General features: G+C 60.7%; 45 protein-coding genes. 30 read left to right on the top strand and 15 right to left on the bottom strand.

Annotation, left to right across the window (positions count from 1 at the left end; translation table 11 throughout):
• Positions 1-461 precede the first annotated feature (461 nt).
• The 6 genes from CKW24_RS25100 to CKW24_RS25075 all read left to right on the top strand — a co-directional run bounded on the left by CKW24_RS25100 (position 462) and on the right by CKW24_RS25075 (position 5,589).
• Positions 462-1,586 carry a polysaccharide deacetylase family protein gene (locus CKW24_RS25100; protein WP_095171242.1) on the top strand — a complete coding sequence of 375 codons (1,125 nt, stop codon included), beginning with the start codon at positions 462-464 and terminating at the stop codon, positions 1,584-1,586.
• A gap of 346 nt (positions 1,587-1,932) precedes the next feature.
• Positions 1,933-3,327 (top strand): PhoH family protein, encoded by a 1,395-nt coding sequence (locus tag CKW24_RS25095; RefSeq protein ID WP_095171240.1) that lies wholly within the window; start codon positions 1,933-1,935, stop codon positions 3,325-3,327.
• A 128-nt stretch (positions 3,328-3,455) separates the two neighbouring features.
• Positions 3,456-3,929: a cyclic pyranopterin monophosphate synthase MoaC gene (moaC, locus tag CKW24_RS25090; protein ID WP_095171238.1), complete on the top strand. Its 474-nt coding sequence runs from the start codon at positions 3,456-3,458 to the stop codon at positions 3,927-3,929.
• Positions 3,926-4,168, top strand: a complete 243-nt coding sequence (locus CKW24_RS25085; RefSeq protein WP_095171236.1) for a MoaD/ThiS family protein — start codon at positions 3,926-3,928, stop codon at positions 4,166-4,168. Before moaC ends, CKW24_RS25085 begins: the two co-directional genes overlap by 4 nt.
• Before the next feature lie 3 nt (positions 4,169-4,171).
• Positions 4,172-4,624, top strand: coding sequence for a molybdopterin synthase catalytic subunit MoaE (gene moaE, locus CKW24_RS25080; RefSeq protein ID WP_095171234.1), 453 nt, complete (start codon positions 4,172-4,174; stop codon positions 4,622-4,624).
• Positions 4,625-4,812: 188 nt separating this feature from the next.
• The gene (locus CKW24_RS25075) at positions 4,813-5,589 is read left to right on the top strand and encodes an ABC transporter substrate-binding protein (protein ID WP_095171232.1); all 777 of its coding nucleotides are present in this window, start codon (positions 4,813-4,815) and stop codon (positions 5,587-5,589) included.
• 184 nt (positions 5,590-5,773) lie between these two features.
• Here CKW24_RS25075 and CKW24_RS25070 read toward each other — a convergent pair whose 3' ends face one another.
• The 5 genes from CKW24_RS25070 to CKW24_RS25050 form a co-directional block, all read right to left on the bottom strand.
• Entirely contained in the window at positions 5,774-6,409 is a 636-nt protein-coding gene (locus tag CKW24_RS25070) for a transcriptional regulator (protein ID WP_095171231.1), read from the bottom strand.
• An 87-nt stretch (positions 6,410-6,496) separates the two neighbouring features.
• Positions 6,497-7,624 (bottom strand): FAD-binding oxidoreductase, encoded by a 1,128-nt coding sequence (locus CKW24_RS25065; RefSeq protein ID WP_095171229.1) that lies wholly within the window; start codon positions 7,622-7,624, stop codon positions 6,497-6,499.
• A 134-nt stretch (positions 7,625-7,758) separates the two neighbouring features.
• A complete protein-coding gene (locus CKW24_RS25060; protein ID WP_095171227.1) occupies positions 7,759-8,709 on the bottom strand; it encodes an ornithine cyclodeaminase family protein in 951 nt (316 codons plus the stop codon).
• A 129-nt stretch (positions 8,710-8,838) separates the two neighbouring features.
• Entirely contained in the window at positions 8,839-10,305 is a 1,467-nt protein-coding gene (gene rhlB, locus CKW24_RS25055; RefSeq protein WP_095171225.1) for an ATP-dependent RNA helicase RhlB, read from the bottom strand.
• Positions 10,306-10,402: 97 nt separating this feature from the next.
• Positions 10,403-11,059 (bottom strand): alpha/beta hydrolase, encoded by a 657-nt coding sequence (locus tag CKW24_RS25050; protein ID WP_095171224.1) that lies wholly within the window; start codon positions 11,057-11,059, stop codon positions 10,403-10,405.
• Positions 11,060-11,527: 468 nt separating this feature from the next.
• On the opposite strand from CKW24_RS25050, the gene CKW24_RS25045 reads away from it, so the two are divergent.
• The 9 genes from CKW24_RS25045 (at position 11,528) to CKW24_RS25005 (ending at position 19,829) form a co-directional block, all read left to right on the top strand.
• Positions 11,528-12,559, top strand: a complete 1,032-nt coding sequence (locus CKW24_RS25045; protein ID WP_095171222.1) for an amino acid ABC transporter substrate-binding protein — start codon at positions 11,528-11,530, stop codon at positions 12,557-12,559.
• Between the two features lie 65 nt (positions 12,560-12,624).
• On the top strand, positions 12,625-13,806 hold the full coding sequence (locus tag CKW24_RS25040) for an amino acid ABC transporter permease (protein ID WP_095171220.1): 1,182 nt from the start codon (positions 12,625-12,627) through the stop codon (positions 13,804-13,806).
• A 10-nt stretch (positions 13,807-13,816) separates the two neighbouring features.
• Positions 13,817-14,914: an amino acid ABC transporter permease gene (locus tag CKW24_RS25035; protein WP_095171219.1), complete on the top strand. Its 1,098-nt coding sequence runs from the start codon at positions 13,817-13,819 to the stop codon at positions 14,912-14,914.
• A 10-nt stretch (positions 14,915-14,924) separates the two neighbouring features.
• The gene (locus CKW24_RS25030; protein ID WP_095171217.1) at positions 14,925-15,689 is read left to right on the top strand and encodes an amino acid ABC transporter ATP-binding protein; all 765 of its coding nucleotides are present in this window, start codon (positions 14,925-14,927) and stop codon (positions 15,687-15,689) included.
• A 221-nt stretch (positions 15,690-15,910) separates the two neighbouring features.
• Positions 15,911-16,570, top strand: coding sequence for a FadR/GntR family transcriptional regulator (locus CKW24_RS25025; protein ID WP_095171215.1), 660 nt, complete (start codon positions 15,911-15,913; stop codon positions 16,568-16,570).
• On the top strand, positions 16,560-17,876 hold the full coding sequence (locus CKW24_RS25020; RefSeq protein ID WP_095171213.1) for a CynX/NimT family MFS transporter: 1,317 nt from the start codon (positions 16,560-16,562) through the stop codon (positions 17,874-17,876). The genes CKW24_RS25025 and CKW24_RS25020 overlap by 11 nt, the downstream gene beginning before the upstream one ends.
• 114 nt (positions 17,877-17,990) lie before the next feature.
• Positions 17,991-18,461, top strand: a complete 471-nt coding sequence (locus CKW24_RS25015; RefSeq protein ID WP_095171212.1) for a nuclear transport factor 2 family protein — start codon at positions 17,991-17,993, stop codon at positions 18,459-18,461.
• 40 nt (positions 18,462-18,501) lie between these two features.
• Entirely contained in the window at positions 18,502-18,813 is a 312-nt protein-coding gene (locus CKW24_RS25010; RefSeq protein WP_095171210.1) for a GIY-YIG nuclease family protein, read from the top strand.
• A gap of 83 nt (positions 18,814-18,896) precedes the next feature.
• On the top strand, positions 18,897-19,829 hold the full coding sequence (locus tag CKW24_RS25005) for a glutathione S-transferase family protein (RefSeq protein ID WP_095171208.1): 933 nt from the start codon (positions 18,897-18,899) through the stop codon (positions 19,827-19,829).
• Between the two features lie 52 nt (positions 19,830-19,881).
• Here CKW24_RS25005 and CKW24_RS25000 read toward each other — a convergent pair whose 3' ends face one another.
• Positions 19,882-20,232 (bottom strand): glutaredoxin domain-containing protein, encoded by a 351-nt coding sequence (locus tag CKW24_RS25000; protein ID WP_095171206.1) that lies wholly within the window; start codon positions 20,230-20,232, stop codon positions 19,882-19,884.
• A complete protein-coding gene (gene yejK / locus CKW24_RS24995; RefSeq protein WP_095171205.1) occupies positions 20,232-21,236 on the bottom strand; it encodes a nucleoid-associated protein YejK in 1,005 nt (334 codons plus the stop codon). The genes CKW24_RS25000 and yejK overlap by 1 nt, the downstream gene beginning before the upstream one ends.
• Before the next feature lie 396 nt (positions 21,237-21,632).
• On the opposite strand from yejK, the gene CKW24_RS24990 reads away from it, so the two are divergent.
• On the top strand, positions 21,633-21,914 hold the full coding sequence (locus tag CKW24_RS24990) for an HU family DNA-binding protein (RefSeq protein ID WP_007905514.1): 282 nt from the start codon (positions 21,633-21,635) through the stop codon (positions 21,912-21,914).
• A gap of 78 nt (positions 21,915-21,992) precedes the next feature.
• On the opposite strand, the gene rlmF is transcribed toward CKW24_RS24990, so the two are convergent.
• Together rlmF and CKW24_RS24980 are read right to left on the bottom strand one after the other, a co-directional pair.
• Positions 21,993-23,015 carry a 23S rRNA (adenine(1618)-N(6))-methyltransferase RlmF gene (gene rlmF, locus CKW24_RS24985; RefSeq protein WP_095171203.1) on the bottom strand — a complete coding sequence of 341 codons (1,023 nt, stop codon included), beginning with the start codon at positions 23,013-23,015 and terminating at the stop codon, positions 21,993-21,995.
• Between the two features lie 264 nt (positions 23,016-23,279).
• The gene (locus CKW24_RS24980) at positions 23,280-26,126 is read right to left on the bottom strand and encodes a valine--tRNA ligase (RefSeq protein WP_095171201.1); all 2,847 of its coding nucleotides are present in this window, start codon (positions 26,124-26,126) and stop codon (positions 23,280-23,282) included.
• Between the two features lie 355 nt (positions 26,127-26,481).
• On the opposite strand from CKW24_RS24980, the gene CKW24_RS24975 reads away from it, so the two are divergent.
• Positions 26,482-26,922, top strand: coding sequence for a DUF3757 domain-containing protein (locus CKW24_RS24975; protein WP_095171200.1), 441 nt, complete (start codon positions 26,482-26,484; stop codon positions 26,920-26,922).
• 139 nt (positions 26,923-27,061) lie between these two features.
• Here the strand turns inward: CKW24_RS24975 and CKW24_RS24970 are convergent, their stop codons facing one another.
• From CKW24_RS24970 to CKW24_RS24960, 3 genes are read right to left on the bottom strand one after another with little or no spacing between them, the layout of a single operon-like run.
• Positions 27,062-27,478, bottom strand: a complete 417-nt coding sequence (locus CKW24_RS24970; protein WP_095171198.1) for a DNA polymerase III subunit chi — start codon at positions 27,476-27,478, stop codon at positions 27,062-27,064.
• A gap of 7 nt (positions 27,479-27,485) precedes the next feature.
• Positions 27,486-27,914, bottom strand: a complete 429-nt coding sequence (locus CKW24_RS24965; RefSeq protein WP_095171196.1) for a DNA polymerase III subunit chi — start codon at positions 27,912-27,914, stop codon at positions 27,486-27,488.
• A gap of 59 nt (positions 27,915-27,973) precedes the next feature.
• On the bottom strand, positions 27,974-29,464 hold the full coding sequence (locus CKW24_RS24960) for a leucyl aminopeptidase (RefSeq protein WP_095171194.1): 1,491 nt from the start codon (positions 29,462-29,464) through the stop codon (positions 27,974-27,976).
• Positions 29,465-29,773: 309 nt separating this feature from the next.
• Between CKW24_RS24960 and lptF the strand changes: the two genes are divergently transcribed.
• The 8 genes from lptF (at position 29,774) to pdxJ (ending at position 38,190) form a co-directional block, all read left to right on the top strand.
• Positions 29,774-30,892, top strand: coding sequence for an LPS export ABC transporter permease LptF (gene lptF, locus CKW24_RS24955; protein ID WP_095171192.1), 1,119 nt, complete (start codon positions 29,774-29,776; stop codon positions 30,890-30,892).
• A complete protein-coding gene (gene lptG, locus CKW24_RS24950) occupies positions 30,885-31,946 on the top strand; it encodes an LPS export ABC transporter permease LptG (RefSeq protein ID WP_095171191.1) in 1,062 nt (353 codons plus the stop codon). Before lptF ends, lptG begins: the two co-directional genes overlap by 8 nt.
• A 171-nt stretch (positions 31,947-32,117) precedes the next feature.
• The gene (gene lepA, locus CKW24_RS24945; RefSeq protein WP_095171189.1) at positions 32,118-33,917 is read left to right on the top strand and encodes a translation elongation factor 4; all 1,800 of its coding nucleotides are present in this window, start codon (positions 32,118-32,120) and stop codon (positions 33,915-33,917) included.
• A 5-nt stretch (positions 33,918-33,922) separates the two neighbouring features.
• Complete coding sequence (gene lepB, locus CKW24_RS24940) at positions 33,923-34,777, top strand: signal peptidase I (protein ID WP_095171187.1); 855 nt, start codon at positions 33,923-33,925, stop codon at positions 34,775-34,777.
• Between the two features lie 179 nt (positions 34,778-34,956).
• On the top strand, positions 34,957-35,646 hold the full coding sequence (gene rnc / locus CKW24_RS24935; RefSeq protein ID WP_095171185.1) for a ribonuclease III: 690 nt from the start codon (positions 34,957-34,959) through the stop codon (positions 35,644-35,646).
• Positions 35,639-36,541, top strand: a complete 903-nt coding sequence (era, locus tag CKW24_RS24930) for a GTPase Era (protein ID WP_007944847.1) — start codon at positions 35,639-35,641, stop codon at positions 36,539-36,541. The genes rnc and era overlap by 8 nt, the downstream gene beginning before the upstream one ends.
• A gap of 165 nt (positions 36,542-36,706) precedes the next feature.
• The gene (recO, locus tag CKW24_RS24925; RefSeq protein WP_095171184.1) at positions 36,707-37,393 is read left to right on the top strand and encodes a DNA repair protein RecO; all 687 of its coding nucleotides are present in this window, start codon (positions 36,707-36,709) and stop codon (positions 37,391-37,393) included.
• Positions 37,394-37,443: 50 nt separating this feature from the next.
• Positions 37,444-38,190, top strand: a complete 747-nt coding sequence (gene pdxJ / locus CKW24_RS24920; RefSeq protein ID WP_095171182.1) for a pyridoxine 5'-phosphate synthase — start codon at positions 37,444-37,446, stop codon at positions 38,188-38,190.
• Between the two features lie 64 nt (positions 38,191-38,254).
• Here the strand turns inward: pdxJ and mltF are convergent, their stop codons facing one another.
• Positions 38,255-39,715 carry a membrane-bound lytic murein transglycosylase MltF gene (gene mltF, locus CKW24_RS24915; RefSeq protein WP_095171180.1) on the bottom strand — a complete coding sequence of 487 codons (1,461 nt, stop codon included), beginning with the start codon at positions 39,713-39,715 and terminating at the stop codon, positions 38,255-38,257.
• 286 nt (positions 39,716-40,001) lie between these two features.
• Between mltF and purL the strand changes: the two genes are divergently transcribed.
• On the top strand, positions 40,002-43,898 hold the full coding sequence (purL, locus tag CKW24_RS24910; protein WP_095171178.1) for a phosphoribosylformylglycinamidine synthase: 3,897 nt from the start codon (positions 40,002-40,004) through the stop codon (positions 43,896-43,898).
• Positions 43,899-43,903: 5 nt separating this feature from the next.
• Positions 43,904-44,215 (top strand): YqfO family protein, encoded by a 312-nt coding sequence (locus CKW24_RS24905; RefSeq protein WP_095171176.1) that lies wholly within the window; start codon positions 43,904-43,906, stop codon positions 44,213-44,215.
• Between the two features lie 120 nt (positions 44,216-44,335).
• Here the strand turns inward: CKW24_RS24905 and CKW24_RS24900 are convergent, their stop codons facing one another.
• Both CKW24_RS24900 and CKW24_RS24895 read right to left on the bottom strand, forming a co-directional pair.
• Positions 44,336-44,839, bottom strand: coding sequence for a murein L,D-transpeptidase family protein (locus CKW24_RS24900; protein ID WP_095171174.1), 504 nt, complete (start codon positions 44,837-44,839; stop codon positions 44,336-44,338).
• Positions 44,840-44,879: 40 nt separating this feature from the next.
• Positions 44,880-45,431, bottom strand: a complete 552-nt coding sequence (locus CKW24_RS24895; RefSeq protein ID WP_095171173.1) for an NUDIX hydrolase — start codon at positions 45,429-45,431, stop codon at positions 44,880-44,882.
• Positions 45,432-45,579: 148 nt separating this feature from the next.
• Between CKW24_RS24895 and CKW24_RS24890 the strand changes: the two genes are divergently transcribed.
• The 3 genes from CKW24_RS24890 to CKW24_RS24880 are packed head-to-tail and all read left to right on the top strand — an operon-like array spanning position 45,580 to position 46,965.
• Positions 45,580-46,179 (top strand): CoA pyrophosphatase, encoded by a 600-nt coding sequence (locus tag CKW24_RS24890; RefSeq protein WP_095171171.1) that lies wholly within the window; start codon positions 45,580-45,582, stop codon positions 46,177-46,179.
• A gap of 49 nt (positions 46,180-46,228) precedes the next feature.
• Positions 46,229-46,753: a gamma carbonic anhydrase family protein gene (locus tag CKW24_RS24885; protein WP_095171168.1), complete on the top strand. Its 525-nt coding sequence runs from the start codon at positions 46,229-46,231 to the stop codon at positions 46,751-46,753.
• Complete coding sequence (locus CKW24_RS24880) at positions 46,750-46,965, top strand: DUF1289 domain-containing protein (protein ID WP_095171167.1); 216 nt, start codon at positions 46,750-46,752, stop codon at positions 46,963-46,965. Before CKW24_RS24885 ends, CKW24_RS24880 begins: the two co-directional genes overlap by 4 nt.
• Positions 46,966-47,420 lie beyond the last annotated feature (455 nt).

Here is a 47,420-nt window from a genome sequence, read left to right as displayed (position 1 = left end):
GCTTTGGCTCTGGCTTTTGATCCTGGGCGCCCCGTTAACCACGCTGGCCGAACGCAGGCTTGAAGCCGTGGGTAACCCGGCAGGACGCCGGGTTAGCCGCCCCGCGCCATGGATGGCGCGTGGCGGCGGCCCACGGATTCAAGCCGGAGTGAGGGCACACCGAGCCCAAGCGAGGTGCCAAGTGGTGGGGCAAGAGCCTTTTGCTTACTTTTGGGCTCCTCCAAAAGTGAGCCGCTGTAAAAGCGGAACCATAGGAGGCCGTTACCGCAAAAATGGATATGTACTGGGCCTAATCCAACACCCCAGAGGCCGCCACGCAAACAAGCTCCCTCGCCACAGGCCGCTACAACGTTGTGTCGATACCTATGCCAATCGCGGGCAAGCCTTGCTCCCACAGAAGGAGGGGAGGCAAGGTGCGGATGGGCTATAGTGCCGCGGGGTTTTGCAACGGAGACGTCCCTTTGCGTATCGCTTTACTGTTTGGCGCCTGGCTGTTCAGTGCGGGCGTGCTTGCCGCGCCCAACGAACCGGCCACCCTTGATCGCAGCACCTGGCCAGAGCAACTGACCAGCCCGACCCTGTTCGATGTCGCCTCACGGGCGGAGATCCTCGCGTTCTCTCGGGCTCTGCTCGACAGTGAAGGGCTCGACGAGCCGGCCCTGAAGCAGCGCCTGGGCTTGCGCATGATCAATCTCGAGGCGATCAATGCCCTGCGCGAGCGGATGTGGGTGCGCTTGCTGGCCAACTACGGGTTCGCCGAGCAAAGCTGCGACCAGGATGCCTCCTTCTGTTTCCTGGTCGAGGATCGCGAGACATTGCGCCAGCAGGCCGCCAAGTTCGAACTCGGGCCGGACTCCTTTTATACCCGTTGGGCCGAGCCGAGCCGGGAGTTTCACCAGCGCTACCTGGACGAACAATTGCGCAAGGCCGCGTTGCTGCCCCAGACGAGCAGTGAGGTCGAGCTGTTTGGCGACTACGAGCGTAATGGCGAACCCCTGCATGACCGGCTGTTTGTCCTGAGTTTCGACAGCGGCGCCAATCGGGTGCCGGATCACACTGCCTGGCTGACCGAGTATTTGCGCAAGGCCAATCTGTCCGGGCTGTTCTTTGTCTTGGGCAGTGATATCCAGGGCCGCCTGGCGCAACAGTCGGTCGCCCAGTTGCAAAGGCTTTACGCGGGCCAGTGCGTCGGGGTCCAGGGGTGGCAGTTCCGTTCCCACAGTCACTGGCAGGACTGGCAGTACTCGGTGACACGCAGCGTCGAACTGGTGAAGAAGCGGCTGCCGGATAACTTCGTGCCGCTGTTCCGCCCACCCAATGGACAACGGCGCGCCGATGGCGCGGGGTTTTTCCAGGCCCAGGGGCTGCAGGTGGCGCTGTGGGACATCGATCCGGCCGACAGCACCCGGCAACTGACGGGGGAGCAGAGTGCACAGCGAGTCTTGACCCTGATGCTGCTATGGCGCCATGGGGTGATCAATTTCAACACCCGGCAGGATGGGGTGAAAACGGCGCTGCCTTGGCTGTTGGCGCGAACGGCGCAAAGCGGGATTGGCTGGGAGGAGTGTCGGCAGGCATTTCGTTGAAAAGGTAAAAGCCCGGAATCATTGGCTTTCGGCCGATTTTCAGGGGCAATTCGATGCAGGCGGACTTCCGACTTTAACGGTGCCGGTGCCATGCGCCAAGCGGTATTTATCGGGTAAAAAAATAAACTTCAAAAAAGCATCAAAGTGCTTTTTTCTGTCATGGGTTTTGGAGTATTACGAAGACAGACCGCCGAAACCTGCAACACAGGTGGCGTCTTCCAAGACCCCTTGTGTGCAGTTCACTTGAGTCGTGCCGTAGGCGCACGTCAAGTGGACTCGGTGGCCACTTCGAGGCGCAGAACTGTCACGGTATTGCGTCGACTGGCTCCCACAAAGGTGACCGAGTATGGATGATCACGGACGTAGTTCTTCTTCCAACCAGCCAATCCTTTATGTACTCGATACCAACGTATTGATTCACGATCCCAACGCGTTGCTGAACTTTGAAGAGCACCACGTTGCCATCCCGATGACCGTCCTTGAAGAGCTGGACAAGCTCAAGAGTGGCCATCACAGCGTTGCCGCCGAATGCCGCCAGGCCATTCGCCTGATCGACAAGACCCTGGGCGACGCATCCCCTGAAGACGTTGAACTGGGTGTGCCGATCCAGCGTGGAAAAAGCGGGCCCAAGGGGCTGCTGTCGATTCTGATGAGCAAGCGTACCGAACCGAACATCGTCCTGCCCGAGCACCTGAACGACAACATCATCATCAACCAGTTGATCGACCTGCACGCGCGCGAACCGGAGTTGCCGGTGGTGCTGGTCACCAAAGACATCAACATGCGCCTCAAGGCCCGGGCCTGCGGGATCGCGGCAGAGGACTACAGCACCGACCAACTGGTTGATGACGTGTCGTTGCTGCCCAACGGTTATCACAACATGACCGGCTCCTTCTGGGACCGCGTGAGCAAGGTCGAAACCCGTCAGGACCACGGCCGCACCTGGCACCAGGTGCAGTTGATCGACAACCTGCCGGCGGTGCACATCAACGAATTCATCATCGACGAGCAGGGATTTGTCGGCTGGATCAAGGAAATCCAGGTCGACAAGCTGCTGATCCTCGACCTGCATCAGGAACCCCTGTTGCACCAGGAAGCCTGGGGTCTGAAACCTCGCGACATCTACCAGAGCCTGGCGCTGTACGCCTTGCTGGACCCGGACATCCACCTGGTCAACCTGTCGGGCGCTGCCGGTTCCGGTAAAACCATCCTGGCCCTGGCCGCGGCTATCGAGCAGACCATGGTCAGCAAGCGCTACCGGCGCATTATCGCCACCCGCAGCGTGCAGGGGCTGGACCAGGAGATCGGCTTCCTGCCGGGTACCGAAGCGGAAAAAATGGAGCCTTGGCTTGGCGCCATCACCGATAACCTCGAAGCCTTGCACATGGATGACGAAAGCACCCATGGCAGCGTCGACTACATCCTCAGCAAAGTGCCTTTGCAGTTCAAATCCCTCAACTACATCCGTGGTCGCAGCTTCCAGCAGAGCCTGATCCTGATCGACGAATGCCAGAACCTCACGCCGCACCAGATGAAAACCATCATCACCCGTGCCGGTGCCGGTTCCAAAGTGGTGTGCCTGGGTAACCTGGCGCAGATCGATACCCCTTACCTGTCCGCGACCAGCTCCGGGCTGACGTACCTGACCGAACGCTTCAAGGACTTCCCCAACGGTGTGCACATCACCCTGCAAGGGGTGCCACGTTCGATTCTGGCCGAATACGCCGAATCCCATCTGTAACATCCTCGGCAAACACGGGCGGCCCAACAGCCGCCCGTTTTTTATGGCCCGCCGCGTCCCTGATATTCAAGCGTGCGGAAAATTGACCCGCGGGTTTACAATCGGCGCTCCTGATCAGGAGTAACCCCGTGCTGACTCATCTCGATTCCCAAGGTCGCGCCAATATGGTCGACGTCACCGAAAAAGCCGTGACGTCCCGTGAGGCCACGGCCGAAGCGCTGGTGCGCATGCTTCCCGAAACCCTGCAAATGATTGTCAGCGGCGGCCATCCCAAGGGCGATGTGTTCGCCGTGGCCCGTATTGCCGGAATCCAGGCAGCGAAAAAAACCTCCGACCTGATCCCGCTGTGCCATCCGCTGATGCTGACCGGGGTCAAGGTCGAGCTCAGTGCCGAAGGGGTCGATGCCGTGCGCATCACCGCGCGTTGCAAGTTGGCCGGGCAGACCGGGGTGGAAATGGAAGCCCTGACCGCCGCCAGCATCGCGGCGCTGACCATCTATGACATGTGCAAGGCCGTGGACCGGGGCATGGTCATCGAGAGTGTGCGCCTGCTGGAGAAACTGGGCGGCAAGAGCGGGCACTATCAGGTGGCCGGGCAATGAACCTCACCGTGAAGTTTTTTGCCCGCTACCGCGAAGCCCTGGGCGTGGATTCGGTACAGGTGGAAGGCGATTTCGCCACGGTCGACGATGTCCGGGCGCTGCTGGCGCAACGTGACGGCGCCGAGGTGCTGAGCGAGCAGAACCTGATGTGTGCGCGTAACGAAGAGCTGTGCCAACTGGATGAACCGGTGGGCGACGGCGATGAACTGGCGTTTTTTCCCACTGTGACCGGAGGCTGAGTCATGGCGATTCGCGTGCAGGCGTCGCCCTTCGATCCGGGCGCTGAAGTCAACGCGATGCATGCCGCCAATGTCGGCGTGGGTGCGGTGGTGAGTTTTGTCGGCTACGTGCGTGACTTCAACGACGGCCTCGATGTGGCCGGGATGTTCCTGGAACACTACCCGGGCATGACGCAGAAGGCGCTGGGCAAGATTGCCGAGGAGGCCGAGCAGCGTTGGCCGTTGCTCAAGCTGGAGGTGCTGCACCGCATCGGAGCGTTGCAGCCGGGCGAGCCGATCGTGTTTGTCGGCGCCGCCAGCGCCCACCGCCAGGCGGCGTTCGACGCCTGCGCCTTTGTCATGGACTACCTGAAGACCCGCGCGCCGTTCTGGAAAAAAGAACTGACCAGTGACGGCCCGCGCTGGGTGGACGGGCGTGACAGCGATCACGCGGCGGCGGATCGCTGGAAACCGTAACCTCCAACGCTTGATATCCCCCACTCGACCAATGGCCGAGATACCTCTGTACGCCTGATTGACGACTAATACATAAAAGTCCAGTATGGAATTATAAGTATAAAAAACCGCTTGAGGCTTCAAGCCTTGAGCGTGCAATTGCTTCTCTTCCTCTTGCCAAACCAACAACAACTCGCGAGAAAATCAACATGAAGAAGCTTCCCCTCATCAGTGGTCTGGCCCTCAGTCTGTTGGCGTGCAGCCCGTTGTTCGCGGCTGAGAAAACCCTGCGCCTGGGCATTGAAGCGGCATACCCGCCGTTCGCCTCGAAAACCTCCGAAGGCACGATCACCGGTTTTGACTATGAAATTGGCAATGCGCTGTGCGCGCAGATGCAGGTCAAGTGCGAGTGGGTCGAGGGTGAATTCGATGGGCTGATTCCTTCCCTCAAGGTGAAGAAAATCGACGCGGCCCTGTCGTCCATGACCATCAACGAAGACCGCAAGAAGTCGGTGGATTTCAGCCACAAGTACTACTTCACCTCGTCGCGGTTTGTGATGAAGGACGGTGCCGTGGTGGATGACCAGTACGCCAGCCTCAAGGGCAAGACCCTGGGGGTTCAGCGCGCCACCACCACTGATCGTTTTGCCACTGAAGTGCTGGAGCCCAAGGGCGTGCTGGTCAAGCGCTACAGCAACAACGAAGAAATCTACATGGACCTGGCCGCCGGTCGCCTGGACGGTATTTTCGCCGACACCATTCCGTTGAGCGATTTCCTCTCGATGCCGCGTGGCAAGGGTTATGCGTTCGTCGGGCCAGAACTCAAGGATCCGAAATACGTCGGTGAGGGCGCCGGGATTGCGGTGCGCAAGGGCAACAGCGAACTGGTCGCCGAGTTGAACAAGGCCATCGACGGCATTCGCGCCAATGGCGAATACCAGCAGATTTCCCACAAGTACTTCAAGTCGGACATCTACGGCGACTGATTAACTGCTATCGCGAGCAAGCGGAGCGCCGCCCGGCTCGCTCCCACAGGTTTGATCGGTGCATGCGGGGGTGTTTGTAGGAGCGAGCTTGCTCGCGATGGTCGTCAACGATGACGCGCCAAGCCTGATTCAACACGGCATCCTCGCGTGCTTCGCTGGCAAGCCGCCAGTGCCTGTCCGCGGTTCAGCCGTGCACGGCCTTCAATTCCTTCAGGTGCTTGTACACCGTCGCCCGCCCCATGTTCAGCACATTGGCCACATAGTTGGAGGCGCTTTTGCCCTTGAAGGCGCCTTCGGCATGCAGGGCCAGCACCAGTTCGCGCTTGTGCTCGCGGGTCAACACGCTCAGGCCCAGTTGTCGTTCCCGCAGCCAGTTGTGCAGGAAGGTGTTGATGCGCTCCTGCCAGTCATCGCGAAACAGTGAATCCGGCTGTGGGATCAGTTTGCTCGGTGACAGGAACAGGTCCAGCGCTGCCTTGGCGTTCTCGAACAGCGAAATGTTCAGGTTGATGCACAGCACGGCCATCGGATGGCCGTTGCTGTCGCGCAGGACACTGCTCAGGCTGCGGATTTTCTGGCCATCCCAATTGAGCTTCTCGTAGGGGCCGATGTTGCGTTCGCTGATGTCCTCGCTGAGCATGTCTTCGAGCGCCGCATCGCCGCCGATTTCACGCTTGGACAGGTTGTTGGCGATGTAGTCGATTTTCTGTGTGCGCAGGTCGTGCAGCACCACCTCGGCGTGGGGGAAAAACAGCGTGGCAATGGCGTCGGCGATTGCCCGGAAGTTATCCAGTGCAGGGTCTTGTAGAGGTGGGGTCATCGGTGCTGCTCCAGGCAATCGGCGCCCCGTGAGCCGGGGCGCTGGAAGTTTGCCGCAATCGGGTTCGAACGTCACCCCGGCGCCGGCTCAACCCAGGCGCGAAGGGGAGAGCATGCTGGCGCTGAGGCCAAAGTGTTGCAGTGCCGGCGGCAGCGCCTCTCCGCGGACCAGCGCCGCGCTGGCCTGGCCCATGGCGGGCGAAGTCTGGATGCCGTAACCGCCCTGGGCGGCAACCCAGAACAGCCCGGGTACTTGCGGGTCGAAGCCGCTGACCAGGTCGCCATCGCTGACAAAGCTGCGCAGGCCGGCCCAAGTACGGGTCGGGCGGCGGATGGTCAGGGTGGTGGCCTCTTCGATCTGGTAGATGCCCATGGCGATGTCCAGTTCTTCCGGCTGCACGTCATGGGGCTCTACCGGGTCGGCGTTGGCCGGCGAGCCGAGGAACATCCCGGCATCGGGTTTCATGTAGAAGGATTCGTCGAGGCTCACGAGCATCGGCCAGGCGTGGCAATCAAGGTCCTTGGGGCCTTCGAAGATAAACGCCGCGCGCCGCTTGGGAATCAGCCCCAGCGGCTGGGCGCCGGCCATTGCACCGAGATGGTCGGCCCAGGCGCCGGCGGCATTGATGATGATCGGCGCGCTGAACGTCTGGCCGGCGGTCTGCACGTGCCACAGCCCCTGGGGATCACGGCTCAGGCCCAGCACTTCGCAATCGGTGTGCAGCTGTCCCTGATTGCGGCGGATGCCCCGCAGATAACCCTGGTGCAGGGCATCGGTGTCGATGTCGGTGGCGGTCGGGTCGTAGATTGCGCCAAAGACCTTGTCCCGGCGCAGGATCGGCAGGCGTGCCAGGGCCTCGTCGGCGCTGAGCAACTGCATCTGCGGCACGGTGGCCTTGGCACTGAGGTATTGATTGCGCAGCTCATCCGGGTCGCCGGTGAAGTCCACGGTCATCTCGCCTCGAGGGGTGAGCAGCGGGTGTTCGCAGAAGCCCGCTGGCGGGGCATCGAAGAATTCCCGGCTGGCCTGGGTCAGCGCGCGTACTTGCGGGGTGCCATACGCGGCGGTGTACAGCGCCGCGGAACGCCCGGTGGAATGGTAGGCCGGGTGGGATTCGCGCTCGAGCACGATGACCCGGCCGTGGGGCGACAGCCAGAAACCGGTGGAAGCCCCGGCAATACCGCCGCCGATGATGATGAAGTCTGCCTGGGTCATGAACGTGTCCTTAAAGGCGTAAACACCTGTCCCTTGTAGGAGCGAGCTTGCTCGCGATGGCGGTCGGTCAGCCAACATTAATGTTGAAGATGATGGCCTCATCGCGAGCATGCTAGCTACTACAGGGATTTGGGTCAGTTGAGCAGGTGGTAGATGGCATTGGCCAGCGCGATGTCTTCCAGGCCCAGGCCGATGGAGCGGAAGAACACGTGGCGCTCGTACGTCGGGCGTGGTATCTGGCCGCTGAGCAGTTGCGCCAGGTCGCCGACGATCGCCGCCGGGTTCCAGTCGTGTTGTTCGCGGGCGATCAACATTTCCCCGGCAGCGTCTGGAGTGGTCCGACGGTAGTCGCAATACACCTGCATCTGGCCGAGGCTGTGCGGCGGGACTTCGTGGGCGCGCACCGCGTTGGTACTGATGGAGGTGATCAAGGCGGGCTTGCGCAAGCTCAGTGGGTCGATCACCGGGCCGGCGGAGGAGGTGCAGAGCATGATCACATCGGCCTCCTCGAGCGCCGCCGCCAGGCTGTCCTGGATCTGCAGGCGCGAGTCCATGGCCATCCACTGCGCCAGAGCCTCTGGATCACGCGTCGCCAGGCTTGGCGAATAGAGGCTGATGCTGTGCCACTCGCGCAGTTGCCGGGCGTAGTGCAGGTGCGCTTGGGCTACTGGGCCGCTGCCGATGATCACCAGGCGAGTGGCATCCGGCCGGGCCAGGGCATCCACTGCTACGGCCGTGGTGGCGGCGGTGCGCGCGGTGGTCAGTTCGCCGGCATCGCACAGCAGCAGAGGCTGGCCGGTGCGCATCGACATCAGCAGGGTCCAGGCGGTCACCAGCGCGCCGCCTTGCGCACGCACGATGTAGGGCGAGGTTTTCACCCCATAGACAGCATCTTCGGCCAACACCCCGAGGTAATTGATGAAGTCCCCGGCACCCTGGGGGAACTCCACCAGTTGCTGGGCCGGTTGCACGGCCTGGCCGGCTGCCAGGTCACGGAACAATTTGCGCAGGATCTGCGGCACGTCAACCTGCGCCAGCAGTTCGCGAGCCTGGGCTTGGTCGATCACAAAAGGGGAAGGGGGCATGCGCAGGCTCCGTGGATTTGCGTGTGAACTAATTTGTCCATTGTGGACTTATTGTTCTTGTTGGCAATATCCAGGCGTAAAAAAAGCGCAGTCCGTGATCGGCTGCGCTTGGGGTGTGGCGACCCGAACTTACGGGCGCTTACGCTCTACCGGGCGCAGCAGATGGGTCGACGGGGTTTCGCAACTGATCTTGCGGCCCAGCAGCGCCTCGATGGACGGTAGCTGGTAGGAGTCATCTTCACCGGCAAAGCTGATGGAGACGCCCTCGGCGCCTGCACGACCGGTCCGGCCAATGCGGTGCACGTAATCGTCCGGCACTTCCGGCAGGGTGAAGTTGATCACGTGGCTGATGCCGTCGATGTGAATCCCGCGGCCGGCGACATCGGTGGCCACCAGGACGCGGATCTTGCCCTCGCGAAAACCTTCCAGGGTCTTGATGCGCTTGTGCTGCGGCACGTCGCCCGACAGTTGGGCAGCGTTGACGCCGTCGCGGACCAGGCGTTCTTCGATGCGCCGCACTTCGTCCTTGCGGTTGGCGAAGACCATCACCCGCTCCCAGCCGTTGTCGGTCACCAGGTTGTAGAGCAGCTTGTACTTATCGGCACCGGCAACGGCGTAGATGTGCTGTTCGACGTTTTCGCTGGCAACGTTCTCGGCTTCGATCTCGACGATGGACGGGTCGGTGGTCCATTGCTTGGCCAGGTTCATCACGTCTTCGGTGAAGGTGGCCGAGAACAGCAGGGTTTGGCGTTCGCTTTTTGGTGGGGTCTGGCGAATGATCTGGCGCACTTGTGGGATGAAACCCATGTCGAGCATCCGGTCCGCTTCGTCCAGCACCATTACTTCGACCATGTCCAGGTGCACGTCGCCGCGCTGGTTGAAGTCCAGCAGGCGGCCTGGGGTGGCGACCAGGATGTCGCAGTGCCGGGCTTCGAGGTGCTTGAGCTGCTTGTCGAAGTCCATGCCGCCGACAAAGGTCATGACGTTGAGGCCGGTGTACTTGGTCAGGTCGGCGGCGTCCTTGGCGATCTGCACCACCAGTTCACGGGTCGGCGCGATGATCAGTGCCCGTGGCTCACCCATGTAGCGCTCTTTGGGCGGTGGGGTCTGCAGCAACTGGGTGATGATCGAGACCAGGAACGCGGCGGTCTTGCCGGTGCCGGTTTGTGCGCGGCCGATGGCGTCTTTGCCGGCCAGGGTGAAGCCCAATACCTGCGCCTGGATCGGCGTGCAGTACGGGAAGCCCAGGTCCTGGATGGCGTGCATCAGCTCCGGGGCTAGCTTGAAGTCGTGGAAGCGGGTCTTGCCTTCCTGGGGTTCGACGACGAAGTCTTCGAGTTTCCAGGCCACGACCGGCGGTTTTGGCGCGCGTTCGCGACGCGGCTTCGGGGTTTCGCTGCGCGCTTTTGGCGGGGCAACGTCGGTGGCCGGTGTGTTCACTGGCTCGTTCTGCGGTGCCGCGACAGCTGCGGTCCGACCAGGCTGATGACCGTCGGTGCGGTGGCTGGTGGTTGGGGAGGGTGCGCTGGAGCTGGGCGCGAGCTGCTCAGCCTCGCTTTTACCGAACATTTTCTTGAGTGCTTTGAGCACGGTCATCTCATCAATTGGTTAAGGAATGTACGCCGGCCAGTGTAATGCAAGAATCGGGCGCGGCGTAGTGCGTTGGTCACACTGCTACATAGATGTGGGTGGATTAGCGCAAACGCTCGGCGAGCCAGGCGCCAATATCACGAATTTCTTCGGGTAACACTTCATGCCCCATTGGGTATTCCTGCCATGTCACGGTGACACCACGGGTCTTCAAGTACTCGTAGGCGCTGCGGCCCATGACGTTTTGCACCACCTCATCGTACTGGCCGTGCAGGCACAGCACCGGAATACGTTGCTGGCTGGCGGATAGCTCGAGTTCGTCAGTGAAGGTGGGGGCATAAGTGGAGAGGGCAAGTACGCCACCCAGTGGACCCTGCCACTTGAGGAAGGTGCTGTGCAGGACCACCGCGCCACCCTGGGAAAAACCCGCGAGGAAAATCCGCGAAGGGTCTATTCCGCCCGCGCGCTGCTCTTCGATCAAATCGATGATGCGTTGCGCCGACGCTTCCAGTTGCTCGCGGTCGATTGCCCGGGCCGGACTCATGGCCAGAATGTCGTACCAGCTGGGCATCTCGTAACCACCGTTGATGGTCACTGCGCGGGTCGGCGCCTGGGGCAGGACGAAGCGCGTGGTCTGCAGGGTTTCCTGCAGGGCTTCGGCCACGGGCAGGAAGTCGTAGCGGTCGGCGCCCAGGCCGTGGAGCCAGATGACACAAGCATCTGCGGTCTTGACGGGTTCAAGAATCAAGGGATGGTTCATGGCTGCTCCATTGTTGTGCGTTCGCCCGCTTTGAGTGCGAGCTCAAAGTGCACGGCGGGTCGATCAGTTAAGAAGTTGTCGCAAGGTTGCAAGTTTTGCTCTTGACCTGCGGCTGAATCGCTTTAGCGCCCGGTGTGGTACGGGCCTTGCTATGGGAAAACCTGTACGTGCGATCCTACGCTTGGCGGTAACACTATCAGGCAACCGCCCGCCGCGGGAGAGCAAAAAATCCGGTGATGGACGTTCGCCAATGGCCGCTACGGGCTTGGCAGACAAGAAAGGGCTACAGCCCGTTCGGCCGATTGGTGAGCAGTGAGTTTTCCATGATGTGGATTTTCTCCTACTAGACTCATAGCTAAGGTCTTACGCCGCTTGACCCTAAAACAAGCCAACACGGGTCAACAGCGCCTCATAAGGGTGCGGCAGGACTCAAGCTCCGACACAACAAGAGCAAAACTGGAGGTTTGAATGAAGATGTTGAAATCCACCCTGGCAGTGATGACTGCGGCCGCAGTACTCGGTGTCAGCGGGTTCGCTCAGGCGGGTGCAACCCTGGATGCAGTGCAGAAGAAGGGTTTTGTACAGTGCGGCGTCAGTGACGGTCTGCCGGGTTTCTCGGTACCGGATTCCACCGGCAAGATCCTCGGTATTGATGCCGACTTCTGTCGCGCGGTGGCCGCCGCGGTATTCGGCGACGCAACCAAAGTGAAGTTCAGTCAGTTGAACGCCAAGGAACGCTTCACCGCGCTGCAGTCCGGTGAAATTGACATCCTGTCGCGCAACACCACCATGACCAGCTCCCGCGACGCGGGCATGGGCCTGAAGTTTCCTGGCTTCATCACCTACTACGACGGCATCGGCTTCCTGGTAAACAACAAGCTGGGCGTCAAGAGTGCCAAGGAACTGGACGGCGCGACCATCTGCATTCAAGCCGGTACCACGACCGAGCTGAACGTTTCCGATTACTTCCGCGGCAACGGCCTGAAATACACGCCGATCACTTTCGACACCTCCGACGAAAGCGCCAAGTCGCTGGAATCCGGTCGTTGCGACGTGCTGACCTCGGACAAGTCCCAGCTGTTCGCCCAGCGCAGCAAGCTGGCCGCACCGAAGGACTACGTGGTTCTGCCGGAAACCATTTCCAAGGAGCCACTGGGCCCTGTCGTGCGTAATGGCGATGACGAGTGGCTGGCCGTGATCCGCTGGACAGGCTACGCCATGCTCAACGCTGAAGAGGCCGGCATTACTTCGAAAAACGTCGAAGCCGAAGCCAAGTCCACCAAGAACCCGGATGTCGCTCGTATGCTCGGGGCGGACGGTGAATACGGTAAGGACCTGAAGCTGCCGAAAGACTGGGTCGTGCAGATCGTCAAGCAAGTCGGCAACTACGGTGAAGTGTTCGAGAAAAACCTCGGCAAGGGCACTCCGCTGGAAATCGACCGCGGGCTGAACGCTCTGTGGAACAACGGCGGCATTCAATACGCACCACCAGTGCGCTGATGGTTCTATCACCCGGTGGGCCAACCACCGGGTGATGTTCTGTACCATTATTTCTGGGGCACTCCATGCAAAATTCTATCGGCGCACCAAAGCAGAGGCTCAGCCTCAGCGATCCAAAAGTGCGTGCGTGGCTATTCCAGATCATCACCATTGTGGCGGTGGTCTCGATGGGCTGGTATCTGTTCGACAACACGCAGACCAACCTGCAACACCGGGGTATTACCTCCGGCTTCGATTTTCTTGAGCGCAGTGCCGGTTTCGGTATCGCGCAAACCCTGATCGACTACACCGAATCGGACAGTTATGCCCGGGTGTTTGTCATCGGCCTGCTCAACACCTTGTTGGTGACCTTCATTGGCGTGATCCTGGCGACGATCCTGGGGTTTATCGTCGGCGTATCACGGCTTTCGAAGAACTGGATCATTGCCAAGCTGGCGACTGTGTACGTGGAAGTCTTCCGCAACATTCCGCCGTTGCTGCAGATCCTGTTCTGGTACTTCGCGGTGTTCCTGACCATGCCGGGGCCACGCAACAGCCATAACTTCGGCGACACCTTCTTCGTCAGCAGCCGCGGCTTGAACATGCCGGCCGCGTTGACGGCGGACGGTTTCTGGCCGTTTGTCGCCAGCATCGGCGTAGCCATTGTGGCGATTGTGCTGATGAACCGCTGGGCGACCAAGCGCTTCGAGGCGACCGGTGTACCGTTTCATAAATTCTGGGTGGGCCTGGCGCTGTTCCTGCTGATCCCGGCGCTCTGTGCGGTGATCTTCGGCACACCGCTGCACTGGGAGTTGCCCAAGCTGCAAGGCTTCAACTTTGTCGGCGGCTGGGTGCTGATCCCGGAACTGCTGGCACTGACCCTGGCCCTGACCGTGTACACCGCGGCGTTTATCGCCGAGATCGTGCGTTCGGGCATCAAGTCGGTCAGCCACGGCCAGACCGAGGCGGCGCACTCCCTCGGTTTGCGCAACGGCCCGACCCTGCGCAAGGTGATCATTCCCCAGGCGTTGCGGGTGATCATTCCGCCGCTGACCAGCCAATACCTCAACCTGGCGAAGAACTCCTCGCTGGCGGCCGGTATCGGTTACCCGGAAATGGTCTCGCTGTTTGCCGGCACGGTGCTGAACCAGACCGGGCAGGCGATCGAGGTGATTGCCATCACCATGAGCGTGTACCTGGCGATCAGCATCAGCATTTCCTTGCTGATGAACTGGTACAACAAGCGCATTGCGCTGATCGAGCGGTAAGGAATAGCGCATGAGTACTCATACTTTCAAACCGGACATGCCACCGCCGAGCAGCAGCATCGGCGTGGTGGCGTGGATGCGCGCCAACATGTTCTCCAGCTGGCTCAACACCCTGCTGACGCTGTTCGCGTTCTACCTGATCTACCTGGTGGTGCCGCCGATCCTGCAGTGGGCGATCATCGACGCCAACTGGGTCGGTACCAGCCAGGCCGACTGCACCAAGGACGGCGCCTGCTGGGTGTTCATCCAGCAGCGCTTTGGCCAGTTCATGTATGGCTACTACCCGGTGGACATGCGCTGGCGCGTGGACCTGACCGTGTGGCTGGCGGTCATCGGCGTGGCACCGCTGTTCATCTCGCGCTTCCCGCGCAAAGCAGTGTATGGGCTGAGCTTCCTGGTGCTGTACCCGATCATTGCCTGGTGCCTGTTGCATGGCGGCGTTTTCGGCTTGAGCCAAGTGGCGACGAGCCAATGGGGCGGCCTGATGCTGACCCTGGTGATCGCCACGGTCGGGATTGCCGGAGCGCTGCCGCTGGGCATCATCCTGGCCCTGGGACGGCGCTCGAACATGCCGGCGATTCGGGTGGTCTGCGTGACCTTCATCGAGTTCTGGCGCGGCGTGCCATTGATCACGGTGCTGTTCATGTCCTCGGTGATGTTGCCGTTGTTCCTGCCCGAGGGCATGAACTTCGACAAGCTGCTGCGGGCGCTGATCGGGGTGATCCTGTTCCAGTCGGCCTACGTCGCCGAAGTGGTGCGTGGCGGCCTGCAAGCGATTCCCAAGGGACAGTACGAAGCGGCTGCCGCGATGGGCCTGGGGTACTGGCGCAGCATGGGCCTGGTGATCCTGCCGCAAGCCTTGAAGCTGGTGATCCCCGGTATCGTCAACACTTTCATTGCGCTGTTCAAGGACACCAGCCTGGTGATCATCATCGGCCTGTTCGACTTGCTCAACAGCGTCAAGCAAGCCGCCGCCGACCCGAAATGGTTGGGCATGGCCACTGAGGGCTACGTGTTCGCGGCCCTGGTGTTCTGGATTTTCTGTTTTGGTATGTCGCGCTATTCCATGCACCTGGAACGCAAGCTCGACACTGGCCACAAGCGTTAGGAGTTCTGTAATGAGCGAAGCAAGCAAACAGCCGGTGAGCCCTGAAGGCATTATTCAGATGCAGGGCGTGAACAAGTGGTACGGCCAGTTCCATGTGTTGAAAGACATCAACCTCAACGTCAAGCAGGGCGAGCGGATTGTCCTGTGCGGCCCTTCGGGTTCCGGCAAGTCGACCACCATTCGCTGTCTCAACCGTCTGGAAGAGCATCAGCAAGGGCGGATCGTGGTCGATGGCGTGGAGTTGACCAATGACCTCAAGCAGATTGAAACGGTGCGCCGTGAAGTCGGCATGGTGTTCCAGCACTTCAATCTGTTTCCACACCTGACGATTTTACAGAACTGCACCCTGGCGCCGATGTGGGTGCGCAAGATGCCCAAGCGCAAGGCTGAGGAGATTGCCATGCACTATCTGGAGCGCGTACGCATTCCGGAGCAGGCGCACAAGTATCCAGGGCAACTGTCGGGTGGCCAGCAGCAGCGGGTAGCGATTGCCCGGGCGCTGTGCATGAAGCCGAAGATCATGCTGTTCGACGAACCGACGTCGGCGCTCGATCCGGAGATGGTCAAGGAGGTGCTCGATACCATGATCGGTTTGGCTGAAGACGGCATGACCATGCTCTGTGTGACCCATGAGATGGGTTTTGCGCGGACGGTGGCGAATCGGGTGATCTTTATGGACAAGGGGGAGATTGTTGAGCAGGCGGCGCCGAATGACTTTTTCGACAATCCGCAGAATGAGCGGACCAAGTTGTTCTTGAGTCAGATTTTGCATTGATTGGGGTTGCTGAGTGAGATGAACCCGGACTTGTTCCGGGTTTTTTTTCGCCCCTACGGCGGGTCACTTGGAAGAGCGGAACGCCGCCCGCCCCCAAGCAACCAACGGCTTTACCCCTGACGTCCGGCCCCCCGCAACCAACATCCTCATTGCTCTACCCAGTCAAGCTGACTAACATGTCAAAAAAATTCATCCTATGATTGGATGAAAGGGCGAATTTAATGACAGACACTTCTCCATTGATCAAGCGTTCCCTGGTCGACCAGGCCTTGGAGCAACTGCGCCTGCGCATTAACACCGGCAGTTGGACGGTTGGCCAGCGCCTGCCCACCGAGCCTGAGTTGGCGGCTGAGTTGGGGATTAGTCGTAATACGGTGCGTGAGGCCATGCGGGTGCTGGCGTTTTCCGGGTTGATTGAGATTCGCCAGGGTGACGGCAGTTACCTGCGGGCGGTGGTCGATCCGTTGGATACGATGAAGGCCTTGTCCCGTTGCTCCCATGAACAGGCCCGGGAGACCCGGCATATCCTTGAGGTGGAGGCGATTGGCTTGGCGGCGTTGCGGCGGACCGATGAGGACCTGGTGGTCCTGCGCGAGGCGCTGACAATCAGTGGTACCCACTATCACGGCGACCTTGATAGCTACATCGCCTGCGACATGGTGTTTCACCGCCGCTTGGTGGATGCCGCGCACAACCCGACCCTCAGTGAGCTGTACCGCTACTTCTCCAGCATTGTCGGCGCGCAGTTGCGCGAGACTTTGAACATCGTCCCCAGACGTCAAGCCGTGTTCGACTTGCATGTCGATTTGCTCGACGCCGTCGAACAGCGCGATCCAGAGCGGGCCAAGGCCCTTTGCCGGCAGTTGATCAATGAGCCTTGAAACCGAGAATTCCATGTCCAGCCAACCGGCCAACACCCGCGATACCGTCTCCCCCAAACGCTCGGCAGAGCTTGAAGAGCTGCTGATCGATGCCGAGGCCGATGATGAGCAAGTCCAGCAGAGCCAGCCGCTGTTGCTTCGTCCCTGGCTGTTGTTGCTGGGGCTGATCCTGGTGGCGTTGAACCTGCGTCCGGCGCTGTCGAGCATGGCGCCGCTGCTCAGTGAGGTGTCGAAGAGTCTTGGCTTGTCGGCGGCCCAGGCGGGGTTGCTGACTACCTTGCCCGTGTTGTGCCTGGGGCTGTTCGCGCCCTTGGCGCCGATCCTGGCGCGGCGTTTTGGTGCTGAACGCGTGGTGCTGGGGATTCTCCTGACCCTGGCGGGCGGGATCATCCTGCGCAGTTCGTTCGGTGAGGTCGGCCTGTTTGCCGGGAGCATCCTGGCCGGCGCCAGCATTGGGGTGATCGGCGTATTGCTGCCGGGGATCGTCAAGCGCGATTTTGCCAAGCACGCCGGCACCATGACGGGCGTCTACACCATGGCCTTGTGCCTGGGCGCCGCCATGGCGGCCGGGGCGTCAGTGCCTTTGAGCGAGCATTTTGGGCAGGACTGGACCGTGGGCCTGGGGTTCTGGGTGATTCCGGCACTGCTTGCTGCGGTTTTCTGGCTGCCGCAGGTGGGGCAAAAACACGGCGCCCACAATGTCGCGTATCGGGTACGCGGGCTGCTGCGTGACCCGCTGGCCTGGCAAGTGACCTTCTACATGGGCCTGCAGTCGTCGCTGGCCTATATCGTCTTTGGCTGGTTGCCGTCGATCCTGATCGGCCGTGGCCTGACGCCGACCCAGGCCGGGTTGGTGCTGTCGGGTTCGGTGATTGTGCAATTGGCCAGCTCCCTGGCCGCTCCCTGGTTGGCTACGCGGGGCAAGGACCAGCGCCTGGCGATCGTGGTGGTGATGCTGATGACCCTGGGTGGGCTGTTCGGTTGCCTGTACGCGCCGATTGACGGCTTGTGGGGCTGGGCGATCCTGCTGGGCCTGGGGCAGGGCGCAACCTTCGCCCTGGCGCTGACCCTGATTGTATTGCGCTCGCGTGATGCCCATGTGGCAGCCAACCTGTCGAGCATGGCCCAGGGGTTCGGCTACACCCTGGCGTCCATGGGCCCGTTTGCGGTCGGCCTGGTGCACGACTGGACCGGAGGCTGGACCGCGTTGGGCTGGATTTTCGGGGTGATTGGCCTGGGCGCGATCATCGCCGGGCTGGGGGCCGGGCGCGCCCGGTACGTGCAGGTCGAAAGCGAACGGGTGTGACTGCGTCGCACTGGCGGTATTTGTGCTGCGAATGGCGGTAGTGTTGCCAAGGTTTGCAGACTATCGTGCAGGTATCTTTCGCAGCCATTTTTTGACCATGCAGGGAGCCTGCCCATGAGTGACGCCAATCGCGCCGTGATCACTGAGTTCTATCAAGCCTTTCAGCGCCTGGATGCCGAAGCCATGAGCGCCTGCTATAGCGAGGATGTGCTGTTCAGTGATCCGGCTTTTGGCGAGCTGCGCGGGCGCGATGCCGCTGACATGTGGCGGATGCTCACCACCCGGGCCAAGGACTTTTCCCTGACCTTCGACAGCGTGCAAGCCGATGAGCGCAGCGGCAGCGCGCATTGGGTTGCCCGCTACCTGTTCAGCCAGACCGGCAACACCGTGGTCAACGACATCCAGGCGCGCTTCGTCCTGCGTGACGGCAAGATCTGCGAGCACCACGACACCTTTGATCTGTGGCGCTGGTCGCGTCAGGCCCTCGGTGTCAAAGGCCTGCTCCTGGGCTGGACGCCGCTGGTGGGCAATGCCGTGCGCAAACAGGCGCTCAAAGGCTTGAGGGCGTTCCAGGCCAGTCGCTGATAAGATCTGCAGCTGTTTTCCTTCAAGCCCTGAACGTCACGTGAACAGCCCCAGCCAATCCCCCGTTATACCCGTCGACCCCGTGGTGCCTGCCAGCAAGCCCTGGTTCGTCTACCTCGTTCGTGCGGCCAATGGCGCGTTGTATTGCGGCATCAGCGACGACCCGCAAAAGCGCTTCGCCAAGCACCAGAGCGGCAAGGGCGCGCGGTTTTTTCTCTCGAGCCCGGCGATGGCGCTGGTCTATACCGAGGCCTGCCGCGACAAGAGCGAAGCGTTGCGCCAGGAACGCCTGATCAAGAAGCTGCGCAAGAGCGCCAAGGAATGCCTGGTGGCGACTTATCACCCTGAGTGATCAGTTGTCATCAGGCAGATGGGTAGGCTGCTATTCGATTGCGCGCTAAGCTGCTGGCTTCTTACATCAGCGGCGGATTGTGTATGTCAGAGTTGATTCTTCACCATTACCCGACTTCTCCTTTCGCAGAAAAGGCGCGGCTGTTGCTGGGCTTCAAAGGGTTGTCCTGGCGCTCGGTGAACATCTCGCCGATGATGCCCAAGCCCGACCTCACGGCCTTGACTGGTGGCTACCGTCGTACGCCGGTGCTGCAGATCGGTGCCGATATCTATTGCGACACCGCGCTGATTGCCCGCCGACTGGAGCAGCAAAAAGCCCTGCCGGCGTTCTTCCCCGAAGGGCAGGAAATGGTCAGCGCCACGGTCGCCGCCTGGGCCGACTCGGTGGTGTTCCAGCATGCGGTCAGCCTGGTGTTCCAGCCCGAATCGATAGCGGTACGTTTTGCCAGGTTATCACCGGAGGCGGTGAAGGCCTTTGTCGCCGACCGCGCCGGACTGTTCAGTGGTGGTAGCGCCACCCGGTTGTCGGCGGACCAGGCCCGTCATCAATGGCCGACGATCATGGCGCGCCTTGAGCAGCAACTGCAGCGTGATGGCGACTACCTGTTCGGCGAGCCTTCGATTGCCGACTTCGCCTTGGCCCATCCGCTGTGGTTCTTGAAGGGCACGCCCGTCACTGCGCCCCTGGTGGATGCCTATCCGACAGTCTCGGCCTGGCTGACCCGGGTACTGGGTTTCGGTCATGGTGCATTCAGTGAGATGAGCGCAGAAGAAGCCTTGCAGGTGGCGCGGGACTCAACCCCGGCGGCCCTGCCGGATGAACCGTTCAACGAACCGAATGGTTTTACCGCAGGCCAGCAGGTGGTGATCGCGGCAACCGACTACGGGGTTGATCCGGTGGCCGGCGAGTTGCTGTTTGCCGGCAGTGAAGAGCTGATCCTGCGCCGCGAAGACCCGCGTGGTGGGGTGGTGCATGTGCACTTTCCGCGGTTTGGTTTTCGTATCGAGGCTTGCTAGCAGCGGTCAAGATCGCAGCCTGAGGTGAGCTGCTGCGATCTTTTGACCTGATCTATTTCAAGGCAGCCAGAATCGCCTCGGGCTCATAGCCGCGAATCAGCGTGCCGTTCACGTCCAGCACCGGGATGCCGCGACCGCCCAGGGCCTCATAGACCTTGCGCGCCTCGGCATCCTTCTCGATGTCGTATTCCTTGAACGGTATGCCCTTCTGATCAAGGAAGCGCCGGGTCAGTTTGCAGTAGCCGCACCAGTCGGTGGCGTAGAGCACCACCCGGGCGTTGGCCCGGACCTGCTCGGCGACCACCTGCGAAGGGTTGAACAGCCGTTCGATCTTGCCCCAGTTCTGATAGACCACCAGCACCAGCACAATCAGCAGGACCTTCTTCAGTGCGCCTGCGAGCATCAGTTGCGACGCTTGAGCTGGTCGGTGAGGGAGGTCGGCAGGCCCTTGATGACCAGGGTGCCGGCTTCTTCGTCGTACTCGATCTTCGAACCCAGCAGGTGCGCTTCAAAACTGATGGACAGGCCCTCGGCGCGGCCGGTGAAACGGCGGAACTGGTTGAGGGTGCGTTTGTCGGCGGGGATTTCCGGCGACAGGCCATAGTCCTTGTTGCGGATATGATCGTAGAAGGCTTTTGGGCGTTCTTCGTCGATCAGTTCCGACAGCTCCTCCAGGCCCATGGGTTCACCCAGCTTGGCCTGGCTGCTGGCGTAGTCGACCAGGGTCTTGGTCTTCTCGCGGGCGGAGTCTTCCGGCAGGTCTTCGCTTTCGACGAAGTCGCTGAAGGCCTTGAGCAGGGTGCGGGTTTCACCCGGGCCGTCGACACCTTCCTGGCAGCCGATGAAGTCGCGGAAGTACTCCGAGACCTTTTTCCCGTTCTTGCCTTTGATGAACGAAATGTACTGCTTGGACTGCTTGTTGTTCTGCCACTCGGAGATGTTGATCCGTGCGGCCAGGTGCAACTGGCCCAGGTCCAGGTGCCGGGACGGGGTCACGTCGAGCTGGTCGGTCACGGCCACGCCTTCACTGTGGTGCAGCAGGGCAATGGCCAGGTAGTCGGTCATGCCTTGCTGGTAGTGGGCGAACAGGACGTGACCGCCGGTCGACAGGTTGGACTCCTCCATCAACTTTTGCAGGTGCTCCACGGCAATTCGGCTGAACGCGGTGAAGTCCTTGCCGCCGTCGAGGTACTCCTTCAGCCAGCCGCTGAACGGATGTGCACCGGACTCGGCGTGGAACAAGCCCCAGGCTTTGCCTTGCTTGGCGTTGTAGCTCTCGTTGAGGTCGGCGAGCATGTTCTCGATGGCGGCGGATTCGGCCAGTTCCGAGTCGCGGGCGTGCAGGACTGCGGGTGTGCCGTCGGGTTTTTTGTCGATCAGGTGGACGATGCAATGACGGATCGGCATGGGCTTCTCGGCTGTATGAATGGAGGAGGGCGTGCTCCCCCGAAAAAGTGCCCAGTGTACCGCACCTGTTGGTTTTGGCGGTGCTCGACGGGGTTGGGAGGCGGGTCATGCCGGGCTTATGCGCTTTTTTGCGGATTTAGAGCAATAAAGCTGACCAAATGGGTAGGTAGAGGCGGATATTTCCCCGTCTCTGTGCTAGTTTTGCCCGGTCTTACGCGAAGTCACTGCGTTAAGCGTGCATTCAGCATTTGTCAGGTCGAACCAAACCCTGATTTCGGTATCTATAACCCCGACCCGTCGGTGTTGTAGCCGAGGGTGCCAGATCCAGAAGATCGGGCTCGATGGCTGACACTGCACTCTGCAATCCATATGAATTTGATAGGGAAGGAACACTACATGGCTCTTACTAAAGACCAACTGATCGCCGATATCGCTGAAGCTATCGACGCGCCTAAAACCACCGCGCGTAACGCACTGGACCAACTGGGCCAAATCGTTGCTGATCAACTGGAAAACGGCGGTGAAATCACCCTGCCAGGTATCGGTAAGCTGAAAGTGACCGAGCGTCCTGCCCGTACCGGCCGCAACCCTTCGACTGGCGCTGCCATCGAAATCGCTGCCAAGAAAGTTATCAAGCTGGTTGTGGCTAAAGGCCTGACCGACGCTGTTAACAAGTAAGACGCATAAAAAAGAGCCGCGCCCCGGAGCAATCCGGGCGCGGCTTTTTTGTGCCTGGCGTTATGTGCCAGGCGAGACTCAGCTTTTGCGAACCCAGCGCTCGCGCCAGACTTGTTGCTCGGATTTGGTCTGGAAGGTCCAGGCGACAAAGCGGCTTTGCTTTTGTCCCTGAGACATCTCCACTACCTGGCTCTCCAGCACGCCGGCCTTTTTCAGCGCGGTCTGGATGACTGGCAGGTTTGACGCTTTCGAGACCAGGGTACTGAACCACAGCACCTTGTGTTGAAAGTGCGCGCTTTCGGCGATCAGTTGCGTCACGAACCGCGCTTCACCACCTTCACACCACAACTCGGCGGACTGTCCGCCAAAGTTCAGTACCGGCAGTTTGCGTTTCGGGTCGGCACGGCCCAGGGCGCGCCATTTACGTTCGCTGCCCTTGGTCGCCTCGTCCATGGAGGCATGGAACGGCGGGTTGCACATGGTCAGGTCAAAACGTTCGCCCGGCTCCAGCAAGCCCAGCAGGATGTGCTTGGGATTGCTTTGCTGACGCAGCTGGATGGCTTTGTTGAGGCCGTTGGATTGCACGATGGCTTTGGCGGCGGCCACGGCGGTCGGATCGATTTCCGAGCCGAGGAAGTGCCAGCGGTAGTCGCTGTAGCCGATCAATGGATAAACGCAGTTGGCGCCCATGCCGATGTCGAGCACCTTGACCGGTGCGCCGCGAGGGATCTCACCGTCGTTGACGCTGGCCAGCAGGTCGGCAAGAAAGTGCACGTAATCGGCACGTCCCGGCACCGGTGGGCAGAGATAGTCGGCCGGGATGTCCCAATGGGCGATGCCATAGAACGACTTGAGCAATGCCCGGTTGAACACCCGCACCGCATCCGGGCTGGCGAAGTCGATGCTCTCTTTGCCATAGGGGTTGATGATCACGAACTGCGCCAGTTCTGGCGTGGTCTTGATCAGCGCCGGGAAGTCGTAACGGCCCTGGTGGCGGTTGCGCGGGTGCAGGCTGGCCTTTTCGCGGGGCTCCACGGCTTTGGCCGGGGTCGCGGAATCAGGCTTCTTGCGCGCAGGGCGGGGTGTGCGGGGGGTGGTCATGGGCGTAGTCGATTCGGGTGTGGCTGAAAGAGACGGGCATTGTCCCACATCCAGGCGCTGTGAATGCAATTGTGAAGATCAGCACGAATCCCTGTGGGAGCGGGCTTGCCCGCGATGGCGATCTGTCAGTCACATCAATGTTGAATGTGAGGGCCTCATCGCGGGCAAGCCCGCTCCCACAGGGTGTTGTGGTGTTTGTGGGGAAGGGGCGGGCACAAAAAAGGGAGGCCGTTGCGGGCCTCCCTTTTTTATAGCGGTATGCCGTTACAGGCTGGCAATCCGAGCGTGTTGCTCGGCCAGCTTGCCCAGAGCCTGTTCGGCTTCGGCCAGTTTGGCGCGTTCTTTCTCGATGACTTCGGCCGGGGCCTTGTCGACGAAACCGGCGTTGGACAGCTTGCCGCCGACACGCTGCACTTCACCTTGCAGGCGCTGGATTTCCTTGTCCAGACGGGCGAGTTCCGCACCCTTGTCGATCAGGCCGGCCATCGGCACCAGCACTTCCATCTCGCCAACCAGCGCGGTGGCCGACAATGGCGCTTCTTCGCCGGCTGCCAGCACGGTGATGGATTCCAGCTTGGCCAGCTTTTTCAGCAGGACTTCGTTCTCGCTGAGGCGACGCTGGTCTTCGGCGCTGACGTTCTTCAGGAAGATCGGCAGGGGTTTGCCCGGGCCGATGTTCATCTCGCCGCGAATGTTGCGCGTGCCCAGCATCAGGCCCTTGAGCCATTCGATGTCGTCTTCGGCCGCCTGGTCGATGCGTGCTTCATTGGCCACTGGCCAAGGTTGCAGCATGATGGTCTTGCCGTCGATGCCGGCCAGCGGCGCGATGCGCTGCCAGATTTCTTCGGTGATGAACGGCATGAACGGGTGCGCCAGGCGCAGCGCTACTTCCAGCACGCGCACCAGGGTGCGACGGGTTCCGCGCTGGCGTTCGATCGGGCCGTTTTCGTCCCACAGCACTGGCTTGGACAGTTCCAGGTACCAGTCGCAATACTGGTTCCAGATGAACTCGTACAGGGCCTGTGCAGCCAGGTCGAAGCGGAACTGCTCGAGTTGGCGGGTCACTTCGGCTTCGGTGCGTTGCAACTGGGAGATGATCCAGCGATCGGCCAGCGACAGCTCGTAGGCTTCGCCGTTCTGGCCGCAGTCCTCGCCCTTGTCCAGCACGTAGCGCGCAGCGTTCCAGATCTTGTTGCAGAAGTTGCGATAGCCTTCGACGCGGCCCATATCGAACTTGATGTCGCGACCGGTGGACGCCAGCGAGCAGAAGGTGAAGCGCAGGGCGTCGGTGCCGTAGCTGGCGATGCCGTCGGCGAACTCGTCGCGGGTCTGCTTCTCGATCTTTTTCGCCAGTTTTGGCTGCATCAGGCCGCTGGTGCGTTTTTGCACCAGGGTTTCCAGGTCGATGCCGTCGATGATGTCCAGCGGGTCAAGGACGTTGCCCTTGGACTTGGACATCTTCTGGCCCTGGCCGTCGCGCACCAAGCCATGTACGTACACGGTCTTGAACGGTACCTGCGGCGTGCCATCCTCGTTTTTCACCAGGTGCATGGTGAGCATGATCATCCGGGCAACCCAGAAGAAAATGATGTCGAAGCCAGTCACCAGTACGTCGGTGGAGTGGAACTTCTTGAGGAACTCGGTCTGTTGCGGCCAGCCGAGGGTGGAGAAGGTCCACAGGCCCGAGCTGAACCAGGTGTCGAGGACGTCGTTGTCCTGCTGCAGGGCAACATCAGGCCCCAGGTTGTGCTTGGCGCGCACTTCGGCTTCGTCGCGACCGACGTAGACCTTGCCCGACTCGTCGTACCAAGCCGGAATCCGGTGGCCCCACCACAGCTGACGGCTGATGCACCAGTCCTGGATGTCGCGCATCCACGAAAAGTACATGTTTTCGTACTGTTTCGGTACGAACTGGATGCGGCCGTCTTCCACGGCGGCAATCGCAGGCTCGGCCAGTGGCTTGGTGGAAACGTACCACTGGTCGGTCAGCCACGGTTCGATGATGGTGCCGGAGCGGTCGCCCTTGGGCACTTTCAGGGCGTGATCGTCAACGCTGACCAGCAGGCCGGCGGCGTCGAACGCTGCGACGATCTGCTTGCGCGCTTCAAAACGGTCGAGGCCGGCGTATTCGGCCGGGATCTTGCCGTCGATGCTGTCGTTGAGCGTACCGTCGAGGTTGAACACCTGGCAGGCAGGCAGCACCGCGGCGTTCTTGTCGAAGATGTTGAGCAGCGGCAGGTTGTGGCGCTTGCCGACTTCGTAGTCGTTGAAATCGTGGGCCGGGGTGATTTTCACGCAGCCGGTGCCGAACTCAGGATCACAGTAATCGTCAGCAATGATCGGGATGCGGCGGCCAACCAGCGGCAGCTCGACGAATTGGCCGATCAGGGCCTTGTAGCGTTCATCGTTCGGGTTCACGGCCACGGCGGAGTCGCCGAGCATGGTTTCCGGGCGAGTGGTCGCGACGATCAGGTAATCGTTGCCTTCAGCGGTCTTGGCGCCGTCGGCCAGCGGGTACTTGAGGTTCCACAGGAAACCTTTCTCGTCGTGGTTTTCCACTTCGAGGTCGGAAATCGCCGTGTGCAGCTTGGTGTCCCAGTTGACCAGGCGCTTGCCGCGGTAGATCAGACCGTCTTCGTGCAGGCGCACGAACGCTTCCTTGACCGCTTCCGAGAGGCCGTCGTCCATGGTGAAGCGCTCGCGGCTCCAATCCACCGACGAGCCGAGGCGGCGGATCTGCCGGCTGATGTTGCCGCCGGACTCATCTTTCCATTCCCAGATCTTTTCCAGGAATTGCTCACGGCCCAGGTCGTGGCGGCTCTGGCCCTTGGCTTCGAGCTGACGCTCCACCAGCATCTGGGTGGCGATACCGGCGTGGTCGGTACCCGGTTGCCACAGGGTGTTGCGACCCTGCATGCGGCGGAAACGGATCAGGGCGTCCATGATCGCGTTATTGAAACCGTGACCCATGTGCAGGCTGCCGGTGACGTTCGGCGGCGGGATCATGATGGTGTAGGAATCGCCCGCGCCTTGCGGGGCGAAGTAGTTCTCGGACTCCCAGGTGTTGTACCAGGAAGTTTCAATGGCGTGCGGCTGGTAGGTCTTATCCATGCGCGGCGGGACCCTATTGGCATTTATTCAGGAAAAGCCGGCAAGTATAGCGGGGATGTCGCCTGGGGCGTAGAGCGAGCTGATGGCAGGAGGGAGAAATCTGCTGTTTTTTCCAGGAGCGGCGGTCGCGGTGCTCCAGGCTCGTGTGGGAATTGCATTGGGCTGATGGGGGAGGGGCAGGTGGGGAGCTAATTAGCGCGATAGTTTCCTTGGCATATAAGGAATTTGCCTACAAGTTTGCTTGTTTGAGTAAGTGCTGTGTGTGCGTAGTATTCAAGGAGGTGTGTGCAAGTTGAATGTGTTGCACGCTGCCTGCAGGGAAATATAGTGTTTTAAATAATGGCATGGAGCATGTATGTATATTAAACAAGTTGCGTTGTTGATTCCTCTCCTGATGTCGGCGAATGCCTGGGCAGGAACCGTGGAATATTGCCCGAAAGTTGCGGATATCAAGGAGGTCGGTACCACCGCCAGTTATGTCGCAGCTACCGTCAGCGGCCAGGGTCAATGGAATGGCACTTCACAGACTGGGCGCGGCCCGGTCGGTGGGTTCGATGAGGCTATATTCAAGGCCCATGGCGATGCAGTCGAAGGTGTGGTGATCGGTGAAATCCTGCACTGCGGGTACAGCCTGCGTGACGGTGGTAAGTTGGACATGCGCTTCAAGCGCGAAGGCACTGTTGTCAGTATTCAGGCGGGGGGAGCCTGGGAACCGTGGTATAGCCAGTATTATTGCGAAGATAAAGCCGAGGGCGCCTGCACCTTCAAGGAATTACCTCGTCCAGGTAAGGGCTAGTTGATGTTGTGCACTATTCAGTTAAGTATTAGTTGCTGAATGTAATGTCATTGAATAGTGGGTTGGTATTTGAAGTGTAAGGTCGCCAATTTCACTGGCGACCTATCCCTCGTACAAGGGGGTACTCAAAAGCACGCGGTCAGTTGTCGTACTGGCTCAATAAGCGTTCCATTCGTGCATCGAGGCGACGCTTGATTTCCGTCTCGATGTGCGGGGCAAAGTCATCGATCACGTCTTGCATGATCAACTGCGCGGCCGCGCGTAACTCACCATCCAGATGCAGCATGACGTCGGCAGCTTGCTGAGCGGTGGTCGTGGCGGCTGGTGCTGGTGCTGGAGTTGGAGCAGGAGCAGGAGCAGGTTGTTCGACGGCTTCGGCCAGTGGTTTGCCGCTGACTTGGTCGAACAGCAAGGGAATCTGGCCTTCATCACTCGCGGTCTCGACGGTGTCGGTCAGCAGTGGTGGTTGCAGGTTGTCATCGCCGAGCAACTGGCGGATCGACTCGAGGTCATCCAGCAGGTGAGCGGCCTTTTGCAGTGGTTTTGGCGTGTCCATCTTGTACTCAGAGTCGCTGTAGACGGTGATCTTGCAGAGGATAGCCCTGTTCGCGGTAGAAGCGGAAACTCTCCCGCGCGGCCTGACGAATAGCGGGATCTTCGACTACTACTTCTGCCACTCGGGCAAACCGTTGGGCAAATGGTGGGACCTTGAGGTCGAGGTTGACCAGCAGGTCCTGGTGCTCGCCCGGATCATCGCCCAGGCCCAGCACAATCAAGCCGTCCGGTTCGCTCTCGGCTGGGCCGTGGGGAACGAAGCTTTCGCCCTTGAACGCCCACAGGCGAGCATCCAGGTCGTCGCGTTGGGCGGCGTCGCTGCAGTGCAGGTAGATGCGGTGCCCCATGCGCCAGGCCTTTTCGCTGAGCTTGCAGGCGAAGTCCAGCCGCGCCTGGGGATCGGCGCTGGGCAGGATGTAAAAGTCGACTTTGGTCATTGCGGTTCCTGAGCCTGAAGCGGCGCCCCCGAGGGTGACGCCGCTTCAGGTCATCGGTTTCAGGCCTTGGCGCGATCCAGCAGGTATTGGGTCAGCAATGGTACCGGGCGGCCAGTGGCGCCCTTGTCCTTGCCACCGCTGGTCCAGGCGGTACCCGCGATGTCCAGGTGCGCCCAGTTGAGGTTCTTGGTGAAGCGCGACAGGAAGCACGCTGCCGTGATGGTGCCGGCTTTCGGCCCGCCAATGTTGGCGATGTCGGCGAACGGGCTGTCCAGTTGTTCCTGGTACTCATCGAACAGCGGCAGTTGCCAGGCACGGTCGTCGGCAGTCTTGCCGGCGCTCAGCAGTTGTTCGATCAGTTCGTCGTTGTTGCCCAGCAGGCCGGAGGTGTGGGAGCCCAGGGCGACGATGCAGGCGCCGGTCAGGGTGGCGATATCGATCACTGCCTGTGGCTTGAAGCGCTCGGCGTAGGTCAGGGCGTCACACAGCACCAGGCGGCCTTCGGCGTCGGTGTTGAGGATTTCCACGGTCTGGCCGCTCATGGTGGTGACGATATCGCCTGGGCGGGCAGCGCCGCCGCTCGGCATGTTCTCGGCACAGGCCAGGATGCACACCAGGTTGATCGGCAGCTTCAGCTCGAGCACGGCACGCAGGGTACCAAACACGCTGGCGGCGCCGCCCATGTCGTACTTCATTTCATCCATGCCGGCGCCCGGCTTGAGGCTGATACCGCCGGTGTCGAAGGTGATGCCCTTGCCCACCAGGGCGTACGGCTTCTCGGACTTCTTGCCGCCGTTGTATTGCATGACGATCAGGCGTGGCGGCTGGTCGCTGCCCTGACCCACGGCGTAGAACGAGCCCATGCCCAGTTCCTTGATCTTTTTCTCGTCCAGCACTTCGACTTTCAGGCTCTTGAACTCTTTACCCAGTGCCTTGGCTTGCTCGCCCAGGAAGGTTGGGTGACAGATGTTCGGCGGCAGGTTGCCCAGGTCGCGGGTGAACGCCATGCCGTTGGCAATCGCGCTGGCGTGAGTCACGGCGCGTTGTACTTCGGCCTGTGCAGCCTTGATGGTCAACAGGGTGATTTTCTTTAGGGCGCGTGGTTCGGCCTTCTGGCTCTTGAACTGGTCGAAGCTGTATTCGCCGTCCAGCAGGGTTTCGGCCAGCAGGCGGGTCTTGCCATAGCTGTCACGACCCTTGACCACCACTTCGTCCAGCGCGAGTGCGGCATCGCTGCCACCCAGGCCCTTGAGGGTGTTGAGGATGCCGGCGACGATTTTGCGCAATGGACGATCGCCCAATTCTGCGTCCTTGCCCACACCTACCAGCAGCACACGTTCGGCCTTGAGGTTCGGCAGGCTGTGCAGCAACAGGCTCTGGCCAACTTTGCCGGTCAGGTCGCCACGCTTGAGGATGGCGCTGATGGCGCCGCCGCTGAGCTCATCGACCTGCTTGGCAACGTTGCCGAGTGTCCGGCCTTCGCCGACTGCGATGACCAGCGTGGCGGTTTTCAAGGTTTCTGGGCTAACGCTTTTTACAACCAGTTCCATGTCCGGGTCCCTGAATAAATGGTCAAAGTGCAGCGTGCCGCAGCCTGTGCGCACACGTTTGCCTTCTATATAGAAAGGTGCGGGTAAGGCCCGCGACAAAGGCCGCAGTTTGAACCTCGCTGACTGCGCCTGACAACCCTTGCGCAAGTGATCTTTAATGCATTGCATGCCGGCGTGAGCGTGCGCAGTGACAGGCGCGGTCAATCACAGGATAATGCCGCATCTTTTGCGGTGGCTCATGGTTTCACGAGCCGTCCGACCTGTTTGCTTGTTTGGCCGCCTTAGCCTGACAACCCTGGAGTGTCTGGTTTGATTGTCTTCCGTTATCTTTCCCGTGAAGTCCTGGTGACCCTGAGCGCCGTCAGTGCCGTGCTGCTGGTCATCATCATGAGTGGGCGCTTCATCAAGTACCTCGCCCAAGCCGCTGCCGGCCTGCTGGATCCGGGTTCCCTGTTCCTGATCATGGGCTTCCGCCTGCCGGGCTTCTTGCAGTTGATCCTGCCACTGGGGTTGTTCCTGGGGATTCTGCTGGCTTATGGCCGGCTGTATCTCGAGAGCGAAATGACCGTGCTGTCGGCCACCGGCATGAGCCAGCAACGCCTGTTCGCCTACACCTTGTTCCCGGCCACGCTGGTCGCATTGCTGGTGGCCTGGTTGAGCCTGGGCCTGGCCCCGCAAGGTGCCAACCAGTTCCAGTTGCTGCTGAACAAGCAGGATGCCCTGACCGAGTTCGATACCCTGGAGCCAGGACGCTTCCAGTCGTTGCGCGACGGCACGCGGGTGACCTATACCGAAAAACTCTCGGACGATCGCGTCAACCTGGCAGGCGTGTTCATCTCGCAGAAGAACGAAGCCTCAGGCAACAAGGATCGCGGCATCTCTGTACTGGTGGCCGAGAAGGGCCGTCAGGAGATCAAGCCGGACGGCAACCGCTACCTGATTCTGGACAACGGCTATCGTTATGACGGCAATCCGGGGCAGGCCAATTACCGGATCATCAAGTACGACACCTATGGCGTACTGTTGCCCAAGCCTGACGTCAGCGACGAAGTAACCGACCGCGACGCCATCAGTACCGCCAACCTGCTGGGCAGCGATGACGTGCGCTCCCATGCCGAATTGCAATGGCGCCTGTCCCTGCCGTTGCTGGTGTTCATCGTGACCCTGATGGCCGTGCCACTGTCGCGGGTCAATCCGCGTCAGGGCCGGTTCCTCAAGCTGTTGCCGGCGATCCTGCTGTACATGGCCTACCTGACCATCCTGATCGCTGCCCGCGGCGCATTGGAGAAGGGCAAGTTGCCGCCGGCGCTGGGGTTGTGGTGGGTCCACGGGATTTTCCTGGTCATAGGCCTGGGGTTGCTCTACTGGGAGCCGTTGCGCTTGAAGATGGCGAGTCGCCGCTATGCGTTGGAGGTGACCCGTGGTTAAGCTCGATCGCTACATTGGTAGCAGTGTATTCATGGCGATCCTGGCCGTGCTGGGGATCATCCTCGGCCTGGCGACCCTGTTCGCCTTCATTGATGAAATGGGCGATGCCAGCGATACCTACACGGTGATGGACGTTCTGGGCTACGTGCTCCTGACCGCGCCGCGCCGGCTGTACGACATGTTGCCCATGGCTGCCCTGATCGGTTGCCTGATCGGCCTTGGCAGCCTGGCCAGTAACAGCGAATTGACCATCATGCGTGCGGCCGGCGTATCCATTGGGCGGATCGTCTGGGCAGTGATGAAGCCGATGCTGTTCCTGATGGTGGCCGGCGTGTTGATCGGCGAGTATGTGGCGCCCGCCACGGAAAACATCGCCCAGGCCAACCGTTCGCTGGCCCAGGGCAGTGGCGATTCGCAAAGCGCCAAGCACGGTTTGTGGCACCGCCAGGGGGACGAGTTCATTCACGTCAACTCGGTGCAGCCCAATGGCCGCCTGTATGGCGTGACCCGTTATCGTTTCGATAATGACCACCACCTGCTGTCCGCAAGCTTCGCTAAACGCGCCGAGTTCGACACCGATCACTGGCAGTTGAGTGACGTCACCACCACCCTGTTCCACGGCAAGAGCACTGAAGTGGTGAGCGCTGCGGTCGAGCGTTGGGATGTGGCCCTCAGCCCGCAACTGCTGAGCACCGTGGTGATGGCCCCGGAATCGCTGTCGATCAGCGGCCTGTGGGGTTATATCCATTACCTGGCTGACCAGGGCCTGAACAACGGCCGCTACTGGCTGGCATTTTGGGTCAAGGTGTTGCAGCCGCTGGTCACCGCAGCCCTGGTGCTGATGGCGATCTCCTTCATCTTTGGTCCACTGCGTTCGGTAACCCTCGGTCAGCGGGTCTTCACCGGTGTGCTGGTGGGCTTCACCTTCCGCATCGTCCAGGATTTGCTCGGTCCGTCGAGCCTGGTGTTCGGTTTCTCGCCGCTGTTTGCGGTGTTGATCCCAGCTGCGGTGTGTGCGCTGGCAGGCCTCTGGCTGATGCGTCGAGCCGGCTGATCAGCGGTATTTGAACCGAAGTTTGTCTGCAAAAACGCCCCGTTCGCCAGAGCGGGGCGTTTTTGCAAGTGATGCCTTCACCTGCAAACGTGACGCTTGCCTGGTGTTTCAGGTACAATTCCCGGCTATTTTTCGGCGGGCTATGCCTGCAGCCTTTTTGAGTGTTGATCCGTGAGTGATTTGAGTCATATCCGCAATTTCTCCATCATCGCCCACATTGACCATGGCAAGTCGACGCTGGCCGATCGCTTCATCCAGATGTGCGGCGGCCTGGCCGAGCGTGAAATGGAAGCCCAGGTTCTGGACTCCATGGACCTTGAGCGCGAACGCGGGATCACCATCAAGGCCCACAGCGTTACCTTGTATTACACCGCCAAAGACGGCATCAAGTACCAGCTGAACTTCATCGACACCCCCGGCCACGTTGACTTCACCTATGAAGTCAGCCGCTCGTTGGCGGCCTGTGAAGGTGCGTTGCTGGTGGTCGATGCTGGCCAGGGCGTGGAAGCGCAGTCGGTTGCCAACTGCTACACGGCGATCGAGCAGGGCCTGGAAGTCATGCCGGTGCTGAACAAGATCGACCTGCCACAGGCCGATCCGGACCGGGTGAAAGAAGAAATCGAAAAAATCATCGGCATCGACGCCACCGATGCCGTCGAGTGCAGTGCCAAGACTGGCCTGGGCGTCGATGAGGTGCTCGAGCGCCTGGTCAAGACCATTCCCGCGCCTACCGGCAACATCGAAGATCCGCTGCAAGCGTTGATCATCGACTCCTGGTTCGACAACTATCTGGGCGTTGTTTCCCTGGTTCGCGTACGCCACGGCCGCGTGAAGAAGGGCGACAAGATCCTGGTCAAATCCACCGGCAAGATCCACCTGGTGGACAGCGTCGGTGTGTTCAACCCGAAACACACTGCCACCGTCGACCTGAAAGCCGGTGAAGTAGGCTTCATCATCGCCGGTATCAAGGACATTCACGGTGCGCCAGTGGGCGATACCCTGACCTTGAGTTCGACCCCTGACGTCGACGTGCTGCCAGGCTTCAAGCGCATCCAGCCGCAGGTGTACGCCGGTCTGTTCCCGGTCAGCTCCGACGACTTCGAAGACTTCCGTGAAGCCCTGCAAAAGCTCACCCTCAACGACTCGTCCCTGCAGTACACCCCGGAAAGCTCCGACGCCCTGGGCTTCGGCTTCCGTTGCGGGTTCCTTGGCATGCTGCACATGGAAATCATCCAGGAGCGCCTGGAGCGCGAGTACGACCTGGACCTGATCACCACGGCGCCAACGGTAATTTTCGAGCTGTTGCTGAAAACCGGTGAAACGATTTACGTCGATAACCCGTCCAAGCTCCCAGACCTGTCTTCGATCGAAGACATGCGTGAGCCGATCGTGCGGGCCAATATTCTTGTGCCGCAGGAGCACCTGGGCAACGTCATTACCCTGTGTATCGAAAAACGTGGCGTGCAGCACGACATGTTGTTCCTGGGTACCCAGGTCCAGGTGACCTACGATTTGCCGATGAACGAAGTGGTCCTGGACTTCTTCGATCGCCTGAAGTCCACCAGTCGCGGCTATGCTTCGCTGGATTACCACTTCGATCGCTACCAGTCGGCTAATCTGGTCAAGCTGGACGTGCTGATCAACGGCGACAAGGTCGATGCCCTGGCGCTGATCGTGCATAAGGACAACGCGCACTACAAAGGTCGCCAGTTGACCGAGAAGATGAAGGAACTGATTCCGCGCCAGATGTTCGACGTTGCGATCCAGGCCGCCATTGGCGGGCAGATCATCGCGCGGACCTCCGTCAAGGCACTCAGAAAGAACGTATTGGCCAAATGCTACGGTGGTGACGTTAGCCGTAAGCGCAAGCTGTTGGAAAAGCAGAAGGCCGGTAAAAAACGCATGAAGCAGGTCGGTAACGTGGAAATTCCACAAGAAGCCTTCCTTGCTGTGCTCAGGTTGGATAGTTAGGTCCTATGTCACTAAATTTCCCGCTGTTGCTGGTCATCGCTGTCTTCGTCTGCGGTTTGCTGGCGTTGCTCGATCTGGTGTTTCTGGCGCCGCGTCGGCGTGCTGCCATTGCCTCGTATCAGGGCACTGTCAGCCAACCCGACATGGTCGTCGTGGAGAAACTGAACAAAGAACCGTTGCTGGTGGAATACGGCAAATCGTTCTTTCCGGTGCTGTTCATCGTACTGGTGCTGCGTTCGTTTCTGGTGGAGCCGTTCCAGATTCCGTCTGGTTCGATGAAACCGACCCTGGACGTCGGCGACTTCATTCTGGTGAACAAGTTTTCCTACGGGATCCGCTTGCCAGTACTCGACAAGAAAGTCATCGAGGTGGGTGATCCGCAGCGCGGCGATGTGATGGTGTTCCGCTACCCAAGCGACCCGAACGTCAACTACATCAAGCGTGTGGTTGGCCTGCCGGGCGACCAGATTCGCTACACCGCCGACAAGCGCCTGTTCGTCAACGGTGAGTCGATTGCCGAGCAACTGGTGGGCACTGAGCCGGGCACTTTGGGCAGCGCCGAGCTGTACAAGGAAAAACTCGGTGTCGCCGAGCACATGATCCGCAAGGAAATGAGCCGCTACCGGGCCACTCCGGACCGTCAATGGACGGTGCCCGCGGGGCACTATTTCATGATGGGCGACAACCGCGACAACTCCAACGACAGTCGCTACTGGGATGACCCAAGCATTCCCAAGAACCTGCTGGGCATGGTTCCCGACCAGAACATCGTCGGCAAGGCCTTTGCGGTCTGGATGAGCTGGCCTGAACCGAAACTCAGCCACCTGCCGAATTTCTCGCGGGTTGGCCTGATCAAGTAATCCCACACGGCGCTGTTGAACACAGCGCCGAATGCTTTTCTGGAACCTGCAGAAGGTTGCCGCACTGCATTGAAGCCAACGATATTCAGGAAGTAATTTTTGAACACAGCGTTATTTGTCCCAGGCCTTCGCAGCGATGCTGCGGGGGAAGTCGACCACGAACTCAGCGTGGGTAAACCGTGAGCGTCTCCTTAAGCCGTCTCGAGCGTCAGCTCGGCTACACCTTCAAGGATCAGGAGCTGATGGTCCTGGCCCTGACTCACCGCAGCTTTGCCGGGCGCAACAACGAACGCCTGGAATTCCTCGGTGATGCCATCCTCAACTTCGTGGCCGGTGAAGCGCTGTTCGACCGCTTTCCGCTGGCCCGCGAAGGCCAGCTGTCGCGCTTGCGCGCGCGCCTGGTCAAAGGCGAGACACTGGCAGTGCTGGCCCGTGGCTTTGATCTGGGTGACTACCTGCGCCTGGGCTCCGGTGAGTTGAAGAGCGGCGGTTTCCGGCGCGAGTCGATCCTGGCCGATGCCCTGGAAGCGCTGATCGGCGCGATCTACCTGGATGCCGGCATGGACATGGCGCGCGAACGCGTGCTGGCCTGGCTGGCTTCCGAGTTCGAGAGCCTGACGCTGGTCGATACCAATAAAGATCCAAAGACCCGCCTGCAGGAATTCCTGCAGTCGCGTGCCTGTGAGCTGCCGCGTTACGAAGTGGTGGATATCCAGGGTGAGCCCCATTGCCGAACGTTCTTCGTCGAATGTGAAATCACCTTATTGAATGAAAAAAGCCGAGGTCAGGGTGTGAGTCGTCGTATTGCCGAACAGGTAGCGGCCGCCGCAGCACTGATAGCCCTGGGCGTGGAGAATGGCCATGACTGATTCAACTGCAACTCGCTGTGGCTATGTCGCCATCGTCGGCCGCCCGAACGTGGGCAAATCCACGTTGCTGAACCACATCCTGGGTCAGAAGCTGGCAATTACCTCGCGTAAACCGCAGACCACCCGCCACAACATGCTCGGGATCAAGACCGAGGGCGCGGTGCAAGCGATCTACGTCGACACCCCCGGCATGCACAAGGGTGGCGAGAAGGCCCTGAACCGCTACATGAACAAGACCGCCTCGGCGGCGTTGAAAGACGTCGACGTGGTGATCTTCGTGGTCGATCGCACCAAGTGGACCGACGAAGACCAGATGGTCCTCGAGCGTGTGCAGTACGTGACCGGTCCTTTGATCGTGGCGCTGAACAAGACCGACCGCATCGAAGACAAAGCCGAGCTGATGCCGCACCTGACCTGGCTGCAAGAGCAGCTGCCGAACGCGCAGATCATGCCGATCTCGGCCCAGCATGGGCATAACCTCGAAGCGCTGGAGCGGGTGATCGCCGGTTACCTGCCGGAAAACGATCACTTCTTCCCGGAAGATCAGATCACCGACCGCAGCAGCCGCTTCCTCGCCGCTGAGCTGGTGCGCGAGAAGATCATGCGCCAGATGGGTGCGGAGCTGCCGTACCAGATCACCGTGGAAATCGAAGAGTTCAAGCAGCAGGGCAAGACCCTGCACATCCACGCCCTGATCCTCGTCGAGCGTGACGGTCAGAAGAAGATCATCATTGGCGACAAGGGCGAGCGGATCAAACGTATCGGCACCGAGGCGCGCAAGGATATGGAGCTGCTGTTCGACTCCAAGATCATGCTCAACCTGTGGGTGAAGGTCAAAGGTGGCTGGTCCGACGACGAGCGCGCCCTGCGTTCGCTGGGTTACGGCGACCTGTAAACCCGGTTAGCGCTGTACCGTAGAACCCTGTGGGAGCGGGCTTGCCCGCGATGAGGATGGAACATTCAGCAGCGATGTTGACTGTAAGTCCGCCATCGCGGGCAAGCCCGCTCCCACATTTGGTTTGTGTTGATTTCAAAACAGCACTCCTTCAGTGAGACGCCCATGTCCTCTCCGCCACCCAGCCAACTCGCCTACGTCCTGCATTCGCGCGCCTACCGCGAGAACAGTGCATTGGTCGACTTCCTCACGCCGCAAGGGCGGCTGCGGGCGGTGTTGCGCAGCGCGCGGGGCAAGGCCGGGACTCTGGCGCGGCCATTCGTGCCGCTGGAAGTGGAGTTTCGTGGGCGCGGCGAGCTGAAAAACGTCGGGCGCATGGAAAGTGCCGGCGTCTCGACCTGGCTCAGCGGCGAGGCGCTGTTCAGTGGCCTGTACCTCAATGAGTTGCTGATCCGCCTGTTGCCTGCCGAAGATCCCCATCCCGCGGTGTTCGAGCACTATGCCGCGACCTTGCTGGCCCTCGCTGAAGGTCGCGCGCTGGAACCATTGTTGCGCTCCTTCGAATGGCGCTTGCTCGATGACCTGGGCTATGGCTTTGCACTGACCCAGGATGTCCACGCCGAGCCGATTGCCGCCGATGGTCTGTACCGCCTGCAGGTGGATGCCGGGTTGGAGCGGGTGTACCTGTTGCAGCCGGGGCTGTTCAATGGCTGTGAACTGTTGGCCATGGCCGAAGCGGACTGGAGCGCCCCCGGTGCGCTGTCGGCTGCCAAGCGCCTGATGCGCCAGGCGCTGGCCGTTCACCTGGGCGGTCGTCCCCTGGTCAGTCGCGAGCTGTTTCGCAAGCCCTGATCACCCCGTATGCTGTGCACCGAACTTTCTCTTCTTCTGGAGCGCTTTCCGTGACCACCAGCACCCGCATTCTTCTTGGCGTGAACATCGACCACGTAGCCACCCTGCGTCAGGCCCGGGGCACCCGATACCCTGACCCCGTCAAGGCTGCGCTCGACGCTGAAGAGGCGGGCGCCGATGGCATCACGGTGCATTTGCGCGAAGATCGCCGGCATATCCAGGAGCGCGACGTACTGATTCTCAAGGACGTGCTGCAGACCCGGATGAATTTCGAGATGGGCGTGACTGAGGAAATGATGGCGTTCGCCGAACGCATTCGCCCGGCGCACATCTGCCTGGTTCCGGAAACCCGTCAGGAGCTGACCACCGAAGGCGGTCTGGATGTTGCGGGGCAGGAGGCACGGATCAAGGCCGCAGTAGAGCGCTTGGCCAAAATCGGCTGTGAAGTGTCGTTATTTATCGATGCCGATGAGCGGCAGATCGAGGCTTCCAAGCGCGTGGGTGCCCCGGCCATCGAATTGCACACCGGCCGTTATGCCGATGCCCAGACTCCTACCGAAGTCGCCGAAGAGCTGCAGCGCGTGGCCGACGGCGTGGCCTGCGGCCTGGCTCAGGGGCTGATCGTCAATGCCGGTCATGGCCTGCATTACCACAACGTCGAAGCCGTTGCGGCGATCAAGGGCATCAACGAACTGAACATCGGCCACGCACTGGTCGCGCATGCCTTGTTTGTCGGCTTCAAGTCGGCGGTGTCGGAGATGAAGGCACTGATCCTGGCGGCTGCGGCGAAGGCCTAAGCAACCATACAAAACCAGCGTGGGAGCCAGCAGGCTGGCTCCCATCTTTGGTTCAAGGCGTTTGTCAGAGCGGGGCTGGCTCTTGGGCCGGTTTTGATTTGTCGATGCCGGGTACATGCAAGTTACCCTCGGCCACCTGGTCGCCTTCCAGTTGTGGCTGCGTGACCCAGGTCAGGATGTCGTAGTAACGACGGATGTTCGCCACGAAGTGCACAGGCTCGCCACCACGGGCGTAGCCGTAGCGGGTCTTGCTGTACCACTGTTTCTGCGACAGGCGGGGCAGGATCTTCTTCACATCCAGCCACTTGTCCGGATTCAGTCCTTCCTTGGCCGCCAGCTTGCGGGCGTCATCCAGGTGACCGCTGCCGACGTTGTAGGCGGCGAGGGCGAACCAGGTGCGATCCGGCTCCTGGATCGAACTGTCCAGTTGGTCCTTCATGTACGCCAGGTACTTGGCGCCGCCCATGATGCTCTGGCGGGCGTCCAGGCGGTTGGACACACCCATGGCCTGGGCGGTGTTCTGGGTCAGCATCATCAACCCGCGCACACCGGTCTTGGAGGTAACTGTCGGCTGCCACAGTGACTCTTGATAGCCAATCGCCGCCAGCAGGCGCCAATCGACTTTTTCTTTCTTGGCGTAGGTCTTGAAGTGCGGTTCGTATTTGGGCAGGCGCTGCTGCAGGTGCTGGGCAAAGGTGTAGGCGCCGACATAGCCGAGTACGTCGACGTGCCCGTAGTAGCGGTCCTTGAGGCGTTGCAGGGTTCCGTTCTTCTCGACCTTGTCGAGGAAGTCATTGATCTCGTTGAGCAGGCTGTTGTCTTCACCGGCGGCCACCGCCCAGCTCTGGTTGCTGGCGTCACCGAGGTCGAAGGCCACCCGGACGTTGGGGAAGTACACCTGGTTCATGGCGACTTCATTGGAGTCGACCAGGGTCAGGTCAATCTGCCCTTCGTCGACCATGCGCAGCAGGTCGACCACCTCTACCGCGTCAGACTCTTCGTATTCGATACGCGGATTTTTCTGTTTCAGGACGGCCAATTGCTCGGCATGGGTGCTGCCCTTGAGCACCATGATCTTCTTGCCCACCAGGTCCGCCGCGTTGGTTGGGCGCGACTGGCCATTGCGGTAGATGATTTGCGGGGTGACTTCCAGGTAGGAGTGGGAGAACCGGACCTGCGCCTTGCGTTTCTCGCTGCTGACCAGACCGGCAGCAGCCAGCACGGGGCCGTTGGGCTTGCCCACCTGTTCAAAGAGGTCGTCGAGGTTGTCCGCGGTTTCGATCTTCAGTTCCACCCCCAGATCGTCGGCAAAGCGCTTCACCAGCTCGTATTCGAAGCCGGTTTCACCGTTGCGATCCTGGAAGTAGGTGGCTGGGCTGTTACGCGTGACCACGCGCAGCACGCCATCCTCCTTTACGCGCTCCAGGGTGTTGGGTTTATCAACACAGCCGCTGAGCACCAGGAAGAGTCCGGTGGCGAGAAGCCATTTGGCCACTCGCGGACGCAATACCATTGGGGAAAACATCTGCGCAGTATACGCAAAGGACCACGGCCGCCATATCTCGACAGTGAAGGGCTTGTCTGCTAGATGTTTGAAAATTGGCGCCAAGCCCTTAGGAATAGGCGTTTGGTGGCGTTTATCCGGCGCAAAATAACCGCCGGCACTTACCTTGATGAGCATTGGTTATAGGCCTGCCAGCCCTGGCCGACGTTCGGGTGATACCGGGTGTAGCGTTTCGGGTGCTGTCGCGGGCGGTTTAGGCTAGAATGCACGGCCTCAAAGCACACCCCCTTCCGAGGCTGTCCCGAAGATGTTGATCCTGCGCGGCGCTCCTGCCCTTTCTGCCTTTCGCCACAGCAAACTCCTTGAGCAACTGAGCCAGAAGGTTCCAGCTGTTACTGGCCTGTATGCTGAATTCGCTCACTTCGCCGAAGTCACCGGCGTCCTGACCGGCGACGAACAGCAGGTGCTTGCGCGCCTTCTGAAGTACGGTCCTAGCGTTCCGGTACAAGAGCCGACCGGTCGTCTGTTCCTGGTGTTGCCGCGGTTTGGCACCATTTCGCCCTGGTCGAGCAAGGCCAGCGACATTGCCCGTAACTGCGGCCTGGCGAAAATCCAGCGCCTGGAGCGCGGTATCGCGTTCTATGTCGCCGGTGAGTTCACCGACGCCCAGGCCCAGCTGATTGCCGACGGCCTGCACGACCGCATGACCCAGATCGTCCTGGAGAACCTTGAACAGGCTGCCGGTCTGTTCAGTCACTCCGAGCCTAAGCCGCTGACGGCAATCGACGTCCTGGGTGGCGGTCGCGCCGCGCTGGAAACCGCCAACGTCGAGCTGGGCCTGGCCCTGGCCGAAGACGAGATCGACTACCTGGTCAACGCCTTCATCGGCCTCAAGCGCAACCCGCACGACATCGAACTGATGATGTTCGCCCAGGCGAACTCCGAGCACTGTCGCCACAAGATCTTCAACGCCAGTTGGGATATTGACGGTGAAAGCCAGGAAAAAAGCCTGTTCGGCATGATCAAGAACACCTACGTGATGCACAGCGAAGGTGTCCTGTCGGCCTACAAGGACAACGCCTCGGTGATCGTCGGCTCCGTTGCCGGACGTTTTTTCCCGGACCCTGAAACCCGCCAGTACGGTGCGGTGCAGGAGCCGGTGCACATCCTGATGAAAGTCGAGACGCACAACCACCCGACGGCGATTGCCCCGTTCCCGGGCGCGTCCACCGGCTCCGGTGGCGAGATCCGCGACGAAGGCGCAACCGGTCGCGGCGCCAAGCCGAAGGCTGGCCTGACCGGCTTCACCGTATCCAACCTGCAGATCCCGGGCTTCGAACAGCCGTGGGAAGTGCCGTACGGCAAGCCTGAGCGCATCGTCACCGCCCTCGACATCATGATCGAAGGCCCATTGGGCGGCGCGGCGTTCAACAACGAATTCGGTCGTCCGGCACTGACCGGTTACTTCCGTACCTTCGAACAATCCATCACCACGCCGCACGGTGATGAAGTGCGCGGGTACCACAAGCCGATCATGTTGGCCGGCGGCATGGGCAACATTCGTGAAGAGCACGTGCAAAAAGGCGAGATCCTCGTCGGCTCCAAGCTGATCGTGCTGGGTGGCCCGGCGATGCTGATCGGCCTGGGCGGCGGCGCCGCTTCCTCGATGGCCACCGGCACCAGTTCGGCAGACCTGGACTTCGCTTCGGTACAACGCGAAAACCCGGAAATGGAACGCCGTTGCCAGGAAGTCATCGACCGTTGCTGGCAGTTGGGTGAACACAACCCGATCAGCTTCATCCACGACGTGGGTGCGGGCGGCCTGTCCAACGCCTTCCCGGAGCTGGTCAACGACGGCGACCGCGGTGGCCGTTTCGAATTGCGCAATATTCCAAACGACGAGCCGGGCATGGCCCCGCACGAAATCTGGAGCAACGAATCCCAGGAGCGTTACGTCCTGGCAGTCGGCCCGGCCGACTTCGAGCGCTTCAAGGCTATCTGCGAACGTGAGCGCTGCCCGTTTGCCGTGGTCGGCGAAGCCACTGCCGAACCACAGCTGACCGTGACTGACAGCCACTTCGGCAACAGCCCGGTGGACATGCCACTGGAAGTGCTGCTGGGCAAGGCTCCGCGCATGCACCGTTCGGTGGTTCGGGAAAACGAACTGGGTGACGATTTCGATCCGTCGACCCTGAACATCGCCGACTGTGTCGAGCGCGTCCTGCATCACCCGGCCGTGGCCAGCAAGAGCTTCCTGATCACCATTGGCGACCGCACCATCACCGGGCTCGTGGCCCGTGACCAAATGGTTGGCCCATGGCAGGTACCCGTGGCTGACGTGGCCGTGACCGCCACCAGCTTCGACGTCTACACCGGTGAAGCCATGGCGATGGGCGAGCGTACTCCGCTGGCCCTGCTGGACGCTCCGGCGTCGGGCCGCATGGCCATCGGCGAAACCCTGACCAACATCGCCGCTTCGCGCATCGCCAAGCTCTCCGACATCAAGTTGTCGGCGAACTGGATGTCGGCTGCCGGTCACCCGGGCGAAGACGCGCGTCTGTACGACACCGTGAAAGCGGTCGGTATGGAGCTGTGCCCTGAGTTGGGCATCACCATTCCAGTGGGCAAGGACTCGATGTCCATGGCCACTCGCTGGAACGACGAGGGCGTCGACAAGACCGTGACCTCGCCGATGTCGCTGATCGTCACCGGCTTTGCCCCAGTGACCGACATCCGTCAGACCCTGACCCCGCAACTGCGCATGGACAAGGGCACCACCGACCTGATCCTGATCGACCTGGGTCGTGGCCAGAACCGCATGGGCGCCTCGATCCTGGCCCAGGTGCACGGCAAGCTCGGCAGCCAGGCTCCGGACGTCGACGACGCCGAAGACCTGAAAGCCTTCTTCGCGGTGATCCAGGGCCTCAACGCCGACGGTCACTTGCTGGCTTACCACGACCGTTCCGACGGTGGCCTGTTGACCAGCACCGTGGAAATGGCGTTTGCCGGCCACTGCGGCCTGAGCCTCAACCTCGACGGTTTGGCGGAAACCTCGGCCGACATCGCCGCGATCCTGTTCAACGAAGAGCTGGGCGCGGTGATCCAGGTACGCCAGGACGCTACCCCGGACATCCTCGCGCAGTTCAGCGCTGCGGGCCTGGGCGACTGCGTGTCGGTGATCGGCCAGCCAATGAACAACGGCGAGATCAACATCACCTTCAACGGTGACACCGTGTTCGAAGGCCAGCGTCGACTGCTGCAACGCCAGTGGGCCGAGACCAGCTACCAGATCCAGCGCCTGCGTGACAACGCCGACTGCGCCGAACAAGAGTTCGACGTGCTGCTGGAGGAAGACAACCCGGGCCTGAGCGTCAAGCTCAGCTTCGACGTCAACCAGGACATCGCCGCGCCTTACATCAAGAAAGGCATTCGCCCACAAGTTGCCGTACTGCGTGAGCAGGGCGTCAACGGCCAGGTGGAAATGGCGGCAGCGTTCGATCGTGCCGGTTTCAGCGCGATCGACGTGCACATGAGCGACATTCTGGCCGGCCGCGTCGACCTGAACGAGTTCAAGGGCCTGGTGGCTTGCGGTGGTTTCTCCTACGGCGACGTCCTGGGTGCCGGTGAAGGCTGGGCCAAGTCGGCCCTGTTCAACAGCCGCGCCCGCGATGCGTTCCAGAGCTTCTTCGAGCGTAACGACAGCTTCACCCTCGGGGTGTGCAACGGTTGCCAGATGATGTCCAACCTGCACGAGCTGATCCCGGGCAGCGAATTCTGGCCGCACTTCGTGCGTAACCGTTCCGAGCAGTTCGAAGCCCGTGTGGCCATGGTCCAGGTCCAGGAGTCGAACTCGATCTTCCTGCAAGGCATGGCCGGTTCGCGCATGCCGATCGCCATTGCCCACGGCGAAGGTCATGCCGAGTTCTCCAGCGAAGAGGCGTTGCTGGAAGCGGATCTGTCGGGTTGCGTGGCGATGCGTTTCGTCGACAACCACGGCAAGGTTACCGAGAGCTACCCGGCCAACCCGAACGGTTCGCCGCGTGGGATCACCGGTTTGACCAGTCGTGACGGTCGCGTGACCATCATGATGCCGCACCCGGAGCGGGTATTCCGCGCTGTGCAGAACTCGTGGCGCTCGGAAGAGTGGAACGAAGATGCACCGTGGATGCGCATGTTCCGTAATGCTCGCGTGTGGGTGAACTAGCAGCTGTGTACAAGCTCAGCTTTTTTGTTCCGGCCAGTCACGTCGAGGTGGTCAAGAGTGCGGTGTTCGCTGCCGGTGGCGGGCGGATCGGCGCTTATGACCAGTGTTCGTGGCAGGTGCTTGGCCTGGGTCAGTTTCGCCCGTTGGACGGCAGCCAGCCGTTCCTCGGGCAGACTGGTCAGGTGGAGCAGGTCGAGGAATGGAAGGTTGAGCTGGTAGTGGCTGATGAGTTGATTCGTTCGGTGGTGATGGCCCTGAAGCAGAGCCATCCCTATGAGACGCCGGCTTATGAGGTGTGGCGGTTGGAGGCGTTCTAAACTTCCCGCCGCTCAAACAAAAAACCCGCTGAAAGCGATTTCAGCGGGTTTTTTGTTGCCCGGCAGGAGATGCCGTAGGCGACGATCTTTTGATCTTGGCTTTGTGGGCATATAGGCCCTTCAGGGCCGGATTTCGATCATCGTGCCATCGGGCACCAGGCCCCAGACTTCGCGCATGTCGACGTTACGCATGGCGACGCAGCCGTCGGTCCAGTCCAGGGTGTGGAACAGGTCTTCGGGGTTTTCTTCGGTGTCCGGGGTGCCGTGAATCATGATCATGCCGCCTGGGGCCACGCCCTCGCGGCGTGAGCGCGCAGCGTCGCTGATATTCGGGTAGGAGATGTGCATGGCCAGGTTGAAGCGCTCGCTGACTTTGCGCCAGTCCAGCCAGTACAGGCCTTCGGGGGTGCGTCGGTCGCCTTCCATGAGCTTTTGGCCCTTGGGGTTGCGGCCCAATGAGATGCGGTAGGTCTTGATGGGCTTACCGTCATTGATCAGTTGCAACTGACGGGCGGATTTGAGCACCAGGACTTTTTCGACGATTTTGCCGTCCAGGGTTTCCACGCTGGAAGCCTGGGAAACGACAGCGAACGACAGGCAGAGGAACGCGAGCAACCAGCGCATTAAAACGATATCCCTGAGAGTACGGCGTACTTTTTGTTGTTTAAGTGATCGCAGGCTGAGCAAGCGGAGGAATGGACTCGCTGCGCACCGGGTAATCCCCCCGCAAGCGGTCAGCGAAGTAGCATTCTAGGGTACGGCCCACCGTGCGGAAAGCCAGCTCTGACCAAGGGATGTCCGCTTCCTCGAAAAGCCGCACTTCCAGGCTTTCTTCGCCTGCGGCAAAGTCCAGGTCGACCAGTTCGGCGCGAAAGAATACGTGGACCTGGCTGATGTGCGGTACATCGATCAGCGTGTAGATGTTCAGGTTGCGCACCCGTGCGCAGGCTTCCTCGGCAGTTTCGCGCACGGCCGCCTGTTCGACGGTCTCGCCGTTCTCCATGAAACCGGCCGGCAGGGTCCAGTAACCCCGGCGTGGTTCTATGGCGCGACGGCACAGCAGCACCTGGGTGCCCCAGGTTGGCAGGCAGCCGGCGACGATGTTGGGGTTCTGGTAGTGAATGGTCTGACAGCTGTCGCAGACAAACCGCAGGCGCGAATCGCCTTCGGGGATACGTTGCGTTACTGGGTTACCGCACTGGCTGCAGAATTTCATGCTGGGTCTTCCGAATAGGCCGCGCCTATCTTGGCGTGCCACAGTGTCTGTCGGCAAGTTGTCGTTTAGCGACATGCTGCAGCCCGGGGGTTGGGCGGCCTGTAGGTTTGGTGCATGATGCAAGGTAGCCAACAGATCGAGAGCACTCATGCTGGACGAGCTACTGCACCGGGTAAGCAATCACACGCCACGTACGCTGGAAACCGACCGACGTTTCCCTGAAGCTGCAGTGCTCGTGCCCATCACCCGCAGTGACGAACCGGAACTGGTTCTGACCCTGCGCGCCAGCGGGCTCTCGACCCATGGCGGTGAAGTGGCCTTCCCTGGCGGGCGGCGCGATCCCGAAGACCCGGACCTGGTGTTCACCGCCCTGCGCGAAGCCGAAGAGGAAATCGGCCTGCCGCCGGGGTTGGTGGAAGTGATTGGGCCCCTGAGTCCGCTGATCTCGCTGCACGGAATCAAGGTCACGCCCTATGTGGCGGTGATTCCGGACTTCGTCGAGTACCGCGCCAACGATGCGGAAATTGCCGCAGTGTTCAGTGTGCCGCTGGAGTTCTTTCGCACTGACCCACGTGAACACACGCACCGCATCGATTATCAGGGGCGCAGTTGGTATGTGCCGAGTTACCGTTATGGCGAATACAAGATCTGGGGCCTGACCGCGATCATGATTGTCGAGTTGATCAATCTGCTCTATGACGCGAAGATCAGCCTGCATCAACCTCCCAAGAGCTTTATCAATACCTGACGCCATCCGGCATTTACCCGCGGCTGCCTGAGCCATGAGGATAACAACGATGAAATACCGCCTGGGCGACGCCCGTGTCGAGACCCACCCGCAGAGCTGGGTTGCACCGAACGCCGTGCTGATTGGCAAGGTCAAGTTGGAAGAGGGCGCCAGTGTCTGGTTCAACGCGGTCTTGCGCGGGGACAATGAGCTGATCCTGATCGGCAAGAACAGCAATGTGCAGGACGGTACCGTGATGCACACCGACATGGGCTACCCGCTGACCCTCGGTACCGGGGTTACCATCGGCCACAACGCCATGCTCCACGGCTGCACGGTGGGCGACAACAGCCTGATCGGGATTAACGCGGTGATCCTCAATGGGGCGAAGATCGGCAAGAACTGCATCATCGGCGCCAACTCGCTGATCGGCGAAAACAAGCAGATCCCTGATGGTTCTCTGGTCATGGGCTCGCCTGGCAAAGTGGTGCGCGAGCTGACCGAGCCGCAGATAAAGATGCTCCAAGCCTCTGCCGCACACTATGTGCATCGCTCCCAGCGGTATGCCGTGGACTTGGTCGAGCAGGAACCATGACTACCCCTGAAAGACCCGTGATGTCGCCCTGCGTGAATATTTGCGCGCTGGACGAGCAGGACATCTGCACCGGTTGCCAGCGTACTGTCGGCGAAATTACCCGCTGGAGCCGGATGGACAACGACGAGCGCCGCCAGGTGCTGGGGTTGTGCCATGAACGCGCCAAGGCCAGCGGGCTGGTGTGGATGCTGGGCAAAACCCCGGCGCCCTGAGCGACCCTTTTCGGTAGGAGCAAGGCTTGTCCGCGATGGACTACGCGTTTAGACCCATCGCGGCATAGGTATCTACACAACGTTGTAGCGGCCTGTGGCGAGGGAGCTTGCTCGCGTGGCGGCCTCTGGGGTGTTGGATTAGACCGGGTACATATCCATTTCTTCGGTAACGGCCTCCTATGGTTCCGCTTTTACAGCGGCTCACTTTTGGAGGAGCCCAAAAGTAAGCAAAACGCTCTTACCCCACCACTCGGTGCCTCGCTTAGGCTCGGCATGCCCGTACTCCGACATTGATTTGGGGGGCCGCCGCAATGGGCCCTCCCTGGCCCAGTGCGGCTAAACCGGCGTCCTGCCGGTTTACCCCCCAAATCAATATCGAAGTACGGCCAGCGTGGTTAACGGGGCGCCCAGGATCAAAAACAAAGCGAGGCGGCCTTAAAGCCGACCTGATCACT

The organism is Pseudomonas sp. Irchel 3H3 (assembly GCF_900187635.1).
Taxonomy (GTDB): Bacteria; Pseudomonadota; Gammaproteobacteria; order Pseudomonadales; family Pseudomonadaceae; genus Aquipseudomonas.
This window is presented reverse-complemented; position numbering and strand designations above follow the sequence as displayed.

What these genes read in the sequence shown, in the direction of transcription:
- CKW24_RS25095 (WP_095171240.1), top strand. Translation starts at nt 1,933, where the DNA reads ATGGATGATCACGGACGTAGTTCTTCTTCCAACCAGCCAATCCTTTAT.
- CKW24_RS25085 (WP_095171236.1), top strand. Translation starts at nt 3,926, where the DNA reads ATGAACCTCACCGTGAAGTTTTTTGCCCGCTACCGCGAAGCCCTGGGC.
- moaE (WP_095171234.1), top strand. Translation starts at nt 4,172, where the DNA reads ATGGCGATTCGCGTGCAGGCGTCGCCCTTCGATCCGGGCGCTGAAGTC.
- CKW24_RS25075 (WP_095171232.1), top strand. Translation starts at nt 4,813, where the DNA reads ATGAAGAAGCTTCCCCTCATCAGTGGTCTGGCCCTCAGTCTGTTGGCG.
- CKW24_RS25070 (WP_095171231.1), bottom strand. Translation starts at nt 6,409, where the DNA reads ATGACCCCACCTCTACAAGACCCTGCACTGGATAACTTCCGGGCAATC.
- CKW24_RS25065 (WP_095171229.1), bottom strand. Translation starts at nt 7,624, where the DNA reads ATGACCCAGGCAGACTTCATCATCATCGGCGGCGGTATTGCCGGGGCT.
- CKW24_RS25060 (WP_095171227.1), bottom strand. Translation starts at nt 8,709, where the DNA reads ATGCCCCCTTCCCCTTTTGTGATCGACCAAGCCCAGGCTCGCGAACTG.
- rhlB (WP_095171225.1), bottom strand. Translation starts at nt 10,305, where the DNA reads ATGACCGTGCTCAAAGCACTCAAGAAAATGTTCGGTAAAAGCGAGGCT.
- CKW24_RS25050 (WP_095171224.1), bottom strand. Translation starts at nt 11,059, where the DNA reads ATGAACCATCCCTTGATTCTTGAACCCGTCAAGACCGCAGATGCTTGT.
- CKW24_RS25045 (WP_095171222.1), top strand. Translation starts at nt 11,528, where the DNA reads ATGAAGATGTTGAAATCCACCCTGGCAGTGATGACTGCGGCCGCAGTA.
- CKW24_RS25040 (WP_095171220.1), top strand. Translation starts at nt 12,625, where the DNA reads ATGCAAAATTCTATCGGCGCACCAAAGCAGAGGCTCAGCCTCAGCGAT.
- CKW24_RS25035 (WP_095171219.1), top strand. Translation starts at nt 13,817, where the DNA reads ATGAGTACTCATACTTTCAAACCGGACATGCCACCGCCGAGCAGCAGC.
- CKW24_RS25030 (WP_095171217.1), top strand. Translation starts at nt 14,925, where the DNA reads ATGAGCGAAGCAAGCAAACAGCCGGTGAGCCCTGAAGGCATTATTCAG.
- CKW24_RS25025 (WP_095171215.1), top strand. Translation starts at nt 15,911, where the DNA reads ATGACAGACACTTCTCCATTGATCAAGCGTTCCCTGGTCGACCAGGCC.
- CKW24_RS25020 (WP_095171213.1), top strand. Translation starts at nt 16,560, where the DNA reads ATGAGCCTTGAAACCGAGAATTCCATGTCCAGCCAACCGGCCAACACC.
- CKW24_RS25015 (WP_095171212.1), top strand. Translation starts at nt 17,991, where the DNA reads ATGAGTGACGCCAATCGCGCCGTGATCACTGAGTTCTATCAAGCCTTT.
- CKW24_RS25005 (WP_095171208.1), top strand. Translation starts at nt 18,897, where the DNA reads ATGTCAGAGTTGATTCTTCACCATTACCCGACTTCTCCTTTCGCAGAA.
- CKW24_RS25000 (WP_095171206.1), bottom strand. Translation starts at nt 20,232, where the DNA reads ATGCTCGCAGGCGCACTGAAGAAGGTCCTGCTGATTGTGCTGGTGCTG.
- yejK (WP_095171205.1), bottom strand. Translation starts at nt 21,236, where the DNA reads ATGCCGATCCGTCATTGCATCGTCCACCTGATCGACAAAAAACCCGAC.
- CKW24_RS24990 (WP_007905514.1), top strand. Translation starts at nt 21,633, where the DNA reads ATGGCTCTTACTAAAGACCAACTGATCGCCGATATCGCTGAAGCTATC.
- rlmF (WP_095171203.1), bottom strand. Translation starts at nt 23,015, where the DNA reads ATGACCACCCCCCGCACACCCCGCCCTGCGCGCAAGAAGCCTGATTCC.
- CKW24_RS24980 (WP_095171201.1), bottom strand. Translation starts at nt 26,126, where the DNA reads ATGGATAAGACCTACCAGCCGCACGCCATTGAAACTTCCTGGTACAAC.
- CKW24_RS24975 (WP_095171200.1), top strand. Translation starts at nt 26,482, where the DNA reads ATGTATATTAAACAAGTTGCGTTGTTGATTCCTCTCCTGATGTCGGCG.
- CKW24_RS24970 (WP_095171198.1), bottom strand. Translation starts at nt 27,478, where the DNA reads ATGGACACGCCAAAACCACTGCAAAAGGCCGCTCACCTGCTGGATGAC.
- CKW24_RS24965 (WP_095171196.1), bottom strand. Translation starts at nt 27,914, where the DNA reads ATGACCAAAGTCGACTTTTACATCCTGCCCAGCGCCGATCCCCAGGCG.
- CKW24_RS24960 (WP_095171194.1), bottom strand. Translation starts at nt 29,464, where the DNA reads ATGGAACTGGTTGTAAAAAGCGTTAGCCCAGAAACCTTGAAAACCGCC.
- lepB (WP_095171187.1), top strand. Translation starts at nt 33,923, where the DNA reads ATGTCACTAAATTTCCCGCTGTTGCTGGTCATCGCTGTCTTCGTCTGC.
- era (WP_007944847.1), top strand. Translation starts at nt 35,639, where the DNA reads ATGACTGATTCAACTGCAACTCGCTGTGGCTATGTCGCCATCGTCGGC.
- recO (WP_095171184.1), top strand. Translation starts at nt 36,707, where the DNA reads ATGTCCTCTCCGCCACCCAGCCAACTCGCCTACGTCCTGCATTCGCGC.
- mltF (WP_095171180.1), bottom strand. Translation starts at nt 39,715, where the DNA reads ATGTTTTCCCCAATGGTATTGCGTCCGCGAGTGGCCAAATGGCTTCTC.
- purL (WP_095171178.1), top strand. Translation starts at nt 40,002, where the DNA reads ATGTTGATCCTGCGCGGCGCTCCTGCCCTTTCTGCCTTTCGCCACAGC.
- CKW24_RS24900 (WP_095171174.1), bottom strand. Translation starts at nt 44,839, where the DNA reads ATGCGCTGGTTGCTCGCGTTCCTCTGCCTGTCGTTCGCTGTCGTTTCC.
- CKW24_RS24895 (WP_095171173.1), bottom strand. Translation starts at nt 45,431, where the DNA reads ATGAAATTCTGCAGCCAGTGCGGTAACCCAGTAACGCAACGTATCCCC.
- CKW24_RS24890 (WP_095171171.1), top strand. Translation starts at nt 45,580, where the DNA reads ATGCTGGACGAGCTACTGCACCGGGTAAGCAATCACACGCCACGTACG.
- CKW24_RS24885 (WP_095171168.1), top strand. Translation starts at nt 46,229, where the DNA reads ATGAAATACCGCCTGGGCGACGCCCGTGTCGAGACCCACCCGCAGAGC.
- CKW24_RS24880 (WP_095171167.1), top strand. Translation starts at nt 46,750, where the DNA reads ATGACTACCCCTGAAAGACCCGTGATGTCGCCCTGCGTGAATATTTGC.